General features: G+C 49.3%; 34 protein-coding genes, 1 pseudogene and 1 riboswitch. Of the genes and pseudogenes, 21 read left to right on the top strand and 14 right to left on the bottom strand.

Annotated elements, in window-relative coordinates; all coding sequences use genetic code 11:
* Positions 1 to 103 (top strand): annotated as a pseudogene (locus tag J5I83_RS13005) (IS5/IS1182 family transposase); the annotation flags it as partial.
* Here the strand turns inward: J5I83_RS13005 and J5I83_RS13000 are convergent.
* The 4 genes from J5I83_RS13000 to J5I83_RS12985 form a co-directional block, all read right to left on the bottom strand.
* Entirely contained in the window at positions 81 to 1511 is a 1431-nt protein-coding gene (locus tag J5I83_RS13000) for a DEAD/DEAH box helicase (protein WP_304056796.1), read from the bottom strand. The pseudogene J5I83_RS13005 and the gene J5I83_RS13000 sit on opposite strands and share 23 nt — an antisense overlap.
* Before the next feature lie 26 nt (positions 1512 to 1537).
* Positions 1538 to 2887, bottom strand: coding sequence for a hypothetical protein (locus J5I83_RS12995; RefSeq protein ID WP_304056794.1), 1350 nt, complete (start codon positions 2885 to 2887; stop codon positions 1538 to 1540).
* Between the two features lie 427 nt (positions 2888 to 3314).
* The gene (locus J5I83_RS12990) at positions 3315 to 3476 is read right to left on the bottom strand and encodes a hypothetical protein (RefSeq protein WP_304056792.1); all 162 of its coding nucleotides are present in this window, start codon (positions 3474 to 3476) and stop codon (positions 3315 to 3317) included.
* Complete coding sequence (locus J5I83_RS12985; protein ID WP_304056790.1) at positions 3461 to 3649, bottom strand: hypothetical protein; 189 nt, start codon at positions 3647 to 3649, stop codon at positions 3461 to 3463. Before J5I83_RS12985 ends, J5I83_RS12990 begins: the two co-directional genes overlap by 16 nt.
* Before the next feature lie 234 nt (positions 3650 to 3883).
* Positions 3884 to 4104, top strand: a riboswitch (cobalamin riboswitch).
* Positions 4105 to 4234: 130 nt separating this feature from the next.
* Between J5I83_RS12985 and btuB the strand changes: the two genes are divergently transcribed.
* From btuB to J5I83_RS12930, 11 genes are read left to right on the top strand one after another with little or no spacing between them, the layout of a single operon-like run.
* A complete protein-coding gene (btuB, locus tag J5I83_RS12980; protein WP_304056788.1) occupies positions 4235 to 6079 on the top strand; it encodes a TonB-dependent vitamin B12 receptor in 1845 nt (614 codons plus the stop codon).
* Positions 6080 to 6094: 15 nt separating this feature from the next.
* The gene (locus J5I83_RS12975; protein WP_304056786.1) at positions 6095 to 6676 is read left to right on the top strand and encodes a hypothetical protein; all 582 of its coding nucleotides are present in this window, start codon (positions 6095 to 6097) and stop codon (positions 6674 to 6676) included.
* A 4-nt stretch (positions 6677 to 6680) separates the two neighbouring features.
* Positions 6681 to 7361, top strand: a complete 681-nt coding sequence (gene cobO / locus J5I83_RS12970; protein ID WP_304056784.1) for a cob(I)yrinic acid a,c-diamide adenosyltransferase — start codon at positions 6681 to 6683, stop codon at positions 7359 to 7361.
* 33 nt (positions 7362 to 7394) lie between these two features.
* On the top strand, positions 7395 to 8048 hold the full coding sequence (bluB, locus tag J5I83_RS12965; RefSeq protein ID WP_304056798.1) for a 5,6-dimethylbenzimidazole synthase: 654 nt from the start codon (positions 7395 to 7397) through the stop codon (positions 8046 to 8048).
* On the top strand, positions 8045 to 8956 hold the full coding sequence (gene cbiB, locus J5I83_RS12960; protein WP_304056782.1) for an adenosylcobinamide-phosphate synthase CbiB: 912 nt from the start codon (positions 8045 to 8047) through the stop codon (positions 8954 to 8956). Before bluB ends, cbiB begins: the two co-directional genes overlap by 4 nt.
* Positions 8934 to 9944 carry a threonine-phosphate decarboxylase CobD gene (gene cobD, locus J5I83_RS12955; protein ID WP_304056780.1) on the top strand — a complete coding sequence of 337 codons (1011 nt, stop codon included), beginning with the start codon at positions 8934 to 8936 and terminating at the stop codon, positions 9942 to 9944. Before cbiB ends, cobD begins: the two co-directional genes overlap by 23 nt.
* Positions 9945 to 9952: 8 nt before the next feature.
* Positions 9953 to 11434 (top strand): cobyric acid synthase, encoded by a 1482-nt coding sequence (locus J5I83_RS12950; protein ID WP_304056778.1) that lies wholly within the window; start codon positions 9953 to 9955, stop codon positions 11432 to 11434.
* Complete coding sequence (gene cobU / locus J5I83_RS12945; RefSeq protein ID WP_304056777.1) at positions 11431 to 11964, top strand: bifunctional adenosylcobinamide kinase/adenosylcobinamide-phosphate guanylyltransferase; 534 nt, start codon at positions 11431 to 11433, stop codon at positions 11962 to 11964. Before J5I83_RS12950 ends, cobU begins: the two co-directional genes overlap by 4 nt.
* Positions 11957 to 13024 (top strand): nicotinate-nucleotide--dimethylbenzimidazole phosphoribosyltransferase, encoded by a 1068-nt coding sequence (cobT, locus tag J5I83_RS12940; RefSeq protein WP_304056775.1) that lies wholly within the window; start codon positions 11957 to 11959, stop codon positions 13022 to 13024. The genes cobU and cobT overlap by 8 nt, the downstream gene beginning before the upstream one ends.
* Position 13025: 1 nt before the next feature.
* On the top strand, positions 13026 to 13631 hold the full coding sequence (locus tag J5I83_RS12935) for a histidine phosphatase family protein (protein ID WP_304056774.1): 606 nt from the start codon (positions 13026 to 13028) through the stop codon (positions 13629 to 13631).
* Positions 13628 to 14377 carry an adenosylcobinamide-GDP ribazoletransferase gene (locus J5I83_RS12930; RefSeq protein WP_304056771.1) on the top strand — a complete coding sequence of 250 codons (750 nt, stop codon included), beginning with the start codon at positions 13628 to 13630 and terminating at the stop codon, positions 14375 to 14377. The genes J5I83_RS12935 and J5I83_RS12930 overlap by 4 nt, the downstream gene beginning before the upstream one ends.
* Positions 14378 to 14425: 48 nt before the next feature.
* Here the strand turns inward: J5I83_RS12930 and J5I83_RS12925 are convergent, their stop codons facing one another.
* Both J5I83_RS12925 and J5I83_RS12920 read right to left on the bottom strand, forming a co-directional pair.
* Entirely contained in the window at positions 14426 to 17275 is a 2850-nt protein-coding gene (locus J5I83_RS12925) for an AMP-binding protein (protein WP_304056769.1), read from the bottom strand.
* Positions 17276 to 17497: 222 nt separating this feature from the next.
* Positions 17498 to 17797 (bottom strand): DUF1540 domain-containing protein, encoded by a 300-nt coding sequence (locus tag J5I83_RS12920; protein ID WP_304056768.1) that lies wholly within the window; start codon positions 17795 to 17797, stop codon positions 17498 to 17500.
* Between the two features lie 279 nt (positions 17798 to 18076).
* Here J5I83_RS12920 and J5I83_RS12915 point away from each other — a divergent pair, with 279 nt between their 5' ends.
* A complete protein-coding gene (locus tag J5I83_RS12915; protein ID WP_304056766.1) occupies positions 18077 to 18628 on the top strand; it encodes a c-type cytochrome in 552 nt (183 codons plus the stop codon).
* A gap of 146 nt (positions 18629 to 18774) precedes the next feature.
* Here the strand turns inward: J5I83_RS12915 and glgX are convergent, their stop codons facing one another.
* Positions 18775 to 20874, bottom strand: a complete 2100-nt coding sequence (gene glgX / locus J5I83_RS12910; protein WP_304056764.1) for a glycogen debranching protein GlgX — start codon at positions 20872 to 20874, stop codon at positions 18775 to 18777.
* Positions 20875 to 21269: 395 nt separating this feature from the next.
* Here glgX and J5I83_RS12905 point away from each other — a divergent pair, with 395 nt between their 5' ends.
* The 4 genes from J5I83_RS12905 to J5I83_RS12890 all read left to right on the top strand — a co-directional run bounded on the left by J5I83_RS12905 (position 21270) and on the right by J5I83_RS12890 (position 27735).
* Positions 21270 to 21842: a DUF2760 domain-containing protein gene (locus J5I83_RS12905; protein ID WP_304056761.1), complete on the top strand. Its 573-nt coding sequence runs from the start codon at positions 21270 to 21272 to the stop codon at positions 21840 to 21842.
* Positions 21839 to 23677, top strand: coding sequence for an Hsp70 family protein (locus tag J5I83_RS12900; RefSeq protein WP_304056758.1), 1839 nt, complete (start codon positions 21839 to 21841; stop codon positions 23675 to 23677). The genes J5I83_RS12905 and J5I83_RS12900 overlap by 4 nt, the downstream gene beginning before the upstream one ends.
* A gap of 8 nt (positions 23678 to 23685) precedes the next feature.
* Positions 23686 to 26490 (top strand): Hsp70 family protein, encoded by a 2805-nt coding sequence (locus tag J5I83_RS12895; protein WP_304056756.1) that lies wholly within the window; start codon positions 23686 to 23688, stop codon positions 26488 to 26490.
* 84 nt (positions 26491 to 26574) lie between these two features.
* Complete coding sequence (locus J5I83_RS12890) at positions 26575 to 27735, top strand: class I SAM-dependent RNA methyltransferase (protein WP_304056753.1); 1161 nt, start codon at positions 26575 to 26577, stop codon at positions 27733 to 27735.
* Between the two features lie 34 nt (positions 27736 to 27769).
* Here J5I83_RS12890 and hpnA read toward each other — a convergent pair whose 3' ends face one another.
* From hpnA to J5I83_RS12860, 6 genes are all read right to left on the bottom strand, one after another.
* Positions 27770 to 28756: a hopanoid-associated sugar epimerase gene (gene hpnA, locus J5I83_RS12885; protein WP_304056751.1), complete on the bottom strand. Its 987-nt coding sequence runs from the start codon at positions 28754 to 28756 to the stop codon at positions 27770 to 27772.
* Between the two features lie 39 nt (positions 28757 to 28795).
* On the bottom strand, positions 28796 to 29863 hold the full coding sequence (locus tag J5I83_RS12880; protein WP_304056749.1) for a phytoene/squalene synthase family protein: 1068 nt from the start codon (positions 29861 to 29863) through the stop codon (positions 28796 to 28798).
* A 66-nt stretch (positions 29864 to 29929) separates the two neighbouring features.
* Entirely contained in the window at positions 29930 to 31183 is a 1254-nt protein-coding gene (gene lysA, locus J5I83_RS12875) for a diaminopimelate decarboxylase (protein WP_304056747.1), read from the bottom strand.
* On the bottom strand, positions 31180 to 31314 hold the full coding sequence (locus J5I83_RS12870) for a lipoprotein (protein ID WP_304056745.1): 135 nt from the start codon (positions 31312 to 31314) through the stop codon (positions 31180 to 31182). The genes lysA and J5I83_RS12870 overlap by 4 nt, the downstream gene beginning before the upstream one ends.
* 7 nt (positions 31315 to 31321) lie before the next feature.
* On the bottom strand, positions 31322 to 32008 hold the full coding sequence (locus J5I83_RS12865) for an ABC-type transport auxiliary lipoprotein family protein (protein WP_304056743.1): 687 nt from the start codon (positions 32006 to 32008) through the stop codon (positions 31322 to 31324).
* Positions 32005 to 32913: an MlaD family protein gene (locus J5I83_RS12860; protein ID WP_304056741.1), complete on the bottom strand. Its 909-nt coding sequence runs from the start codon at positions 32911 to 32913 to the stop codon at positions 32005 to 32007. Before J5I83_RS12860 ends, J5I83_RS12865 begins: the two co-directional genes overlap by 4 nt.
* Before the next feature lie 217 nt (positions 32914 to 33130).
* Between J5I83_RS12860 and J5I83_RS12855 the strand changes: the two genes are divergently transcribed.
* The 3 genes from J5I83_RS12855 to J5I83_RS12845 are packed head-to-tail and all read left to right on the top strand — an operon-like array spanning position 33131 to position 37815.
* Positions 33131 to 35455, top strand: coding sequence for an acyl-CoA dehydrogenase (locus tag J5I83_RS12855; RefSeq protein ID WP_304056739.1), 2325 nt, complete (start codon positions 33131 to 33133; stop codon positions 35453 to 35455).
* A 59-nt stretch (positions 35456 to 35514) separates the two neighbouring features.
* Complete coding sequence (locus J5I83_RS12850; protein ID WP_304056738.1) at positions 35515 to 37341, top strand: long-chain fatty acid--CoA ligase; 1827 nt, start codon at positions 35515 to 35517, stop codon at positions 37339 to 37341.
* 51 nt (positions 37342 to 37392) lie between these two features.
* A complete protein-coding gene (locus J5I83_RS12845) occupies positions 37393 to 37815 on the top strand; it encodes an acyl-CoA thioesterase (RefSeq protein WP_304056737.1) in 423 nt (140 codons plus the stop codon).
* 218 nt (positions 37816 to 38033) lie between these two features.
* On the opposite strand, the gene J5I83_RS12840 is transcribed toward J5I83_RS12845, so the two are convergent.
* Complete coding sequence (locus J5I83_RS12840; protein WP_304056735.1) at positions 38034 to 39341, bottom strand: CAP domain-containing protein; 1308 nt, start codon at positions 39339 to 39341, stop codon at positions 38034 to 38036.
* Between the two features lie 290 nt (positions 39342 to 39631).
* On the opposite strand from J5I83_RS12840, the gene J5I83_RS12835 reads away from it, so the two are divergent.
* A complete protein-coding gene (locus tag J5I83_RS12835) occupies positions 39632 to 40552 on the top strand; it encodes a sulfotransferase domain-containing protein (protein WP_304056733.1) in 921 nt (306 codons plus the stop codon).
* Positions 40553 to 40708 lie beyond the last annotated feature (156 nt).

The following is a 40708-nucleotide window of genomic DNA, read 5'->3' as shown; positions in this document are numbered from 1 at the left end:
TCATTCACGTCGACTCAGTAAAAGCTACGAACGTCTCATGCGTACCGACGAAACTTGGGTTTACATCGCTATGATTCGTATTATGTTGAGGAGACTAGCTTAAAACAGGAGTTTCCAAACAGTTTCTGAGTCTGTATCTGCATTAAATCATTCTCTGCTTTCAGACGCAACATACGCCGAACAAGTGCTGCTTCAATAGCGGCAACGCTTGATGCGGCGAGTTTGCGGTATACCGTCATCACGAACCCGATTGCTCGACCAGTAGTGCCAGAAGTTACCCTCCCTGCGGCATAGCCGAGTTTGAGATATTTTTGCAGTGCTTGATCGAATTCTTGTTCTTCATTACCTATCCGAACAGGGATGGTTTTAGTAATCTTGCCATTAAAAATAAAATTCCCTTCCGCGTCTGTCACATCAGCTTTATTATTGCGAATAACCATGCTGGCTAAAATAGAAGGGTCTAAAGAAAGCCACTGAATCCGCTCACGCCATTCCGGACGAATTAATTCCAATAGCGCCTGAAATTTATCTTGCTTTCCCTGATGTGGTGTTGCAGAAAGAAGCAGCATGGAATCAGTTAGTCCACGAAGTTTTCTGGCAAGCTTGAATCGATCACTGGATTCAAACTTCATTCCATATTGTGAACGACTTAATCGATGGGCTTCATCGAATACGATAATATCCCATTGACCCGATTGCATTAATTTATTCAGATGATCTTCTTGTTTGAATTTGTCAAGTGATCCTATTATGTGATCATAAAGCTTCCATTCACGCTCTTCATTGATGAAGAAATCTTCACCATAAATACGGAAGTCAGATAGTCCAAACTTGTGATGCATTTCTTCCTTCCATTGTTTGACCAAGCCTGCAGGTGTAATCAACAATACCCGTTTGAAATTACCTCGCTGCTTTAGTGCAGATAGAAGCATGCCAGCTTCAATGGTCTTGCCTAAGCCTACGTCATCTGCAATCAGCCAATTTAGATTTCCAGATTTTAAGATATGATGTACAAGATGAATCTGGTGAGGTAGAGGATCGATGTTTAGCCGCGATAATGCACCAGTATTTTCATGCCAAGTTTCGATGGCATATGCTAAAGCTCGGAGTCTGAACCGTTCTGCATGGCTAGAGTAACCGAGTTGCCCCAATAAAAAACGCTGACGTGCACCACGAACAAATCGCAAATTTTCATAGGGTAGCCAGACACGCTCACTGATATCTGGGAATTCAATAAGGTGTTGGCATCGCCCACCTATTTGACGTGTTTCAACCACTTCACCTACTCCGAGAGATTGCCGTGTTCGGGATCTAGGTAAATCTTGCACTGTGGCGCCAAGTCCGAAACCAGAGGTAAGCTTTTCTAGTTTAATCGATTCGAGATTTTTCTTGCCGAACCACTGCACGGAAACATGTATGGAATCTTCATTTTCTTCATGACTTTTAACTTCTCCCCGTATCTGATCATTTTCAATTTGTTTGACCAGACATCCTACGACCGGTATAAGCACTAATCTCTCCTATCCAATAGCTCATCTTACAGACTGTTTTCTTCGTCATATAATTCATGTCCATGACGAGCATTTCGCAACATTAAACGGCCATCCCAACTACTTGTTGCATAACGTTCCGCTTGGGGATCTATATATACTCCTAGGTCGCGGAGTCTTCTTGGTTGCTCTAGATCATCTGCAAATTCAGTTTCATCTGTCGGATAGTGGTCGAAGATTATCCAACCTTCATGATCTGTAAGATCATCATATGCCCCTACGCGATACAAAACATACATATAAAATCCTTTGAATCTATGCTGTAAGCTGGAGGAACATAGCCAGCGCTCAAGGCATTCGTTAAGAAGTGCTTCTACCTCTTCAATTTGAGGATAGCTATTAAAGCTGCGAATTATTTTTAATGCCGTAGGCCAACTAATTAGTGAGTATTGATGACAAATTTCTCCGGACTTATTCATGGCAGACCAAAAATCTGGGTGTTCATACCACATCTGGCGCAATTCCTCAGCCAATATTAACTCTTTCGGAATCATGCCTGATTCAATTGCTCGCCGCATAGCGGTCTGTGAAGAAGACCACCAATATCGATTAAATATAGTGGCAAGTATCTTAATGCCATTTCTGTCCCAATCAAACTCATCACCAACTCTAATAGCAATTTGTAATGCTCTCTCAGCACGAGTCAGTCGATCTGGCAAGTTAAAAAGTTCATGTCTAGTTGGTGGAGCTTCAATTGCGACAGAGGGGAGAAGACTTTCTTCCCAAATATCTTCCTCATTAGCTGTATCGATAATATCTGGAGTAAACCATTCATCTTCGTTCGATATAACAGGAAAATCTTCTAGATCTGGGTTTTCGAAAAAGCCAGTTAAAATTGGTTGAGGAAGAGTTGTCGAAATATTCCTCACCAATACATGCTCAACAAAACTATCTTCATTAGTAAGTAGATCATCTACCACTAATTCCATAGATTCATTATTGATGAATTTGTCCGAGCTGGAAGAAAACTCGTCTAATTCTGTGTGCTTAATTGAGGTGCTACCGTTAACCGAAAGTACATTCACTTCTTCGGTGTCAATTAAATTTTGAGTTTCTTGATTTACATTTGAATTACTATGCGCAGATTCTTGCTTAAATACAGAATCATTATTAGGAGGAATATAATTTACGGGAGTAGTAATTAAGGAGGAAATATTCTGCTGTTTCTTATCATCTATTACTGAATCATCATACACTCGATGATTTAATTTCCTTTGATGAACCTCATTCATGTATTCAGCATCTTCATTGCTGAAAGGCTTTGTGAAAGCTTTGTAAAATCCTATCTCTAAAATCAGAGTGCTAAAAGCTTTAATTTTTTTAATCAACTCATACATTATCTGCCCGCCTTACCTAAAGATGCAAAATGAAAAGATGAGGGCAAAATGTTGTTATAAAAACTTTCTTCCAACATGCTATCTGCATTAGTGGCTATGGTCTTTGCGTTTTAATTGACATCTATATAAACTTTTACTAAAAAGAGCAGAGCATCAATACCTAGTATTGAGTGTGTCTTAACTTTTAATAAAACATAAACAAACTAGCCTGTGATTCAGCTAAATTTAATATCTTTAACAAATTGCTAAAAATCACAAAATTTTTCTTGAAATAACAAATAATAGTTATCTAGTCGATTAATTTTCTTATTACCTTAGCCAGATTGAAATCGTACTTTGGTCATACTAATTCAAAATTTCTGTAATCCTCAAATATCCCAGCGCAATCAATACACTAACTGAACAACCACAAGAGCCTTCGGCGACGCTACGGGCTCAATAATCTGTGCACCACATCGGGATCAAGTCCATAATCAAGAATTCTTGTTCTTGCGAACAATAGTCCCAATCGTCGTTCTTGTTTTTTTGATTCGGCGATAGCTTCAAGGTCTTCGGTTGCTTCCGGCGACCACTTTACTTCGAGAGCCATTTGCTGAGTTTCTTTTCAACCTCATCCTGGCTAAGGGTTCCTTCCTTTTCGGCGCGTTCGATACCCCTGTGGATTTTCTCCACGACGTACAGATGATACTGGACATCTTCCAATGAACAATTGTCAGGGAGTTTATCCAGGAGCGCTTTTACTTCTTCTTTAGCAGTCCTCATAAATCATTACTTCTTTATTAGAGTACATAACGACAAGCTGCATGCTATCTCCTTCTATTTTATAGAAGTACGTCGATTTAGCTTTCATCATAACAAACTTTGTTAAATCCACAAATATGATGAATAGATCACATTTTTTGGATTAGGCATATGACAAACTCAGGCTCGAATGACAAATTCACTAGACAGTTACCGTCCCGTAAAACTTGACACTCATTTTCTAATTCTGTAGTCTGCGCGCCTTTTACCTCAGGTGCCTTCCTGGTTTTTGCCTTGAAGGTTAAACGGGAAGCTGGTGCGTTCTGATTTGATTCAGACAAAGCCGGCACTGCCCCCGCAACGGTAAATGAGTTAACGATCTGCATGATGCCACTGTGTGATGACATGGGAAGGCGTGGATCTGGAATGAATTCCGCTCATGAGTCCGGAGACCGGCCTGAAGTAAGTAATACGTTATTGCGGAGGGCAATAACCGGCATTCTGATTAGCTTTTATTAAAGCTGATCTGCTGGTCTATTTCTGCATTCCTCTGCAAGACGAACCTATTAACCCGACAACGCGCGGGTGTGCGCGGAGGAATGAAATATGCAAAAATGCCGGTTAGCGGCAATGACAGGGCTATGGCTCGCTGCAGTTACGACTGCAGCTACCGCTGTCTTCGCTGAAAATATAGATCATCAAGGAAAGCCTATTATCGTCACCGCTACGCGCACTGCACAGACGGCAGAAGAATCGCTTGCTTCGGTGACTGTCATCTCGCGCAAGGAGATAGAGCGCCAGCAGGCAAGATCACTCGATGATTTGTTCCGTGGCGTGCTGGGCATTAATGTCAATAATAATGGCGGTCCGGGTAAAGGCACTTTTGTGCATATGCGCGGCACTGAATCTGATCATGTGCTGGTATTGATCGACGGCATCAAGGCAGGATCGGCCACTTCAGGCACGACTGCATTTGAAAATATCCCCATTGAGCAGATTGAGCGTATTGAAATTGTGCGCGGGCCGCGTTCCAGTTTGTATGGTTCGGAAGCAATCGGCGGCGTGATCCAGATTTTTACCCGCAAGGGTGTGGGTGAGGGGATTAAGCCGAGCTTTAGTTTTGGTGGTGGTAGCTATAGTACGCTCAATGGCTCGGTCGGACTTTCGGGTGGCGGTCAGCAGGGTTGGTTCAATATGACAGTAAGCGGTATCGGTACAAGCGGTTTTAATGCTTGTAGCGGCTCGGATACTGCCGGCTGTTTTACCCATGAACCCGATCGGGATGGTTATCGCAATGTGGCCGGCTCCGCCCGTGCCGGTTATCGCTTCCAGAATGGACTGGAAATCGAGGGTAATTTTATGCATTCAGCGGGCAAAACGGAGTTTGACGGCAGTTTTGTCAACAAATCCGTCATGGCGCAACAAGTTCTCGGCGGTTCAGCGCGCTTTTCACCATTTGATTTCTGGCGCATAAACCTGATTGCAGGCCGTAGCCGGGATAATTCGGATAATTACTTGAACAAAGTTTTTATGACTCGCTTCAATACGCAGCGTGACACTGTTACCTGGCAAAATGATTTCACGCTCAATCAGTATCATCAGCTTTCAGTAGGTACGGATTATCAGCATGATCATGTCAACAGCACAGATGCATTCGCCGTGACCTCACGCAACAATTGGGGCGTTTTCGCGCAGCATCAGGCGGTGTTGGCTGCCCATAGCGTGCAGTTATCGCTGCGGCATGATGACAATCAGCAATTTGGCAGTCGCGTCACAGGAGGGGCTGGCTGGGGTTATGCCATTACTGACAGGATACGTTTGATGGCCAGTTTTGGCAGTGCGTTTAAAGCGCCTACCTTTAATGAGCTTTATTTTCCAGGGTTTGGCAATGCCAATCTGCGCCCGGAAGAGTCGCGCAGTTTTGAATTTGGCGCACGCGGTAATGTTGATTGGGGTAGCTGGGCGCTGAATGTGTATGAAACCCGCATTGATGAGCTGATTGCGTTTGACGCCAGCATTCTGGCCCCGGCTAATATCAATGAGGCGCGTATTCGTGGCCTGGAAGCTGTTATCAGCACTCAGATCAAAGGCTGGCAATTAAATGGCAATCTGACTTTTCTGGACCCTGAAAATCGCTCATCTGGCCCTGATAAGGGTAAACTATTGCCTAGACGGGCAGAGCAGTCATTTCGTTTAGATATCGATCGCCAGTTTGGTCGATACAGGGTAGGGGCCATGTTTCTGGCTGAAGGTGAACGTTTTGATGATCTGGCCAATACACGCAGGCTTGACAGCTATGTAAAACTTGATCTTCGCGCTGAATATATACTGAGCAAACACTGGCGTTTACTGGGACGTATCGAGAATCTGTTTAACGAACACTATGAGACGGCAGCTTTTTTCAACCAGCCGGGGCGTAATTTCTTCGCTACGTTACGTTATCAACCTTAACAAGGAGTCAAAAAAATGTTCACTTTGTCCGCCCGCAATCAGGTGGGTATCGGTCTTGCGCTGCTGCTACTGATGATGATCACACGCAGCCATCATTTTGCATCATTACATAACTTGCCGGATGCTTCCTGGACAGTTTTCTTTCTGGCTGGTGTTTATTTACGCTCAGTCTGGCCATTAGTGGTTTTGCTGGCATTCAGCGGGGGACTTGATTTTGCAGCTTATACCTGGGGCGGCGTCAGCGGTTTCTGCCTGACACCAGCCTATGTGTTTTTATTGCCTGCTTATGCTTCCTTATGGCTGGCCGGTCGTTGGTATGCTCGGCAACATCAATTTGCCTGGCGCACGTTGATGCCGCTTGCTGTCAGTATGATAGCAGGCTTAATGTTGTGCGAATTATTCTCCAGTGGCGGCTTTTATTTCTTCTCCGGCCGCTTTGAAGACACCACGTGGGGTCAATTTGCGGAGCGGCTGATTACCTTTTTTCCGCTGTATGTTGAGTCATTCCTGTTTTACGCAGGTATTGCGTTGATCACACATGCAGCGCTTGCCTTGCTGCGCCAGCAATTCAATTCTCCTGATACCTCAGCTGGTTAGCATCATGGCAGATTCTGAAGAGGATCGTGAGAACGAAGCTGCATGCCATCACTGTATTCCCCCTCAAGCGGATGGTAAAAAGGCAGCGTCAGAACGGGAAAAGCGTTACCGCGAGCGCATGCAGCGCAAGAAGGAAGTAATCGATGCCGCCATCACGCGTGCAGATCAGGAGAAAGGCTTGCTGCTGGTTCTTACTGGCAATGGTAAAGGCAAATCCAGCTCAGCATTTGGCATGATTGCACGCGCGCTGGGGCATGGCATGCGGGTGGGAGTAGCGCAATTCATTAAAAGCCGCACAGATACTGGGGAAGAGGCTTTTTTCCGGCGTCAGGAGAATGTGATCTGGCATGTTCTGGGGGAAGGCTTCACCTGGGATACGCAAGATCTGGCACGGGATACCGAAACAGCCCAACGCGGCTGGGCTATTGTCCAGGGAATGCTGCGTGATCCAACCCTGGATTTGATCGTACTGGATGAATTGACTTATCCGATTAAATTCGGCTGGCTGGATTTAGCCGCCGTTTTGAATGACCTGAAGCATCGTCCACACATGCAACATGTGGTCATTACTGGACGTGGCGCTCCCGAAGTACTTTGTGAGGCAGCCGATACTGTGACTGAAATGCGCGATATCAAACATGCTTATCGCGCTGGTATTCAGGCGCAAAAAGGCATTGATTTATAATAGTAGCAAGATAGATCTTTGAGCCAGAATAAGATGGTCGATCACCGTTTCAGCGAAACCGAGCGTACCGCAATCTATCGGGTGATTGCTGAGCGCCGCGATATGCGCCATTTTCTCCCTGAGCCTGTTGATCCGGTTGTGTTTAGACGCTTGCTAGCCGCAGCACATCAGGCGCCCAGTGTGGGCTTGATGCAGCCATGGCGGTTTATCCGGATTACGGATACCCGGCTGCGTAATGCTGTGGCCTCTCTGGTGGAGGAAGAGCGTGTGCGCACAGCCAATGCACTGGCTGAGCGGGGCGATGAGTTCATGCGCCTGAAAGTCGAAGGCATTCGTGAATGCGCAGAACTGCTTGTGGCCGCCTTGAGCGATCAGCGTGAGCAGCATATCTTTGGCCGGCGTACTCTGCCAGAAATGGATCTGGCATCCGTTGCATGCGCCATTCAAAATCTGTGGCTGGCAGCGCGTGCTGAAGGGTTGGGCATGGGCTGGGTTTCATTGTTTGACCCTGCATCACTTGCCCAATTATTGAATATGCCGCCAGATAGCAAACCTATTGCTATTTTGTGCCTGGGTCATGTCACAGCCTTCTATCCCGCACCGATGTTAAAACTGGCTGGCTGGGCAGATGAGCGTCCATTGGATGAATTGGTATTCCACAACACCTGGAGCAACAACGAGAAATGAACATCACCCTGGTTGTTGTGATTGCACTGCTACTGGATGCATGGCTGGGTGAGCCGCGCCGCTTCCACCCCTTGATTGGATTTGGTAAACTGGCTGAACTCATCGAACGCTATTTTTTCGCAGATGCCAGGATACATGGTTGCCTGGCTGTTGTGTTGTTGGTTGTTCCCTTGGTTTTACTCACGACATGGCTCAATTTTACTTCTTGGTATTTTGTTGTTGATGCTTTCGTGTTATATCTCGCGATTGGCTGGAATAGCCTGGGCGCGCATGCCGGCAGAGTAAAGCATGCATTGCTGGCAGATAATCTGGTTGCCGCACGCCAACAGGTGGCTATGATGGTGAGCCGCGATACAGCTGAACTGAATCATGTTGCTGTCACGCAGGCCACCATTGAGTCGATTCTGGAAAATGGCAATGATGCCATTTTTGGCGCTATTTTCTGGTTTGCCGTGGCTGGTGCCCCTGGTGCCATAGCCTACCGCCTGGTCAATACATTGGACGCCATGTGGGGTTATCGCAATGCGCGCTACAATCGATTTGGCTGGGCTGCAGCAAGACTGGATGATTGTTTCAATTTTCTACCGGCTCGACTGACTGCTCTCAGTTATGCGCTGACTGGCGAAATACGTCATGCCTTGCTGTGCTGGCAAATGCAAGGAACAGTCTGGAAAAGCCCCAATGCCGGGCCAGTCATGGCGGCAGGAGCTGGTAGTCTGAGCCTTTCACTTGGTGGCGCTGCTTGTTATCACGGTAAACTACAAACCCGACCGCTATTGGGAACAGGGCGCTTACCAGAAATCCACGACATTGACCGTGCTTTAGCATTGATCAAGCGCTCCTTAATCCTCTGGCTGGTTGTTATCTGCACAGGAGAATGGTTTATTGGATGCATGGCATCGGCTTAATCAATCAGGTTTGTTGCATCATGGTGGTCGCTTACGTGCGGCAGTAGCGCGCTTTGCCATTCCAATGGAGAACTGGCTTGATCTTTCCACTGGCATCAATGCCAATGGCTGGCCTGTGAGGACTCCGCCTGCAGCTACTTGGGTACGGCTGCCTGAAGAGGAGGATGAACTAAACATTGCTGCCTGCCGCTATTATGGGACAGATTTTATTCTTCCAGTTGCAGGTTCGCAGGCAGCCATTCAAGCCTTGCCGCAGCTGCGGGCGCCTTCACAGGTCAGCGTGCTAAGTCCCGGCTATGCTGAACATGCTCACGCATGGAAGCGTTGCCATCATGCAGTAACTGCTGTGACGCCTGATCAAATAGACCTTGCTTTACCGGATACTGATGTGCTGATCATTATTCATCCCAATAATCCGACAGGAGTCGTATTTCCCATCACCCAGCTGCTTGATTGGCACGCGCAACTGTCTCAACGTGGTGGCTGGTTAATTGTGGATGAAGCTTTTATGGATGCCACACCTGAATTTAGCATTGCCTCCCATACAGCGACGCCAGGTTTGATTGTATTGCGCTCTTTGGGCAAATTCTTTGGACTGGCTGGCGCACGCGTTGGTTTTGTTTGCGCACACCCGCAATTATTAACAGCGCTTAATCATCTGCTTGGCCCCTGGACAGTTAACGCACCCGCACGCTGGATCGCCACAGAAGCACTGCAGGATGATAATTGGCAGAGGAATGCTCGCCAACGCTTGCTGCAGGACAGTCAATGCTTGCATACCTTGCTGAGTCAGCATCAGCTTGCGCCGGATGGTGGCAGCGCCTTTTTTCAATGGGTATGTTCAGGCAAAGCTAATTATGTATTTGAAAAATTGGCATTTCAGGGTATCCTGACCCGGCTTTTCAGTGATCCACCCAGTCTGCGCTTTGGTCTGCCCGCTACGGAGGCTCACTGGCAGCGGCTGGATAGGGCACTGACTCAAATTTAACGGTATACATGAACACGCACACACTTATGGTTCAGGGAACCACTTCTGATGCTGGCAAAAGCATGCTGGTAACTGCTTTATGCCGCTGGCTGGCGCGTCAGGATATCCGTGTAACGCCGTTCAAGCCGCAGAATATGGCACTGAACAGCGCGGTCAGTGTCGACGGCGGAGAAATTGGCCGCGCGCAGGCGGTACAAGCTTTTGCTGCTGGCCTGGCACCGCATACCGATATGAATCCGGTCTTGCTGAAACCCAATACTGATAAAAGCGCGCAGGTTATCATCCACGGTCATGCGATTGCCAATATGGATGCATACGGTTTCCACAACTATAAATCGGTGGCGCTGAATGCGGTCCTTGAGTCTTATGCGCGATTGGCCGCGCAGTACGATAGGATTATCGTGGAAGGAGCCGGTTCACCGGCAGAAATCAATCTGCGCACCAATGATATCGCCAACATGGGATTTGCCGAAGCAGTCGACTGTCCGGTGCTTCTCATTGCCGATATTGACCGCGGCGGTGTTTTTGCTCATTTGGTTGGCACATTGGCATTACTCAGCGAAAGCGAGCAGGCACGCATTAAGGGTTTTGTTATTAATCGCTTCCGCGGCGATATTGCCTTATTGCAACCCGGTCTTAACTGGCTGGAGCAATATACGGGCAAACCGGTGCTGGGTGTTCTGCCTTATTTACATGGCTTGCATCTTGAAGCAGAAGATGCCTTGCCACATCCAACTGACCTCATTGCAGCGAGAGGGGCAGAATGCCTGCAAGTGATTGTGCCAGCGCTGCCGCGCATCAGTAATCACACCGATTTTGATCCCCTGCGCCTGCATCCGCGGGTCAATCTGCGTTTCGTCGGCCCAGGCGAAACCATACCACCCGCTGATCTGATTATTCTGCCTGGTTCCAAGAGTGTACGCGCCGATCTGGACTGGCTGCGTCAACAGGGCTGGGAGGAGGCCATTCAGCGGCATCTGCGCTACGGCGGTAAACTGATCGGCGTCTGCGGTGGTTTTCAGATGCTAGGGAAAGGGATCCATGATCCTGGCGGACTGGAAGGCGCTGCCGGCAGCGCCCGGGGATTGGCTTTTTTTGACATGGATACGACATTACGACCTGACAAATTGTTGCGCAATGTGCAGGGCACACTTGCCCATAACGGTGTGACCGTGACCGGTTATGAGATCCATCATGGGATGACTGCCTACCGCAAGCATTATCAACCGGCGATCCTTTTTGCGCAAGGCACAGATGGCGCCATGAGTGAGGATGGACTGATTATGGGCAGCTATCTGCATGGCCTGTTTGAATCTGCCGAAGCATGCACAGCATTATTGGCCTGGGCCGGGCTGACTGGCAATCCTCAATCAGTCGATTACCGCGCCATCCGGGATGCAGCCATCAATCGGCTGGCCGATAGCATCGACCAGTACCTGGACACCAGCCGGTTATATCAATTACTTGACTTGCAAGGTTTGTCCGCATGACCGGCGGCAAGACATTGATTCTGGGTGGCGTGCGCTCCGGCAAGAGTCGTCTGGCGGAACGTTTGGCGATGCACAGTCATTTGCCGATTACCTACATTGCTACTGCCACCATTGAGGATGCCGAAATGCAGGCGCGCATTGCTCTGCACCGCGCCAATCGTCCTACTCACTGGCAGGTGATTGAAGAACCCTTGCAACTGGCGGCGGTGCTCAGTCAGCAGGCGGCAGAAAATCACTGTCTGCTGGTTGACTGTTTGACGCTGTGGCTGACCAACCTGCTGATGCATCCTGACAGTGCCGTGTTTGAGCATGAACATGCAGCATTGCTATCTGTGCTGCCAACGCTGCCCGGGCGCATTATTCTGGTCAGTAATGAAACCAACATGGGGGTGATTCCGATGGGTGAATTAAGCCGCCGCTACTGCGACGAAGCGGGCAAACTGCATCAGCTGATTGCCCGGCAATGCGAACAGGTGATCTTAATGGTGGCTGGTCTGCCGCATACCATCAAGGGGAACCCCTGTGACTAGCAATACTGCGCTCGATTGGCTGAGGCTGCCGCCTATAATCCCCAATGAACAGATGCGCCAGGCAGCGCTGCAACGGCAAGCACAATTAACCAAACCGCCGGGTGCGCTTGGCCGTCTGGAACAGATTGCAGTTCAACTGGCTGCCTTGCAGGATACTCTGCAACCTGGTGCTGATCAGGTGCAGATCTCAATATTCGCTGCAGACCATGGTACCGCTGCCGAGAATATCTCCGCTTTTCCGCAAGTGGTTACTAGCGAGATGATCAAAAACTTTGCTGCTGGCGGAGCAGCCATTAATGTTTTGGCGCGCGCCCTTGACGCACAACTGGAAATCATCAATCTCGGTACCGTGCATTCGACCGATACGCTGACCGCTGTCAGGCATTATCATTTGGGAGCGGGGACCGCTAATTTCCTGCACAGCGCTGCGATGAGCGAAAGCCAGTTGGCGGCAGCACTCAATGCGGGCCGCACCAGCGCGGAACAGGCACGGGAAAATAAGCAGCAGTTGTTGATTGCAGGTGAAATGGGTATCGGTAACACCACCAGTGCGACTGCGCTTGCCTGCTTGCTGTTGCATGCAGCGCCCGCACTGCTGTCCGGCGCTGGCAGCGGTCTTGATGGCAACGGGATTGCCCATAAAATCAGCGTGATCGAACGAGCATTAGCATTCCACCGCATGCATGTTCATTCTCCACTGGAAGCATTACGCCGCGTAGGCGGATTCGAAATTGCCGCATTAACCGGTGCATATATTCGTGGCGCCCAACTAGGTCTGCCATTGTTGATTGATGGCTTTATCAGTTCCGTGGCGGCACTTGCTGCCGAACAGATTTGTGCGGGCAGTAGCAAGTGGTTTATTTATGCCCACAAATCCTCTGAAGCTGGCCACGCACATATCCTCAAGGCGCTCAATGCTACTCCGCTGCTAGATCTCGCCATGCGTCTCGGTGAAGGCAGTGGTGCTGCCGTAGCGGTCACGCTGCTGCGCATGGCCTGCAAGCTGCATAATGAAATGGCGACTTTTGCTGCAGCTCAGGTTTCGGGCAAAAAGCAATAACATGGCGGCCAAAGCGTATATTGATCTGCTCAGACATGGCGAAACCGAGAACAGTATGCGGTTTTGCGGCAGTACCGATCATGCCTTGACTACGGTAGGTTGGCAGCAGATGTGGGCGCGTGTTGAACAGACACCCAAGCATTGGCAGCATATCATTACTTCGCCCTTGATACGCTGCGCGTATTTTGCGCAGGCGCTGGCTGAACGCTGCGCCATTCCGCTCACCCAGGACGTACGCCTGCAGGAAATCCATTTCGGCGCATGGGAAGGGCGCAGCGCAGCCGAATTGATGTTAACAGACGCTGATGCGCTTGCCCGCTTCTGGCAGAATCCATTAGAAAACCCGCCGCTGCAAGCTGAACATTTACTGCATTTCAAGACACGTGTACTGGCAGCATGGCAAGATATTCAAGTACAGTTTGCCGGTCAGAACATCTTGCTGGTGACCCATAGCGGTGTCATGCGGGTGCTGTTGTGTCATCTCCGGCAACAGCCGTTGGAGCGGCTGCTGGAATTCGACGTGCCTTATGCCGCTATGCAAACAATTGAGGTGAGACAGCATGAAAGCAGCTGTCAGATCACGCTCAAAAGAGACAGTCCGGCATGATTAAACCCTTTCTGGTGGCAGTACAATTCCTGACACGATTGCCAGTATCGCTGTCTTTGCCGCCCGATGAGAAAACTGTGGGCTATTCTCTGCCGTTTTATCCGCTCATCGGTTTGATCATTGGCGCCTTGCTGATAGCGTTGGGTTGGCTGTTGCGTGATGCGCCACCGCTGCTGGCAGCCGCATTGCTGCTGACTGGCTGGACTCTGCTCACGGGCGGACTGCATCTGGATGGGCTGGCCGACAGCGCGGACGCCTGGGTTGGCGGCATGGGCGATGCTAAAAAAACCTTGTTGATCATGAAAGATCCCAACTGCGGTCCGGCAGGTGTGGCGGCTATCATGCTGGTGATGCTGCTTAAATTTGCTGCGCTGCACAGTTTGTTCATTGCGCAGGAATGGATTGCGTTATTATGTGCGCTCGTCCTGGCTAGGACGCTGATCTTACTTTTGTTTTTAACCACTCCCTATGTCCGCAGCCATGGCCTGGGTACCTCCCTGACCATGCATCAGCCACGCAAATTGAACATGGTTATCGTCACTACCATCCCTCTGCTTATGCTACCAATGGCAGGCCTTAATTATTTCTGGCTACCCCTTGCGGCAATTGTGCCGTTTCTGCTATTGCGCCTCATGATGCTGCGGCGCATTCACGGCACGACAGGCGACACGGCGGGGGCATTGATTGAGGTAACTGAAACCAGCGTACTGCTGGCAGCTGTTTTGTTGATAAAAATAAATCATTGATGTAACAACGGTTGGCTCCATTGAGACTCTCCCCATGGCCGGAGAATATTAATGGAAATCTTCACTTGATGGTTTTGGTCGGTTGGCCGTGGCAATGTCAGGTTCGTTAAGCTGTGCCAGGATTTGGCGGCGCGCTGCTTCCTGCAGTTGCAATGCAGCTTGCCAGTCGTTCCCGCTGGCTTGCATGGGTTCACCAATCAGTACTTTCAGCTCGCAGCGGTGTGGCAGCCATTGGTCAGCGCCCAGCAAAGTACGGGTACCAATCAGCGTAAGCGGAAGCAGGGGAATGCCGGTTCGGCTAGCAGCCAGAAACGCTCCTAATCTGAAGGGCATCAAGCCGGCTTCGCGCCGGAATGTCCCTTCAGGGAAAAAGACCATGGATTCGCCAGCACGGATTCGTTCCTCCAGTCTACGTACATCTTCTACACCGCGTGCGTCATCGAAACGTTCAACAAATGCGCTACCCAGCCGGCGCAACGGAATGGCGGCGGCTGGATTGTGCTGCAACTCCTGTTTGGCCACATAGGTGAATTTAGCCGGCAGAACCGCAACCAGCAGCAGCGCATCCAGATAGCTGGCATGATTGGCTGCTATGATCATGGGTGTGCGGCTATCAAGTTGCTGCAGACCTTCTACTCGCACTGTCAATCCGGTCAGAGCCACTGCCAGGCGTGCACATACGCGCGCGATGCGTCGGCGCAGTGAAAGTCCGGGTGACAGAACGATCAGCAGCCAGGCAACGGGCACAATCGCAACAAAAACCAACCAGGCCCAGATCCCCCATGTCCATTCAACACTGCGTCGCAGCAGATGAGTCGCCTGTGCAATGGCGGCAGCACCGCCTAAGCGCACCATCTGCCACCACGGCGCACGCCGCGTGCTGCCGATTGCACCGCGCTCGTATAAATCGCGGCAGGCAGCACGGCGGATCTTGCCGCTGGAGGTCTTCAGCACTGTACGCGGCGGCACCAGCACGATATCATCGGCTGGGATACCGGCCAAATCGACGGCAAGGTTGTTGATCTCGATCACGATCCGTTCACGCTCGCTGGCGCTGCTTTCGCCTGTTTCCGCCAGCACCACCAGCCGTTCCGTGCCAGTGCGCGCATTGCTGGCCGGGAATACTGCTACCCCGCCTTTGTGTATGCCACGTACTTTGCTGACTGCCTCCTCCAGTTCTTGCGGGTAAATGTTGTGTCCGCCCCGAATGATGATATCCTTCTCGCGCCCGGTAAGATACAGCTCTCCGGCTGCAAGGTAACCGAGATCTCCGCTATTGAGCCATTGCCCATCAAACAAGCGCGCTGTTGCTTCGGGGTTGTGGAAATAACCGCTGCTGGTCGCTGATGGCCCGCAGAATTGCACGCGCCCCTGAGTACGTTCTGGCAGCACCTGTCCATCAGCATCAACAACACGAATCTGATGATCAGGCAACGGCAGGCCGCAGGAAACGATGTGCAGTGCCGAGCGATCGTCAGCCTGCACGCAACGTGCAATACCCGTGCGGGTGAGTATATTGCGATCCACATGGTCAATTAACGGGCCGCGCTCCCGCGGAGGAAAGGCTAACCCTACTGAAGATTCCGCCAGACCATAGACCGGCGTCATGGCAGTACGGCTGAAGCCATAGCGGGCGAAGCGTGCAACGAAATGCTCTATGGTATCTGCACTGATGGGTTCGGCGCCGTTATAGGCCACTCGCCAGCAACTGAGATCCAGACCAGCCAGCTCGCGGTCATCCAGCTTGTTGGCACATAGTTCATAGGCAAAGTTGGGTGCGGCTGAAACTGTGGCGCGATGCCGGTCGATCGTCCACAACCAACTTTTCGGCCTGGCAAGGAAGGCAAGCGGCGATAGCAGCACCAGCCGGAAGCCGACATAGAGGCTACCCATGCAGGCGGCGATCAATCCCATATCGTGGTAGAGCGGCAGCCAAGACACGAAAATATCGGCAGAGGTAATGCCCGAAGCATGCTCCATCGCCCGCAGATTGGCGAGCAGATTGGCATGGGTAAGCACGACTCCCTTGGGATTGCCGGTGCTGCCAGAAGTATATTGCAGTAAGGCAATACTCTGCGCTTCCGGTAGCAGCGCGGGCGGTTGCGCGCCGGGGATGGATAAATCTGCGACGGTTGTGACCGTGCGCAGTGACTCGCATTGCGCGCGCAACAGATGCCCTACTGGCTTGGCGCGCTCAATCGTGACAAGAATGCTGGCTTGAGCATTGGCGATGATGCCAGCGACACGTCGTACGTGATCCTCGAGTTGCGAAGGACGTCCTGGCGGGTACAGCGGTACCGGGACGCAGTCGGCATAAAGTGCGCCATAAAAAGCAGCGAAGAATTCGCGCCCGGTAGGCAGCATGATGGCGATCTTTTCACCAGGCCCCACTCCATGCTGATGCAGGCCGGCAGCTAATGCTTTGGCCTGTTCCTGCAGCATGCGATAGGTGATGTCCTCGGCACACGCTACGTCATCATAAAGCGTGAGATATACTTGTTCAGGATGTTGCGCAACATGCCAATCCAGTATCTCGATCAGCGTGGATGCAGTTTTCGGAGGCGGATGCGCCTTTACTTCTGCAAGCGTTGGCGTTGCAATTGTCGTAGGTTCCTCAATAGCTACAGTGCCTGCTATTTGTTTGAGCAAATCACGTGGTGTTTCAGCATCGCTCAAGGCTTTTTCATCCAGCTTTATACCCAGTTCACGTTCGATACGGTTCAGCAACTCTACACGTGCCAGACTGTCCAGACCGAAATCGCGCTCCAACGAATGATCCAAACCAAGATGCTCTATAGCTGGGACATTTGGTCGCAGCTCGCGGGCAAGACCGCGCACGATGCCAAGAAGCCGCTCTGCATCACTTTGTGAATTTAAGGGGGGCGATAGCATTTGCATCTCGCGTAACTCCGTTCTAAGGGCTGAAGTGAGAAAATTGCAGACTCATTCCATGCTAAGTTTTGCGCATTAAGTGAAATTACGGATACACGTTATTGACTACGTTTGTGCGCTAAAAGACTGTGCGCAGATTAGACCGATAAGTCATAGCATCCTACTGGAAATGCTGACAGTGACCCTATCGATGAAGCTGCTGAAATCCCTCTTCTTTGCAGCTGAAGATCAGCGCGCTGCAAATGTGAGACAACTAATCTCGTCCTTGCTGCGTCCAACCCGGATATTCTCAGTGATGCATTCAAAGTCATCATTGAACTGGCATGTTACAACTTTGCACGCCCCGATACCTGCTGCCCACATAGCGGCTTTGGTGTGATTCCTGTTGCTGAAAAATGTATCACAGCTGGGATGCGCGCCGTCACCGATGGTAATGGCCCGAGCATGACAATTTTTGCCGAGATTATATGCGCATTCGGTCGCGCTACATTCAGAAACAAGAGGGGTTTCGATGGTAATCATTTTCATCTGAAATTCTCCTATTGTGTGAAAGAAGGATGCAATGGGATAAGTGAAATTCTGCTAAACATGGACACTTCACTGATCTTACTTATCCATTCCGCTAGATGCTGCGCTCAGGAAAAATCATTGTCAAGTTAAATTATTGAGAACAAGTTGTTCAGTTAAAACTTATTTTCAGCTTCCACTTGCTGCTGCGTAATTTATTTCCGGAGTCTGCATCAATATGCTACTTTATAGGCATAAACTGTCATGTAACGTTCTGAATAACCATTAAGAGGAATGAAAATGAAATCGTTTATCATCGTGTCACTGATAACAGTCGTGCTTGTATTGATTGCATTAGGTTCTGGTGCTTACAACATGGCTGCAACCGAGAAACACTGGGCAATCACTGAACAAATGATTAGCTGGGTACGTGAAAGTTCAATAAAAGCGCGAGCAGAAGAACTGGAAGTTCCAGCACTCGATAATGCAGATATCATTGCGAAAGGTTTTAAGCAATACCATGCCATGTGTACCGAATGCCATTTGGCGCCCGGTAAGCAGCCTACTGAATTGGCAATTGGTCTTTACCCGCAAGCGCCGCTATTCTATGAAAGAGCGCCAGTAACCGATGCAGACGATAAGCTATATCTTTCCAAAAAATACTTCTGGGTGATCAAGAACGGAATCAAAATGACCGCTATGCCTGCTTGGGGATCTACGCATAGTGACGAAGCAATGTGGGCAACGGTTGCTTTTCTTCACAAACTGCACGGCATGACGGCTGAACAGTATGCGGCATTCGGCGGAGAACCGCATCGCGAAGATGATCATACGCACGATCATCATCACTGATAGCAGATTCAAATCGCTTCTTGAAGCGGACACTAACGTATCAAAAGTAAAAAAGAGCAGGGTGGTGGTCATTTCTACAGAAGCAAGCAAATATGCTCTATGTGCAGAAATCAGGCGTAAACCACCGATAGGTAGGTAGCAGATAGTTAGGTTGCGTGACGCAACATCACGATAGAGCGACCTTCTACCTTAATCTGGCTTTCAGCTTTAAGCGCTTCGTTATTTTCCAGCCAACCCATGTTGGTGTCGAGTTCTTTTGCCCAAAGCGTTCCCCAATTGATTCCGGGTAAGGTAAAAGTCAATGCTTCATGGTGTGCGTTAAAAATCACATAAAAATTGTCGTCCTTTACCGGTTCGCCGCGTGGATGGGGATTCGGGATTGTCGCGCCATTCAAGAAAACACCAAGTGATTTGGCATACCCCAGTCCCCAGTCTTGCTCAGACATTTGCTCGCCTTCCAAGGTAAACCAGGCAATATCCTTTACCTCGCTGCCATGGATGGGCTGACCGTAGAACCAGCGCCGGCGACGAAAGACAGGATGGCTCTTGCAATAGAGGATAAGCTTCTGACAAAAAGAAAGAAAGTCTTTATCTGCATTTTCCCAGTCATACCAGGAGATCTCATTGTCCTGGCAGTAGGCATTATTGTTTCCTTGCTGCGTGCGGCTGATTTCATCACCTCCCAGCAGCATTGGCACGCCCTGAGAAAGGAACAATGTGATCATGAAGTTTCGCTTTTGGCGCTTGCGCAACTGCAGCACTTCAGGATCATCTGTCATACCTTCAACGCCACAGTTCCAGGAGCGGTTATGGCTTTCACCATCACGGTTTTCCTCTCCATTAGCATCATTATGTTTTTCATTGTAGGAAACGAGGTCGTTTAAAGTGAACCCATCATGGGCGGTGACGAAATTGATGCTGGCATAGGGTAAACGGGAGGTGTTTTCGTAAAGATCGGAGCTGCCGGTAAAACGAGAAGCGAATTCCCCGAGCGTTTGATCTTCACCGCGCCAGAAATCGCGTACGCAATCCCGGTACTTACCATTCCACTCGGACCATACCGGCGGAAAGTTTCCTACCTGGTAGCCGCCTTCTCCGACATCCCAGGGTTCAGCAATGAGCTTAACCTGACTGATGACAGGATCTTGCTGGATGATGTTGAAAAATACTGAAAGACGATCGACATCGTGCAGTTCCCGTGCCAAGGTGGCGGCCAGGTCGAAACGGAATCCATCAACATGCATTTCCAGGACCCAGTAACGCAGGGAGTCCATGATCAGTTGCAGCACGAAAGGGTTGCGCATATTGAGACTGTTGCCGGTGCCGGTGTAATCTTTGTAATAGCGTCGATCGTCGCAAAGCCGGTAATAATAGGCATTATCGATTCCCTTGAAAGATAGCATCGGACCGAGATGATTGCCTTCGGCCGTATGGTTGTAAACTACATCCAGAATGACCTCAATGCCGGCATGATGCAGTGTTTTGACCATCTGTTTGAATTCAGCCACGGCAGCGCCGGGGCGCTTTTGGGAAGCATATTCACTATGGGGTGCGAAATAGCCAATAGAATTGTATCCCCAATAATTCCGCAACCCTTGGTCCACCAAATGCTTATCATGAATGAAATGGTGGATCGGCATAAGTTCGATTGCCGTTATTCCAAGCTGTTTAAAATAATCTATGATTATGGGATGCGCCAGAGCTGCGTAAGTACCTCGTATCTCGGGTGGAATATCTGGGTGTTTGATGGTGAGGCCTTTGACATGGGTTTCATAGATAACGGTTTCATGCCATGGAATTTGCAGTCTACGATCTCCGTTCCAATCAAAATGGGGTTGATGCACCACGCTTCGCGGCATGAATGATGCGCTATCGCTGTTGCTGCGAACATCGAGACCCTTACCGAAACGATATGGAAAAACAGCCTCATGCCACTGAATCTGCTCGTCGATCGCTTTAGCATAAGGATCGAGCAGTAACTTGGCAGGATTACAGCGTTGACCATTGGCAGGATCCCACGGGCCATGAACGCGAAAGCCGTAACGCTGACCAGGCTCGATGAACGGCAAATAGCCGTGCCAGCAGTAGCCTGTTACCTCTGGCAGATCAAATCGCGTCTCATTGCCTTTTTTGTCAAAAAGGCACAGCTCGACCCGCTCAGCGATTTCCGAAAATACTGAGAAATTTGTTCCGGAGCCATCATACACGGCTCCCAATGGATAAGGTTGTCCTGGCAATACTTTCATATTTTTTATTTTTCTAGGTAGATTAAACCCAAATCTCTGATTGGAACTTCTAATTTCAATAAAATCAACAAATCGTTCTAATGTTCCATGTTGGGAATATTCCTAAAAATCATATAATTAGACTCATAACAGAAAATTTGAGTTCAAGTGTGCTTGTATAATTAACCCGCTATACTAACCTTAATAGTAAAGTTCGTGCTAGGGCTATAATCATATCAAATGACTAGAATTTTCTTAGGCTGTTACCATTTTGATGCACGCGAGAGAGTAGCGGGGAAGCGTAGTGCATACATTACCGGGCGACTGCATGGCAATCAGAACCAGTGAAGGGAGAGCTCAAAAAGGTCTGATACGTGATAGCATAACTTCATCTAACAAATAGAAAGGAGAGGACGATGGGTGAATCTGGTGGACCGGGATTTTTTGCTCGATTTTTTCTTGCATTCGGTGTGTACTTCCGCTTCCTATTTAATAAAGAATTTGCGAGAGCCGTTTTGCGTATAGGTAAAGGTGCAAGTTCAGTTATGGCCAGTGAAGCGCCTTCTATAGAAACCAAGCCGCAGGTAGCTGTTCCGCCACTAAAAGAGGCATCACCTGATTCGGCGCTGCAATTGTTAGGCTTATTACAGCAAGAGGGACGTTTTATTGATTTTATCGAAGAAGATGTCACACGATTTTCTGATGCTGACATTGGGGCAGCAGTCAGAGTGGTGCACGATGGTTGTCGTAAAGCGTTGTATAATCATATGATCACGCAACCTGTGCGTGATGAGCGCGAAGGCGAGCGTGTAACTTTGCAGGCAGGGTTTGATGCCTCGGCTATTCGCTTGACTGGTAATGTGGTTGGGCAACCGCCATTTAGTGGCACCTTAATTCATCGTGGCTGGCGAGTTAAAGAAATCACGCTGCCGAAACTTACGGAAGGTCATGATGTGAAAATATTAGCCCCAGCAGAGATAGAACTGTGAGTGAAGCAAGATATAGCGTAGGTATCGATTTAGGCACAACGCATTGTGCCTTGTCATTTGTAGATTTGACGCAAAGCCAGGGAGAAACGGTAGAGCAGCAGGTCATGGCCATACCCCAATTGATATCGCCAGGCAACGTGGAAGAGCAGTTGTTACTGCCGTCTTTTTTATATTTACCTCATCCCAATGAGTTTGCGCCAAATGATTTAATGTTGCCATGGGATAGCGAGCCGCAGTATGTAGTCGGTGAATTGGCGCGTAGTCAGGGTGCACGCACGCCGATACGCGTGGCATCCAGTGCAAAAAGCTGGCTGTGTCATGCGGGGGTGGATCGGCGCTCTGCCATCCTGCCGCTGGATGCGCCTGACGAAGTCGAAAAAATTTCACCATTGCAGGCTTCGATACAGTATTTACAAGTTTTATGCAATGCCTGGAATAATAAACACCCTGATGTGCCTTTAGCGCAACAGTCGGTAACGATTACTGTTCCTGCTTCCTTTGATCCAGCAGCGCGAGATTTGACTGCTGAGGCTGCGCGAGCTGCCGGGCTGGAGCGATTCATTCTGCTGGAAGAACCGCAGGCGGCGCTATATAGCTGGCTGCAAGCAACCAGCGGAAACTGGCGCAAACAGGTTGAGCTCGGCGATATCATTCTAGTGGTAGACGTAGGTGGGGGGACCACCGACTTATCTCTGATTGCGGTGACAGAACAGCAAGGTAATCTCGAACTGCATCGCATCGCGGTGGGTGATCATATCCTGCTGGGCGGCGACAATATGGATCTGGCATTGGCACATGTAGTCGCTGCTAAACTGGCTAATCAAGGTACCCGTCTTGAGCCGTGGCAATTGCAGGGTCTGACACACGCCTGTCGTAGCGGGAAGGAGATTCTGCTAAATGATCCCAATGCAGAGGCAGCGCCCATTGTCGTGGCCAGCCGCGGTTCGCGTTTAATTGGCGGGACTTTGCGTACCGAACTGACCCGTGCTGAGGTAACGCAAACCATTGTGGAGGGTTTCTTTCCGCAAGTGGAAGTGTCGGCGCAACTGATCTCCCGCTCACGTGGCGCCCTAACTAAGCTTGGTTTGCCTTACGCCCAGGATGCCGCCATTACCCGGCATTTAGCGGCATTTCTGACGCGACAATCTGGCGCTGCTGCGGAATTAACAGGTTTCGAAAATGCTGTGGCAGAAAACGCCAGTTTTTTGCATCCGACGGCAGTTCTGTTTAATGGCGGAGTATTCAAGGCACAGCTGCTGGTTGAACGTATGATCGATGTCCTTAACAGCTGGTTACAAAAGGAAAATGCTCCCAATGTCCGTTTATTGGAAGGAGCGGATTTAGATCTCGCCGTGGCAAAAGGGGCGGCCTATTATGGCTATGTCAGACTTGGCCAAGGCGTGCGTATTCGTGGCGGTACTGCCAAGGCATATTATATCGGTGTGGAAAGCGCCATGCCGGCAGTTCCCGGCATTGAACCTCCCTTGCAGGTGCTGTGCGTTGCACCTTTTGGCATGGAAGAAGGGACGCGGACTGAAGCCCTGAATCAAGAGTTTGGCCTGGTTGTCGGCGAGCCGGTTAGATTCCGCTTTTTTGGTTCATCGGTGCGGCGTGAAGATCAAGCAGGCATGATGCTAGATTCCTGGTTAGCTGAAGAAATAGAGGAACTGGAAGAAATCGAAATCAACTTACCTGCTGAGAATCGCTCTCCCGGTGAAGTGGTTCCGGTACGCTTGCAAGCGGCTATTACAGAAATGGGGACACTGCACCTAGAGGCAGTATCGCCCAGTGGCGAGCACTGGAAAGTGGAATTTGATGTACGAGGGGGCGTGTAAGGCAAACTTTGAGTAAAGCAAAAAATCTATGCCGCTATATAGTCGGTATTGATCTGGGTACGACGCATACCGTAGCGGCGTACGCTGATATGAGCATATCCCGGCCAGCGATTGCGGTATTTAGCATTGAACAATTGGTCGCGCCCGGTGAAGTAGCAGCCAGACCGTTGTTACCTTCTTTACGTTATCATCCTGCCCCAGGGGAGTTGGCCGAGCGAGATCTTCATCTGCCATGGCAGTTAAACCACATTGATCCACAGGAACCGATGGCGGTGTTTGGCGAGCTGGCGCGCGAACTGGGCTCACGAGTACCTGGCCGTTTAGTTGCCAGCGCTAAGAGCTGGTTATCTTACGCGGCGGTTGATCGTATGGCGCCGATTTTGCCATGGGGAGGCGCTGAAGGTATCGGCAAAATTTCGCCGGTACATGCCACTGCCTCTTATCTCACCTATGTGCGCAGCGCATGGAATCATCAATTTCCTGAGCATCCTTTGGAAAAACAGGAAGTCGTCATTACTGTCCCTGCTTCTTTTGATGAGGGGGCAAGAACATTGACTGTTGAGGCGGCACATCTGGCAGGCCTTACCGCTGCACGCCTGGTTGAAGAACCGCAAGCAGCCTGTTATGACTGGTTAGCGGTGCATGAACAGGAGCTCAATACCGTATTAGCGGATACCCGTTTGATTCTGGTGTGTGATGTGGGTGGTGGCACCACCGACCTTACCCTGATCAAAGTGGTGCTCAAAGATGGACAGGTGCAACTGACACGCATCGGGGTAGGCAATCATCTGATGCTCGGTGGGGATAATATGGATCTGGCGCTGGCGCATGTTGCAGAAGGACAACTGGTTACTTCTGGCGCACCACTAACTGCAGCGAGTCTTGCACAACTCATGCAACAATGCCGTAATGCCAAGGAATGTTTGTTGCATCCCAGTGCACCGGAAAAAACCACGGTAACTATACTTGGCACAGGTGCCAAACTGATTGGCGGCGCGCGTTCAACTGAACTGAAGCGCGAGGCAGTGCATCGCATGTTACTGGATGGATTTTTACCGATCACACCGCTCGACGAACTGCCGCAGCGCACTCGCGCTGGCATTGTTGAATTTGGCCTGCCTTACGTATCTGATCCGGCTATCAGCCGGCACATTGCTGCATTTCTCACACTGCATGCGCAAGCCTCACGCGAGGCATTGGGTGAGCTTGCTTCTAATGACAGCATTCCGATTCCAGATGCTATTTTGCTAAATGGCGGCATTTTTAACAGCGCATTGTTATCCCAGCGTTTACTGGATATATTGGCGCAGTGGCGCGGTGCGCCGTTGCAACAATTGCTGAACGTACATCCTGATCTTGCTGTGGCCCGTGGCGCAGTTGCTTATGCCATGGCGCGTCGCGGCAAAGGTATGAGCATCGGTGGTGGCTCGGCACGGAGTTATTTTATTCAGGTTGCTGCCGACCAAGAAACGCAACAAGCGGTATGCATTCTGCCGCGTGGGACAGAAGAAGGGCAGCCGATTCAATTGACTGAACGCAGTTTTGCCTTACGGATTGGTGAACCAGTGCGTTTTCATCTGGTGTCATCGATCAGTGACAGAGCCTTCAATCCAGGGGACATCGTTACCCTAAATGAAGTTATGTTTACCCTTCTACCGCCACTCGCTACTGTGTTAACTCAGGAGAAAGAGACAGCGCAGGCGTCAACAGCTGAAGTGCCGGTGCAGTTACAAACGACCCTGACAGAGGTTGGTACTCTTGAACTGGCTTGTGTCGCCCAAAGCAAGCCTGCCCAGCGCTGGAAACTGGAGTTCCAATTGCGTGGTGGCAAAGATAGATTGGTATCCAGTATATCCAGTCAATTGCATCCACGTTTTGCCGAGGCGGCAGAGCTGATTAGTCTGGTATATGGTCCGCCATCAAAAAAGGTCAATCCCAAAGCGATAAAAACCCTGCGAGCAGATCTGGAGAAAATTTTAGGCAAGCGCGATGATTGGGATACGCCTCTACTGCGGGAGTTATTCAGCACATTATGGGAATGTGCTCAACGCCGCCGTTATTCCGCCGCGCATGAAAGATTATGGTTTAATTTGATTGGCTTTTGTTTACGCCCGGGGTTTGGTTATCCGCTGGATGATTGGCGGGTGCGGCAGCTGTGGTCTATTTATGCGCAGGGAGTGCAATATAGACCCGAAGCAGCAGTATGGGCGGAATGGTGGACGTTGTGGCGGCGTGTGAGCGGCGGTTTAAGTGAATTGGCGCAATGCCAGATTCTGGATGATATTGCTTATTACCTACAACCTTCCAGCAAGCGCGCCGCGAAGCAGTCACCGGGAGCAAAGCATCAAGGCTATGATGATATGGTGCGCCTGGTCGCCACATTGGAACGCTTGCCTGCAGCACGCAAAATTGAAGTGGGTGGATGGTTGCTGGAACGCCTGCAAAAGGGGTCAGAGTCACTGCAAACCTGGTGGGCGATAGGGCGTATCGGTGCCCGGATGCCGTTTTATGGCAGCGCCCATAATGTCGTTCCGGCTGAGATTGCCGCTGACTGGCTGCAATATGTGCTCAAACTGGACTGGAGAAAGACTCAGCCAGCTGCATTTGCTGCAACTATGCTGGCACGCATGAGCGGAGACCGTGAGCGGGATATCCAGCCAGAGTTGCGCGCGCAAATTATTCAATCTTTGCAAAAAGCCAAATGCCCGGCATCGTGGGTTGCAATGGTTCAGCACGCAACTGAGCTGCAGGCAGCTGACGAGCGCAGTATGTATGGTGAATCCTTGCCGCCTGGACTGCGTCTGGTGCATTAATATTGTCATAACATTGCGGCAATTGAGAGCTTGATCTGACGTTTGGATGCTGTGACAAATCGATTTTAGGAATTAAATCCAATAATGACTGAACAGATGAAATTCACTGGTGAAGTGACTCATTTATCGCAAAAAGGATTGGGTGTAGTCAGAAATGAGCAGGAGGGCATTTCCTATTTCGTGTTTGGCACATGGCCAGGGGATAGGGGTGAATTTAAGGTCATCGATCGGCCGCTGAACAACAAGAAATATGGCTATGCCAGGCTTGTCCAGCTTATTGAATCATCTAGTCAAAGACGGCAACCCGACTGTGTTTTTCTGGGCGCCGATGAAGATTCTTGTTCGGGTTGTCCCTGGATGATTGCGAATTATGGCAGTCAACTCGAGCAAAAACGGAATCGCCTGATTTATGCGATGAAACGAGTTGGATTCGACACGGCACAACTGCATGTGCCCGAGGTGCAGCCTTCTCCACAGCTTTATGGTTATCGCAATCGCTTCCAGGTTAAAACCGATGGTGAGAAATTGGGTTTTGTGGCTGAAGGTTCCCATAAGATTGCCCCGGTGGGAGATTGTATCGTACTGAACGATACTTGTAGAAATCTCCTGCAAAGAATGCTAAAAAGCTTGCCGCGCGAAGATTGGGCACCTGGTGTCGGCTTTGACTGGAATTTCATCGATCTGGATGATAATTTGCCAGCTGAAAACATTTTACTCAATCAGAAGCGGCCTTTTAAGCAGGGGAATAATGCACAAAATGAATGGATGAAATCCTGGCTTAGAAGCAAGCTTCAGGAAAATCCTTATCCAGGCAAGGTGGTCGAGTTATTTTGCGGCTCCGGCAATTTTACCGAAGTGATTGCTGAATCTGGCTGTAATGAAGTGATTGCGTATGAATCGAGTCTGGATGCCATCAAGCGACTCCGAGCAAAGAATTTAGCTAAAGTGGATGCCCGACCGATTGATCTGTTTAAACCTTTTATCTGGAAGATCTTACGAAAGAGTATTGCAGATGCCGATACCCTCGTGCTGGATCCACCGCGTGCAGGTTTAAAGAATATGAAGGGTTTTTTTGAGCATTTTATCGCCTTGAGAACGATTTACTACATATCCTGCGATCCTGATACCTTTGCCCGCGATGCCTGGGCGTTCGCAAAAAAGGGATGGCAGATCAACGAGATCCAGTTGGTCGATTTGTTTCCGCACACACCGCATGTGGAAACGCTGGTGATGTTGAGAAAATGAAGCATTTGGTTATAGGAGGATTTTTTTGGTAAATCTAACAATAATTAGCACTTCTAAACCAGTCGATGGCATCTTTAATTGCTTCTACAGCGGGCCGGGGCTGATAACCCAATTCCCGCACCGCTTTAGCACTGGTAAAAAACATTTTCTTTTTGGCCATATGGATACTGGCCACGGTGGCACGGGGTTCGGTTTTGGTAATTCTGGCAACGATCTCCATGGTATGCGCGATCGGCAACATCAGTTTGACTGGGATGCTTCTGCGCTTGGTAGGCTTGCCGGTGATGTCGTCTATCGTCTGAAGTATTTGCAGCAATGTCATGTCGTCGCCACCCAGGATATAACGTTCGCCCGGCTTTCCATGCTGATATGCGAGCAGGTGACCATAAGCAATGTCATCGACATGAGCGACATTTAATCCGGTATCGACATAGGCTGGCATTTTGCCACGCAGCGTGTCGAGCACGATACGTCCTGTGGGGGTGGGTTTGACATCGCGCGGACCAATTGGTGTAGATGGATTGACCGTCACCAATGGCAATTGATGTTCACGCACAAGTGCTTGTACAGCTTGTTCTGCTAGAAATTTTGAGCGTTTATAGTGTCCGGCTATCGTCGCCAGACTGGAAGGCGTCTCTTCATCAGCAGGTAAGCTGTTTGAGTTCAGTCCCAGGGTGGCAACACTGCTGGTATAAACCATGCGATTTATGCCCACTTCTGCGCCAGCGAGGATTAATGCTTTGGTGCCGTTGACATTCACGTCATACATGATGGCTGGATTAGGTACCCACAGACGGTAATCAGCTGCCACATGGAACAGGTTGTTGCAGCCTGTTACTGCACGTTTTATGGAGGTGATATCGCGCAGATCGCCTTCCACAGTCTCAATAGGGAGTTTGGTGAGATTGCGCTGATCACCTCCCCGTCTGACGAATGCACGTACTTCATGACCGGCGGTCAGTAAGCACCTTACCACTGCTGAACCAACGAAACCATTTGCACCAGTTACCAGAGATTTCATGATGGTGGTTATAAGCAAAAATGAAGTTAATAGTATAGTTTAGAACGATATTTCATTGCCTAAAATATCCATTTCGGGAAGGTGCCGGGAGGCGAATGTAAACATGCGCCGTAATGCCCAGTCCTGACTGACCAAAGTGCTGGTAACGAGAACAGTTGCTTTGACACTCAGTCGGGAAATCTTGACTTGAGTTCCTTGACTGAAAGAACGGTTTCGGTTGATTTTATTCAGCGTCAGCACGGCCATGCCCAGCGCCCAAAGGCAGAAGCGACGGATGCCTTTTTCCTGCGGGGGGATCATGCAGGTATAAGTGAGTGCATTGCGCAAATGAGCCTTGGCAATGCCAATCAATATGCCAAGGCCTTCATGAAATCGAGGGTCAGCATGCCCTGCCTGCAAATCAGTGAGATCAAATCCTTTTTTCCGGAAAATGTCTTGTGGCAACCAGCATGCGCCACGCTTTCTATCTTCCCAGATATCTTTCAAGATATTGGTCATTTGCAGACCTTGACCAAATGAAACAGCCAATTTCATGAGAGTGGGCTTGTAGCGATTGATCTCTTCCGAATAATCGCAGAACAATTCGGTCAACATTTCACCTACAACGCCGGCTACATGGTAACAGTACTGATCAAGGGCTGCTAAATCCTTTAATCCAGCCAGCGACTCGCTTTCCTGATAATCTGCCATGCCTTGTCCCATGATACGGACACAACGTTCTAATGCCCTGCGCTGGGTGGGGTTGAAGCTATGCGTAATGCGGATTACTGCGGGCGTATTCTTGATCAGGTCATGCTCGGCAGGAATGGTGTGGTTAGAAAGCAGTGGAAATAATGCTTCTGCAAATGATTCGGCAGCAACATTGCCACTGACGACCTGGATAAACATTTCGGCGAACTTGCGGGTTTGTTCGGAGGATAAACCGTTATCGTCTTCCACCGTATCCACAATACGGCACAGTAAATAGGCATTGCCGATGACTTGATAGAGCGGGAGTGGGAGCTGTGGGATCGTCAGTGCAAAAGTGCGTGAAACGCCCTGCAGGATATGCTCCTGATAGTGGTTGTCTTCAATACTGGCAGGGCGGGTCATGGTATAAGTTGTCATAAATCAATCAATGCAGCGGACTGGAGCAAATAATGAGGATTTACTGAGCTTGATCCATAGCCGATTTCAGTCCAGCACCTTTTCAGAAGCAATCAGCTGCTCTATTGTTTCACGGGCGCGAATCAAATGGACAGTGTCGCCGTCCACCATAACCTCTGCTGCACGGGGGCGAGTATTATAATTCGAGCTCATGCTCATTCCATAAGCACCTGCCGACATGACAGCAAGCAAGTCATCTTTTGCCAAGGTTAGTTTGCGGTCGTGCCCAATGAAATCACCTGTTTCACAGACAGGCCCCACCACCTGATAAGTACTAACAGCACCTGCCTTTTTAATGACTGGCAGGATCTCATGGTAGGCATCATATAGCGCTGGACGCATCAAGTCGTTCATTGCCGCGTCTACAATGGCAAAATTCCGGTGGGGCGCATGCTTAAGGTATTCGACACGAGTCAGTAATAGACCTGTATTACCGACCAACGAGCGGCCAGGTTCAATGAGGATGCGCTGCTTCCTTTGTCCTACAGTGACGCATAGTGCCGCCACATAATCTTTGATTGATGGCGGCGATTCCTGGTTATAGCGTATACCCAGACCACCTCCCAAATCGAGATGCGCAATATGTAATCCCTGACTTTCCAGACGATCCAGTAAATTAAGCATCTTATTACTGGCTTCAATGAACGGATCAATTTCAGTCAGCTGCGAACCGATATGGCAATCCAGGCCGGTGATATGAACATGGCTCAGCTCACGTGCTGCATGATAGATACGTTCCGCCTCAGCCATAGGAATACCGAATTTGTTTTCCTTAAGACCTGTTGAGATATAAGGGTGAGTTTTAGCGTCGACATCAGGATTGACTCGCAGGCTTACCGGTGCAACTTTGTTCATCTCTTGCGCAATCTGGTTAAGACGCAACAATTCCATTTCTGATTCGATATTGAAGCAGAGAATATCGGCAGCCAACGCTGCGCGCATTTCTTCCTGATTTTTTCCCACACCCGAAAACACGATTTTCCTGGGATTGCCACCAGCTTTCAGTACCCGCTGTAACTCGCCGCCTGAAACGATATCGAAGCCACTGCCCAGACGGGCAAGCACATTGAGAATGGCTAGATTTGAGTTGGCTTTGACCGCGTAGCAGATGAGATGATCACGACCGGCGAAGGCGCGACTGAATTCCTGATAAGCAGCAGTTAGCGCTGCGCGCGAATATACATAGCAGGGAGTGCCGAATTCGTTGGCAATATCGATCAAAGAAACCGATTCAGCGAAAAGCTGATCGTGTTGATACGCAAATGATATAAATCCGCTCATTGCTTTATTCGTTCATCATCCTGAGATGGTTGTGGCGGCGGTGGTGTTTCATGCGGCAGATAGAGCGGTGCTTTTAGACCGCAGGCAGTCAGCCCGACAGACAGTAAAACAGTAAGATAAAGTAGGCGCACGTGATGTCTATAGTATTAGGAAGTGATGAATATTATCACAACAACGAGCTAGCGAAACGTGACTGACGTCATTATTCTTGCCGCCATGTTTCTCTGCCAGATGATCTCTAAGCCATTTGAGTAGGTCGTCCGACACCATATCACTGGCCGCGATCAATGCAGCAACTGCTCCGGCAGCATCTGCAGTAGGGGTGGTTTGTTCGCTGGTAAATTGTTGTTGCGCAAGTAATTGGCGTCTACTGCGTTCGACCAGGCTTGCGCGCAGGCGGAGGATAACTCGGCTTTCGTCCGGATGGTCAAACACTTGAGTAAATTCTTCCAGTTCGATATGCAAAGCGTAGTCTGCCTTTAAACCATCATGATTACCGATGATACCTCTGCGGCTATGATTAGCAAGATGGTCCTTGATGCGCCGAGTGAGCATTTTTGCGGGGGAAGCAGCCCAGCGACTGTTGGCATAGGCATAGGAACGCGCCGGATCATGATAGGCGAGGCGATATTGTATCGCTTGATTATCCAGCCAGATGGGAGCGGTCACGTCTGCTACCAGCATACTCGTGTTAAAAGGAGGTGAGCTGCTGTGTCCGGTAGATGGTTGCAGGCCAAAATCATAGATGGCCACCGGAGCATTCGTTTTGGGTGTTAAGGTACAGCCAGCAAGCAACAGCAGAATCAGAATGGCAAATTTGATCATGGTGTGATTTTCCCAGGTGGCACAAAACCGTTTTCTCCAGGACCAGGCGAGGCAGAGGAGCTACCAAATAACAAGCTTTGCGGCTGCTCTTCTAGCTTAAGCAGTACACGATTGATATGGTGGGTGCTTTGCACAATGGCGGTGGTCACTTCCCGTAATTTCGGCAGGGTGTCGGCAAGCTCGTGGCTGCTTTGAGACAATCCATCTATCAGGCCATTCTGTTGATTGATTGTTGCTATAGCTTGGCTGATGTCTGACAGGAGATGATGCGTCTGCTTCAGCGTTAGGTTCGCTTCGTTAGTTAACTTAGGGAACGATTTGATACCTGCTTGCAGTTGCTCGACCAAACCATCGTAACGGCGGATAGCCTGCGCGAAGTTTGTCAGAATAGTATTGATCTGGGTCTGATTCTGGTCGTTCAACAAGGCATTGAGGCGTTTGATTGCTTCGTTGGAATTTTTGACTAAATCCTCGACTGATGTTGATAATTCTTTGATGAAAGAAGGGTGCAAGGGGATACGCGTATCAGGAGGAAGTCGTTCGTCCACAGGTTCTTTACCATCGATATTTAATTCGATAAAGGCCAGTCCGGTTAATCCCTGATTGGCTAACTGCGCATAGATGTTTTTAGGGAAGGTTACATGACTGCTCACGGCAATATGTACCAGGATCAGGTTTGGATTCTTCGGATCGAACCTGATTTCTTTGACTTTGCCCACAAGAACACCACGATAGCGAACTGACGATTCGGGATTCAATCCTGCCACGGAACCCTCTTCCGATACCAGGATATAGTGATCGTGCAGGATTTTCTGGTCACTAAACCATATGACAGCGGCTGCTACTGCCATGCCAAGAATAATTACGAATAAACCCGCTGCAAGCGCATGGGCCCGGTTTTCCATTTACAATCCTAAAGAGATGAATGCTGATAGATGTAGCTATTATGACACCAAGTCAGAAGGTGGGTTAGACACCGACACTTATATTTATGGTCTGGCTTGATTCTACAACACCTCGACAAAATTTTAATAAACTATTGAAAACTTCTGTGTAGTAAGGCTTGACACAAGCGTTTTCTAAGGTAGTGTAGTTAGAATTTTAATTTTTACAGGAAAAACGATGCTCCTGTCTTTTTTATTGCTTATTTTTTCGCTGATAGCGATCGTGGTGGCCATTCTGGTGATTCCATTCTTGCGCCGTTATCTTTTTTCTAATTTTGTGCTGAAAATTTTCCGCAAAATTCTTCCTCAGATTTCACAAACTGAGCAGGAAGCACTCGATGCAGGGACGGTGTGGTGGGAGGGGGAGCTGTTTAGCGGCAAGCCATATTGGCATAAATTGCTGGCTTATTCCAAACCGGTTCTTAGTTCAGAGGAAAAGGCATTTCTGGAAGGGCCCGTCGAGCAACTCTGCGCGATGCTGGATGAATGGGATATTACCCATGAACGGTATGATTTGCCGCCGCAAGCCTGGCAATTTATTAAGGACAACGGATTCTTCGGCTTGATTATTCCTAAGGAATATGGAGGTTATGGATTCTCGGCGCTCGCGCATTCTGAGGTGGTGATGAAAATCAGCACGCGCAGTAATACGGCAGCGGTAACGGTCATGGTGCCCAATTCGCTGGGACCGGCTGAACTACTGCTGCACTATGGAACAGAAGAGCAGAAGAATCATTATCTGCCCCGCCTGGCAAAAGGATTGGAGGTGCCTTGTTTCGCTCTGACAGGACCTGATGCGGGTTCTGATGCTGGATCAATACCGGATCTGGGGATCGTGTGCCGAGGTGAGCATGACGGACAGCATGACGTGCTCGGTATGCGTGTTACCTGGGAAAAACGTTACATTACGCTGGGGCCGGTCGCGACCATACTGGGTTTGGCATTCAGGTTACGCGATCCGGAGAGACTGCTTGGCGGCGAAGAAGATCTTGGTATCACCTTGGCATTAATTCCTACCAATACACCCGGTGTGAACATTGGCCGTCGTCATTTTCCGTTGAATGGTGCATTCCAGAATGGCCCGAATTCTGGCACTGATGTATTCATTCCCATGGACTGGGTAATCGGTGGGCGTGCTGGCGTGGGTAACGGCTGGCGGATGCTGATGAATTGTTTGGCGGCAGGACGTTCAATTTCCCTGCCTGCTACCGGAACCGGTGCAGCCAAACTGGCGGCGCGCACGAGTGGTGCTTATGGGAGGGTGCGAGTGCAATTTAAAACACCCATTGGTTTTTTTGAAGGAGTAGAGGAAGCACTGGCACGAATTGCCGGCAATACTTACATGATGGATGCTGCCAGAGTCATGACCGCAGGTGCGGTAGACCTCGGTGAAAAACCTTCGGTGATTTCAGCCATTGTTAAATATCATTTGACTGAGCGTAGCCGCCAGTTAGTCAATGACGCCATGGATGTGCATGGCGGCAAAGGCATTTGTATGGGACCAAGCAATTATCTGGCCCGTACTTATCAACAAATGCCCGTGAGCATCACGGTGGAAGGTGCCAATATTTTAACGCGAAACATGATTATTTTCGGTCAGGGTGCGATTCGAGGTCATCCATACGTCTTGCAGGAAATCACTGCAGCCAATGATTCAGACAAGCAGCGTGCTTTGGTAGCATTTGACCAGGCATTAATCGGGCATATCGCTTTCAGTCTGCGCAATGTTTGCCGTAGCTTCTGGTACGGACTAAGCAGCAAAAATATCAAACAGATCCCAGAAGGTATTCTGAGCGATACCGTCGATTATTATCGGCAATTGACTCGTTTTTCCGCCGCATTTGCTTTGTTAACCGATATTGCCATGCTGAAATTAGGAGGGGCGCTCAAGCGTAAGGAAAGAATATCCGCCAGACTCGGCGATATACTCAGTATGCTGTATTTATGCTCTGCAACGCTCAAGCGTTTTGAAGATGATGGACGGCCCGCTGCAGATTTACCATTGTTACACTGGTCGATACAGGATGCGCTTTATCGTACTCAGCAAGCCTTTGATGGACTGCTGAGAAATTTCCCTGGGCACTTTTTGCTGCGTGGCTTGATGCGCATACTCGTATTTCCATTGGGTATGCGCCTTGTCCCGCCTGCCGACGCACTTTCAAATACCGTAGCCCGCTTGATCCTGGAACCCGGGGAAGTGCGTGATCGGCTGACAGCGGGTATTTATATTCCAAATAATGATGATGAACCATTAGCTTATCTGGAGCAGGCCATGGAATGCGCTGTTGTTTGTGAAGCCATCGAGACTAAATTACGTCATGCTGTCAAGGCAGGCCAGTTGACTGCTCGCAATGACGAAAAAGTGACTGAGGCACTGCAGTGCGGCATCATCAACCAAGAGGAAGTTGCGTTGCTCGAAAAAATGAAAGTTCTGCGCCGCCGTGTCATTATGGTCGATGATTTTTCACCTGATTTTGGGAAAACAGCGAGTATGGCATCTTAGCAAGAGCAATCAGGCAGAATTTCTACGAATAGTATGGCCAATTTTGACAAGGAGAAGATGTGGCGGACAAGCAGCACACCAAAACAGATGTGATTTCAGTAGCAGTGGCTAAAACGCTGGATGGATTATTCAGAGAGCGTGTACGTCGTTCTCCGCAATCAGTGGCCTATCGCGATTTTGAGGTGACGACTGAGCAATGGCGTGATTACACCTGGGCGGAGATGGCGCAGGCAGTAACACGCTGGCAGATTGCGCTGTCACAAGAAAATTTATCTGCTGGTGACCGGGTTGCCGTGATGTCAAGAAATTGCCCGCAGTGGGTGATGTTCGAGCAAGCAGCTATTGGGTTAGGGTTGGTGGTTGTGCCTCTTTATACTGAAGATCGGGCCGAAAATGCAGCCTATTGCCTGCAGAATGCAGGAGTCAAACTGCTATTAATAGAAAAGCTAACGCAATGGGAAGCGTTTTCTCAAGTCGAAGATCTGCTCACCAGTTTGTCATGCATCGTGATCATGACTCTATCTGAGGAAGAAGCAGTGCACGCACGAGATGACCGCATCGTTATGCTAAGTAAGTGGCTGCCGGAGCAGGCGAATGAAGCTCAGCACCTGAATACTGATCCGCATGCGCTCGCCACCATCATTTATACGTCTGGCACGACAGGCCGCCCTAAAGGAGTCATGCTCAGCCATCACAATATTCTGACTAATGCGTATGCCTCTGCCCAGATTGTAACTGTGACACCTGCTGATCTGCTGCTTTCGTTTCTGCCGCTATCGCATACTTTTGAACGCACCGCTGGTTACTATGTGCCGATGATGTGTGGTGCCACCATCGCCTATGCTCGCTCGATTCAGCAGTTGCAAGAGGATCTGCTCACGATTCGTCCAACCATACTCATTTCCGTGCCGCGTATCTATGAACGCGTGTATGCAGGTATAAACGCGAAACTGGAAGAAGCGTCGATCCTGGCCAGAAAACTGTTCAATTTAGCGGTAGAAGTGGGTTACAGCCGGTTCGAGCAGCAACAAGGGCGCGATTCCTGGCATTTTTCCCATTTATTGTGGCCGCTGCTGGATAAGCTGGTGGCGCGTAAATTGATGGATAAACTGGGGGGGCGTTTACAGCAGGCGATGAGTGGGGGTGCAGCACTATCACCCGAAATTTCACGCGTATTCATTGGTTTGGGATTGCCGATATTGCAAGGCTATGGTATGACTGAAACCAGTCCAGTGGTGTGTGCCAATCGTCTCGATAATAATTTGCCATCCAGTGTAGGGCAGCCTATCCCGGGTGTGGAGGTTAAACTGGGTGAACATAATGCCTTATTGATTCGCGGTCCTAACGTGATGCTTGGTTACTGGAACAATCCAGAAGCCACGCGAGCAATTATCTCCGATGATGGCTGGTTGAATTCGGGTGATATCGCCCGTATCGATGAACAGGGGCGAATCACGATTACTGGCCGCCTGAAAGACATTATCGTGACATCTACCGGTGAGAAGGTGCCGCCTGCAGATATGGAAGCGGCTATTCTGCAAAACCCGTTGTTCGAGCAAGTCATGATCGTGGGCGAAGGGCGTTCTTATTTGAGCGCATTGGTTGTATTGAGCAAGCGTGGCTGGGAAAGTGTCGCTGTCCAGTGTCAGGTAGCAGCGGACCCGCCGCAACTGGCAAAAAATGAGCAAGCAAAGGAGATTGTGTTAGACATGATTAGCCAGCAAATCCATCAATTTCCGGGATATGCCAAAATATATCAAGTCGCTTTGATTGCGGAACCATGGACTGTTGCGAATGAAATGCTGACACCCACGCTAAAATTGAAACGGGCAAAGATTGTGGAACATTATCAGACCGAAATTGAGCGTCTGTACGCCGGTCATTGATAAAGAAAGGAATCATGGCTATTTCACGTCACATATTATTATAAATCAAACATGTCCACCATTCAGACAGATTCAGCATTGCGTGTTGTCTTGCCGGCAGGGCAACCCATATTGCGCATGGTGCCGATGCCGTCGGATACCAATTATGCCGGTGATATATTCGGCGGCTGGATCATGTCGCAAGTTGATATGGCAGGCAGTATCCCTGCTATCCGGCGTGCACGCGGACGGGTCGCAACGGTTGCTGTCAATTCCTTTGTATTCAAACAGCCTGTATTTGTAGGCGATATCGTTAGTTTCTATGCTGACATCATCAAAATAGGACGTACCTCGATAACCGTTGATGTGTCGGTTTATGCCCAGCGGGGTGTGCGGGAAGGCGAGGAAGAGATCTGCATTAAAGTGACCGAGGCGGTGCTGACTTACGTCGCCATCGATGGCAATCGGCGGCCAAGAGTGGTGCCGCAGGATTAATGAGTTCAGTTCCTTATGCTGGTGAGTCTGATCAGTCGCGTCACTGAAAGCTGATTCGACCCATGGTCATAAATAAGGAGAAACCTGTGTGATAGAGGGTTAAACGCGAAATCTGGCATGATTATCTATTTCTATTGCTTATATTACCCTGGGCCATACAGCAATGGCTTGTAGGCGGGAATTACTCCACGCGACTACAAGCCAGTTGTTCAACTTAATCAGATCACATAAAAGTCTGTGCTGGTCAGGGTAAGCCCACCGGTTAGTTGGGCAAACTGCTCAGCGCTTGCATCACCGATACCGTCAGCATCATAGCTGAGAGCACCGGTTTGTGCATTGTAAATGATTCGATCTGTGGCATCGTCTGCGTGAGCACCGATGTGGAAGGCTGAAGAGTTGAGAAAGCCTGTTGACAGGCCGTTAAAAATAGCGTTCTCTAAACCGATGATATCGTCAGCCGGAGAGAAATCGGTAATTTTATCGATGGCGCTGGTAAAAGGCGCGTCAAATACAAAAATATCGTCGCCTGTGCCACCTGTCAAAATATCTGCACCTGCGCCACCCCATAGAATGTCACGGCCATTGCCGCCATTAATTTCATCATTACCTGCATTACCATAGAGTTTGTCTCTGCCACTCAAGCCAGAGATCATATCATCACCCGAAGTCCCGGTCAGTCTGTCAGAACGTGATGTGCCGGTTATTGTGCTCGGTTGATTAGCGGGGGCAGGTGTGGATGGTGGCTGCGAATTTACTGTTGGCTCAATTGGCTCAGTTGGCGCTGGTTGCTGTAGTGCCGGAATGCTACTAGTCGTTGCCGGATCGATCAGGTCAAGTTTTACATTCTTGCTGCCAATGCTGACTTGTTGCGTTGTGGTGGCGAATCCGCTGCCAGAAAAACTGACGGTATAATTACCAGAAGTGAGCGCCAATTCGTAACCACCTGCTGCATTTGTCTTGGTTGTTGTGATGACGCCAGTTGCGTTATTTTGGGCGCTGACGGTGAAGTCACCTAATCCTTCGTTGATATCATAGTGCTTATCGCCATCCAGATCGTCAAATGCAACGCCAGTTAGGAAAGAATTAAGTCCAGTGCGGGCAAAGTTTTGCGTCACGAAGGCGCCTTCAAAACTACGGTAGGGGCCAACTTCAAAACCGATTCCAATTTCACGGTGGGTATCATTCAAAATGTTTGCTCTATGGCCTGTTGAATTCATCAAGGAAGCATGTAATTGTTCCACTTCATCCACCAAACCTGTTGGTGAACGGGTACTCCTCCATGCGATATTTTCTGCCCAGCTCCAGGAGCCAGAGAATACGTAGCCCTCTGCAGCCATCCGATCACCTGGACTTGATCCACCTGCACCTGTGTGAGAGAAAGTGTCGGTTGCAATCATCCAAGTACTATGATTTTCAGCTGATTCATTGAGATCGCTATCGAAAGCGAGTGGTTGCGCACCTACTTTTGCACGTTCGGCATTAACGAGTTCCAGCATATATTGTTCGTAAGCATTGGCTTGGGACATAAGCATGACTCCTGTCGATTTGAGTTGTGGAAATTAGATGGAGTGATCATCTTCGGGTGATTTTACTCATCGCGCCTTGTGCTGGTAATTACGATAAAGACTCATTTAATGATTCTTTTTGCCATTTGAAATCCTGCAAGGGGAATAGTAAATCCTTCACCTTTATGATTATGCAATGCTGGGGGAGAGATGGTTATCCAATCAAATTTTTGCTAATGCGCCCGTTTGCTTGCGAAAATGATAGTATCCGGATAAGTTAATAATCTGTCATTTTATAAGAGGTTATAGAGATGTTGATCCGGCCCGAACGCACGCGCATCTATCAGAATCATCATTTCGACAGCACGCGCTGGGATTATTTTGAGGCGCGCGACGATGATATTGTTGTTGCAACGTCATACAAAGCAGGCACAACGTGGACTCAAGCCATTGTGGCGCATCTCCTCTTTCCAGATGGGAATTTGCCAGCGGCGCTGGCAGAAATGTCGCCATGGCTGGATATGCGAATTATGCCGCTTGAAGTGGTATTAAACAGATTAAAGGCGCAGAAGCACCGCCGCTTTATCAAGACGCATTTACCGCTCGATGGCATGTTTTACAGCAGGAAGATCAAGTACCTTTATATTGCCCGCGACGCGCGAGATGTTTTTATGTCGTTATGGAATCATTATAAGAGTATGAAGGATGAGTTCTTTATTCTGATGAATATGCTGCCTGGCCGCGTAGGAAATGAATTGCCGCGTCCACCGGCTGATATCCATACTTTCTGGCGGAATTGGATAACCCGTGGCTCGTTCGAATGGGAAGCCGATGGCTGGCCGTATTGGTCGCATCTTTCCAATGTTCAGTCGTGGTGGAATTTTCGTCATCTTCCCAATATTCAACTATTCCACTACAACGATATGCTCAAGGATACCGAGCACGAGATTCGCCGCATGGCGACATTTCTGGAAATTGAAGTGCCAGCGAATGCCTGGGCCAGCATTATCAAAGCGGTTTCATTCACTGAGATGAAACGACAAGGTGAGCTATATGCGCCAGGAGGTGGTCATTTTTGGAAAGGAGGCGCACAGACTTTTCTTCACAAGGGAACGAACGGTCGCTGGCATGATGTGCTGTCTGACGAGGAACTCGCGCTCTATAATGTTGCTTGTGAGCGTGCGCTTAGTTGCGAGTGTCGGGAATGGCTTGAGAATGGTAGTTTGATCTAATTGATTAGATTCATTTCATATCGAAGAGACTAGGGTCTGTTGACGTTTTAAGGTAAGTATTTCATAGATAGAAACAAACTCGTAATATTGGGGTTCCCATACCACCAACAAAACGAGTTTGCGATGCCCCGAATGATGCTCAATGATGAGTACTGG

It is taken from the genome of Nitrosomonas communis, from assembly GCF_024102715.1.
Taxonomy (GTDB): domain Bacteria; phylum Pseudomonadota; class Gammaproteobacteria; order Burkholderiales; family Nitrosomonadaceae; genus Nitrosomonas; species Nitrosomonas communis_B.
Note: the sequence above shows the minus strand (reverse complement) of the source record. Positions and strands in the feature narration are given on the sequence as shown.

Coding starts and splice junctions, on each gene's coding strand:
- J5I83_RS12995 (WP_304056794.1), bottom strand. CDS start 2,887: ATGTATGAGTTGATTAAAAAAATTAAAGCTTTTAGCACTCTGATTTTA.
- J5I83_RS12990 (WP_304056792.1), bottom strand. CDS start 3,476: ATGGCTCTCGAAGTAAAGTGGTCGCCGGAAGCAACCGAAGACCTTGAA.
- J5I83_RS12985 (WP_304056790.1), bottom strand. CDS start 3,649: ATGAGGACTGCTAAAGAAGAAGTAAAAGCGCTCCTGGATAAACTCCCT.
- btuB (WP_304056788.1), top strand. CDS start 4,235: ATGCAAAAATGCCGGTTAGCGGCAATGACAGGGCTATGGCTCGCTGCA.
- J5I83_RS12975 (WP_304056786.1), top strand. CDS start 6,095: ATGTTCACTTTGTCCGCCCGCAATCAGGTGGGTATCGGTCTTGCGCTG.
- cobO (WP_304056784.1), top strand. CDS start 6,681: ATGGCAGATTCTGAAGAGGATCGTGAGAACGAAGCTGCATGCCATCAC.
- bluB (WP_304056798.1), top strand. CDS start 7,395: ATGGTCGATCACCGTTTCAGCGAAACCGAGCGTACCGCAATCTATCGG.
- cbiB (WP_304056782.1), top strand. CDS start 8,045: ATGAACATCACCCTGGTTGTTGTGATTGCACTGCTACTGGATGCATGG.
- J5I83_RS12950 (WP_304056778.1), top strand. CDS start 9,953: ATGAACACGCACACACTTATGGTTCAGGGAACCACTTCTGATGCTGGC.
- cobU (WP_304056777.1), top strand. CDS start 11,431: ATGACCGGCGGCAAGACATTGATTCTGGGTGGCGTGCGCTCCGGCAAG.
- J5I83_RS12935 (WP_304056774.1), top strand. CDS start 13,026: ATGGCGGCCAAAGCGTATATTGATCTGCTCAGACATGGCGAAACCGAG.
- J5I83_RS12930 (WP_304056771.1), top strand. CDS start 13,628: ATGATTAAACCCTTTCTGGTGGCAGTACAATTCCTGACACGATTGCCA.
- J5I83_RS12925 (WP_304056769.1), bottom strand. CDS start 17,275: ATGCAAATGCTATCGCCCCCCTTAAATTCACAAAGTGATGCAGAGCGG.
- J5I83_RS12920 (WP_304056768.1), bottom strand. CDS start 17,797: ATGAAAATGATTACCATCGAAACCCCTCTTGTTTCTGAATGTAGCGCG.
- J5I83_RS12915 (WP_304056766.1), top strand. CDS start 18,077: ATGAAATCGTTTATCATCGTGTCACTGATAACAGTCGTGCTTGTATTG.
- glgX (WP_304056764.1), bottom strand. CDS start 20,874: ATGAAAGTATTGCCAGGACAACCTTATCCATTGGGAGCCGTGTATGAT.
- J5I83_RS12905 (WP_304056761.1), top strand. CDS start 21,270: ATGGGTGAATCTGGTGGACCGGGATTTTTTGCTCGATTTTTTCTTGCA.
- J5I83_RS12890 (WP_304056753.1), top strand. CDS start 26,575: ATGACTGAACAGATGAAATTCACTGGTGAAGTGACTCATTTATCGCAA.
- hpnA (WP_304056751.1), bottom strand. CDS start 28,756: ATGAAATCTCTGGTAACTGGTGCAAATGGTTTCGTTGGTTCAGCAGTG.
- J5I83_RS12880 (WP_304056749.1), bottom strand. CDS start 29,863: ATGACAACTTATACCATGACCCGCCCTGCCAGTATTGAAGACAACCAC.
- lysA (WP_304056747.1), bottom strand. CDS start 31,183: ATGAGCGGATTTATATCATTTGCGTATCAACACGATCAGCTTTTCGCT.
- J5I83_RS12865 (WP_304056743.1), bottom strand. CDS start 32,008: ATGATCAAATTTGCCATTCTGATTCTGCTGTTGCTTGCTGGCTGTACC.
- J5I83_RS12860 (WP_304056741.1), bottom strand. CDS start 32,913: ATGGAAAACCGGGCCCATGCGCTTGCAGCGGGTTTATTCGTAATTATT.
- J5I83_RS12855 (WP_304056739.1), top strand. CDS start 33,131: ATGCTCCTGTCTTTTTTATTGCTTATTTTTTCGCTGATAGCGATCGTG.
- J5I83_RS12845 (WP_304056737.1), top strand. CDS start 37,393: ATGTCCACCATTCAGACAGATTCAGCATTGCGTGTTGTCTTGCCGGCA.
- J5I83_RS12840 (WP_304056735.1), bottom strand. CDS start 39,341: ATGTCCCAAGCCAATGCTTACGAACAATATATGCTGGAACTCGTTAAT.
- J5I83_RS12835 (WP_304056733.1), top strand. CDS start 39,632: ATGTTGATCCGGCCCGAACGCACGCGCATCTATCAGAATCATCATTTC.